Here is a 49,770-nt window from a genome sequence, read left to right on the forward strand (position 1 = left end):
GGAAAAGAAAGTCATCCTTGACTCAATCCAGCCACTCTGAGGTATAATGAAAATTCAGCGTCACTTCGCTCCGACAGGTGGCCGGTTTCAATCAGAATCAGTGGCCAGATTCATCGGAATATGCAGTGAGGGAGAATCAGTTGTTGTAGAAGGAAATTATACTCTTGAGGAAGGAAAATTAATTAAAATAATTGAATAGGAGGGGTATATGAACATTCCTGAATTTTCTGTAAAGAAAAAAGTTACCACAACAATGCTGATATTAATCGTTGTTGTGGTTGGAATTATTTCATTCACAAACCTTGGCTTAGATCTATTCCCAGATATTGAATTCCCTCAGGTTTCAATCATAACTCAATATCAAGGGGTCTCTTCAGAGGATATGGAATCTCTCATCACAAAGCCAATTGAAGGCTGGGTGAGTTCGGTAACAAACGTTAAAAAAGTAAGGTCAATATCTCAAGAAGGTCTATCATTGATTATGGTTGATTTTGAGTGGGGAACCAACCTTGATTTTGCTGCTCAGGATATAAGAGAAAGAATTGGGCTTTTTAAAAAATTCCTGCCTGAGAATGCATCTGACCCATTGGTACTTAAATTCAATATGGCAGATTTCCCTGTGCTTTTTTATGGAATTACAGGGGAAATGGATGAAAGAGATCTCCAAAAATTAATTGAGAAAAATGTGGCTGAAAGACTGGAAAGAATAGATGGAGTTGCTTCTGCCCAAGCATTTTCGTCAAAACTAAGAGAAATAAACATATTGATAAATAAATTTGCAATGGAAAGTCGTTTATTAACTCTTGATCAGATCATAAATTCATTGAGATTGGAAAACTTGAACCTTCCAGCTGGTTTTATAAAAGAAAATCACCATGAATATGTTTTAAGAACCCTTGGTGAATTTAACAATTTAGAAGATATAAAGAAAACCATAGTTGGAATTTCTCAGGAGGGAAAACCCACATACCTTGGAGATGTTGCAGCTGTGGAGGATGGTTACAGGGAATCAAGATACATAGCAAGAATAATGAGAAAAAGCGGTGTTGTGATGTTTATTCAAAAAAATTCAGGTGCAAACACTGTGAAAATTGTTAATGAAGTAAATAAAAAGCTTGAAGAAATTAAAAAAACTCTTCCTGAAAATGTGAAATTTCATGTAGTAATGGATTTTTCGGAGTTCATAAAGCTGATGGCATCTCGAACTACTTCAAATGCACTCGTTGGAGGGTTGTTAGCGATATCATTTATACTTCTATTCTTAAGAAACTGGAGGCCCACTTTGATTATAGGACTCGCTATTCCCCTTTCAATTATCGCCACTTTTATAGCTTTCTATTTAGCAGGATACACTTTGAATCTTTTTACTTTGATTGGCCTTGCCCTGGGCGTGGGAATGATGGTTGATAATTCAATCGTTGTAATAGAAAATACATTCAGACATTTAGAAGAGGGGAAGCCAAGGGAAAAAGCTGCAATTTTTGGTGCCTCTGAGGTAGGAATGGCAATTACTGCTTCTACCTTGACCACGATAGGAGTATTTTTTCCGATGGTATTTGGAACTGGATTGGTTGGGAAACTTTCAAGATCTCTGGCTCTTTCAATCTCATTTTCACTTTTTTCCTCTCTTTTTGTCGCGATTACCATAGTTCCAATGCTTGCTTCAGTTCTATTCAAAAAAGAGATAAAGCCAGAAGAATACGAACGGAAATTCGGTGAGAAGCAATTTATAAGGATGAAGAAGTTTTATTCAAAGCTTCTGGAGAAAGTTTTAAAAAATAAATTGAAAGTTTTAGGCGGAGTACTAATTTTATTCATAATTTCAATTTTGCTTGTGTTAGTCGTAGGGACTGAATTCATGCCAAAAGTGGATAGAAGTATGCTTTTCTTAAAAATAAAATTACCTGTTGGAACAAACATCGATGAGACAGATAGAGTTGTATCAGAGATGGAGATAAAATCTTTGAAGGAAAAAACAATTGAGACTTTAATAGCTGAAGTTGGGGTTAATGAGCAGGATATAGGTTACAGCGAGTTTACTCCATCTGGACCCCATGAGGGTTCATTATTTGTAAGATTGATAAGTCGGGAGCAAAGAGATTTAAGCGCAGAGGAAATCCTGGAAAAACTCCGAAATAAAATCCCCCATTTCAGGAATGTAGAAATGGAGGCAATTGACTTGGGAACAATGTTCATGGGTGGTTCTATGAGTCCGATAGAGATAAATATTTATGGAGAAGATATTCCTGTTCTGCAAAGGTATTCTGAACTTATAAGAACTAAATTGGAAGGAATAAAAGAATTAAGGGATATAAAGGTTTCGATGGAAGAAGGAAAACCTGAGTTTAGAATAAGAATTGATAGAGAAAAGGCTTCAAGGTTAGGTTTAAAAGTGGCATATGTGGCCTCAGTGCTTGAGACATCAACATTAGGAAAACTATCAACAAGGTATAAATCAGGAGGAGAGGAGATTGATGTAAGAGTAAAATTGAGAGAGGAAGATAGAAACAATATAAGAGAGATTTTAACTCTTCCAATCATGACTCCATTTGGGAAAAAGATTTATTTGAGTGAGGTGGCATACCTTGAAAAAAGCGAGGGTCCTGTCAGAATTGAAAGAGAAAATCAGGTAAGGAAGATAGCAATTCAATCGAACTACATTGGTGGAAGTCTTGGAAAGATAGTTAAGGAAATAAAAAAGAGAGTTGAGCCAATAGAGAAAACATTGCCATTTGGGTATTTTATCGAGTACGGCGGTCAGTATGATGATATGATCGAGGCTTTCAAAACCATGGTCTGGGTATTTTTACTTGCCACTCTAATTACATACATGATAATGGCTGCTCAGTTTGAGAGTTTTACCCAATCTTTTATTATTATGTTTACAATTCCTCTTTCTTTGATAGGAGTTGTGCTTGGACTTTTAATTGCTGGAAGAAATATAAATCTTCCTGTTCTTATGGGATATGTTATGCTTGCTGGAATTGCTGTAAACAATGGAATAGTAATGATTGATTATATCAATAGGCTTAGAAGGTCAGGTATGAAAAAATTTGATGCGATAGTGCATGGAGCAAGTGTAAGATTGAGACCTATTTTGATAACCTCATTTACTACAATTCTTGGAACAGTTCCGATGGTTTTCTCAAGGTCAGAAGGTTCAGAGATGAGAGTTCCTTTAGGATTAACGATTGGTTCTGGGTTGTTGACAACAACTCTACTTACTCTTTTTATTCTTCCGATTGTTTATGACTTATTTACAAGGGAGTTTAAAAGAAAAGAGGAATAATAAGTTTATGAGGTCTCTGAAAAAGTAATTATGAATCAACAAAATAATTTTCTAAAGCAAACGCATTAATATAAATGTAGGGCAACCTTTCCCCGAACCTTGCCCTGAACTCGTTTCATGGGTTGATTCGGGGGTTGCTTGATGCAAGGCTAAAGCCTTGCCCTACATGTAACATTATTTAGTGCATTTGTATTAGTTTGATACTTCATATTGTAGATATATAAGAGACCTCTTAAAAAGCTCCAGATGGAAGGCGCAGGGAAGCTTTGAGCGGAGGCGTACTTTCTGTACGTTGGAGCGATAAAGCTGAGGCTGCAACGAAGCAGATGGACTTTTTCAGAGGTCTCTTTATAAAAACTTGACTATTTTTCAATTCCAGTCCTGGCTTTAATCCCTTTCGAATAATAATGTTTAATTTCTTTCATTTCAGTTACAAGGTCAGCTATTTCTATAAAAGATTTAGGTGCATATCTTCCAGTTAGAATTATTTCAACATTTTCTGGCTTCTTTTTTAAAAAGTTGATAACATCTTTTTCCTTTAAAAGGTTGAAATAAACTGCCACATTTATCTCATCCAGAATTATTATCTGATATTCTCCCAAGAGCATTGCATTCTCACATTTTTCCAGTCCTTTTTTGGCCATTTCAACATCTTCTTTATTTGGTAATTTTTTTACATGAATGAAACTTTTTTTCCCGAACTGTTCAATAGTTATAAATTTTTTAAAAGATTTTATAGATTTTAACTCTCCATATTTCTGTCCCTTCATGAATTGGCCGATATAGCTTCTCAATCCATTTCCGGCAGCTCTAAGTGCCAATCCAATAGCAGCTGTAGTTTTTCCCTTGCCATTCCCAGTGTATACCTGTATGTATCCTTTAAATGGGGTCAGGCTTTTATTTTTTGCTATTTTTTTAGCCATTCTCCAATGATATTTATTTTTTTTCTTTGAGTAAAGAAAAAAATTTTGAAAAAAAATCTCTCTCTTCAAAAAAATTCTTTTTTTCCTTTTTTGAGATCCCTATGAATAAAAGATCTTCTCCCAAAAAATTTTTCCATTAAGAGCAAGATCAGAAGTTTTTATAGCCTCTTTTTTCTTTTACGACAAGAATAACAGTTTCTCCGTTTAGAGAAACTTCATTTATCCTTACTTTGTAAGAGAGGCGGTTTTAAGGGTGAAGCCTCTTCTTTGTTCAAATTCATATATTTCTTCAAGTCTGCTTTCAATTGCTGTAATGACCGAGCCAAACCCGAAACGCCTCCTCACAGTGTCCAGTGATTTCATAAGGTTCTCTCTTTTCAGGAAATTTTCTTCAAAAAGATGAAGATTTATCTCTCTAACGAGGTCAGAAGCTCTCACTCCAACAAGCCTCAGAGGGAAAGGGGAGGAGTAAAAATTTTTTAAATAAAGCTTCTTTGCAATTTCATAAATTTTATACATATCCTGTGTGGGAGAGATGAGAGATTGTCTTCTTGTATAGGTTGTAAAATCTGAAAGCCTGACTTTGATTTCTACCGTAAAGGAAGATAGGCTTTCTTCTCTCAAAGAGGAAGCTAACCTGTCAGAGAGATATGCAAAATGAGCTAAAATCATTTCTCTGTCCCATAAATCTTCTAAAAACGTTGTCTCTCTTGACATTGATTTCGGGATGAATTCTCTTTCCACAATCCTCTCATCAATTCCTCTTGACTGGAAAAATATCTCGTAACCTGAGATTCCAAAAAGACTTTTTAAAGTTTCTTTAGATATCTCCCAGAGGTCTTTTATCCTGTCAACTCCCATCATAGTGAAAATCATCTGAGTCTTTAGCCCTATTCCAGGGAGTTTATCTATTGTTAGTTCTCCTAGAAACTCCACCTCCTTTCCTGGCTCTATATAGATGAAACCCCCTGGTTTAGCTTTTGATGTCCCTAGCTTTGCAAGAAGTTTATTAGAAGCTAAGGAAGCTGAGATTCCTATCTTGAGTTCTTTCTCTACCTCTTCTTTTATTTTTTTAGCCTGGGATGGAATTGAGGGATAAAGAAGATTACAGTGAGTTAAATCAAGATAGGCTTCATCTAAAGATGCCTCTTCTATGTCAGGAGTGTACCTTGAAAGAAGCGAGAAGAATTTTTCAGAGAATTCTTTGTAAAGATGATAGCTTCCCCTTAAAAAGATACAATTAGGGCATAGCTCATAGGCTTTTTTCAGCGGCATACCGGAATGAACACCATATTTTCTTGCTTCATAAGAGGCAGTTGAAGCAACCCCCCTCTCGTATGGCATCCCTCCGACTACAACTGGTTTTCCTCTTAAGGAAGGGTTCTGGAGAATTTCAACAGAGGCAAAGAACGAGTCTATGTCGAGATGGAGAATCCATTTATTTTTCATCGTTTACCTCTCTTTCATCCTCTACCACCCATCATTAAGGGCAGTACCTGGCCTCTCTGTCTTAAATGATTTCCGTTTCCTTTGAAATTAATATTTCCTCAGAACTCCAACCACTTTTCCAAGCACTCTCAGTTCCTCCACCTTTATTGGTTGATAATCAGGGTTTTCAGGAACAAGGTATATTGAAGAGTTTTCCTTTTTTAACCTTTTAAGGGTAACACTTCCATCCTCAAGGCTGGCTATTACCATCTCTCCTGATTGGGCTATTGAGCTTTTCTCTATTATTACGATATCTCCTTCATCGATGTAAGCATCGATCATACTTTTACCTTTTACCTTTAAGGCAAAAAGCTCTTTTCTTTCAGGGGAGAAAAAGGATGGTATCTCAACTGTTTCTCCCAGGTTTTCAAAAGCTTTCTCAGGGTTTCCTGCTGGGACAAGGCCAACAAGGGGTATTGAGAGATGAGGCCTCTTTAGAATTAATTCCACTCCTTCCTCCCCTCTTCTTATGAATCCTTTCCTTTCAAGAGAAACAATATGCTTGTGCACTGTGGATGGAGAGGCTAACCCCAGCTCTTTTCCTATCTCCCTTATAGAAGGAGAGTAGCCTTTTTTTGTGAGGAATTCCTCGATAGCATCGAGGACTCTTTTCTGTTTTTTGGAGATCATCGTTTCCCTCCTGTTCGTTCTCTTTTTGTTCTCCATATACAATATAATTCCTCAATTCAAGTTTGTCAAGTGAGTAATTCTGAATGAAAAGAAAATTCTAAAAAGGTCAGGTTAATAGAAAAATGAGATGCCGGCATAGGCAATTTTTGGAAATTGCCATGCACTTGAACCTGCTTTGGAATAAAGAAAACCAATGTGTGTATCTAAATTTTTTGATATGTCATAAGAAAATCTTAAAAAAAGAAAATTTCCGTTACCCGGTGATGTATTAAAATAACCGAATTGAATTCTTGATAAAGCTGAGATTTGGTAATCTCCAATTATGACGAATACTTTTCCTTTGGGATACAATTCTGATCCGTCGGAAGAGAAGTATTCTCCAATTAAATAAATTTTTGAGCTCAGCTGGTAATCTGCTCCTATCGAAAGGTCACTCATTAATGATTTTTTTTCTTTTTTGACTGCCAGTTCTCCTCTAAAAACAAACCTTCCTTTGCTTCCTTCAAAAGCAGCGCCATAAATCATCTCTCCAGTTATTGAAAATATACAAAAGTTTATGTCAGTGTGTCCACTTGAGAAGAATACTGCACTTCCATAATAATTTCTTCCATTCCTTCTAACATAAACACTTTCTACCCAGGAAAACCCGGTAAAATAATATTGAATTCTTAGAGAATTAACGCCTTGTTTTTCTTCTTTTTCTAAGGAGAAAGGGTTGTATGGATTAAACATATCGAGAACTGAAAAAAGCTTAGCCTTTCCCCATGGAATTCTTTCTCTTCCCATTCCGAAAATGAATTTTTCTGTTTTATAACTTAGAGAGAGTTTGTCAAAGAAGTGATAAACTTTAAGTTGATTCCCTTTGTAAAGATAAAAAGGATTGAGCTCCTCTAAGAGGCTTCCTGTAAAAAGAGAGTAGAATTTTTCGCTTCCATTTAGAGCATTTGTTTCAGAATGGAGTTTGAATGAAAAAGAGTTCCAGCTTTTTTCAATTTTCAGTCTAAATCTTAAAAGCTGAATGGAAGAAAACTCATTCGAATAATTTAAATAAAACGAATTTACTTTAAAATAACCTGATATTGAAGAATAAAGACAGGGAGCAAAAATTAATAGAAAAATACATTTAGCTTTGTATGATTTTACCATCCGAAAGCTTTATCACCCTTTTTGTCATTTTGACTACTCTTTCATCATGGGTTGAAAGAAGGAAAGTGATGTTTTTCTCCTCATTAAGTTTTTTCATTAGCTCAATGAGAATCATGACATTTTCAGAATCCAAGTTTGCTGTCGGTTCATCTGCAAGAACTATTTTTGGTTCTCCTATTATTGCTCTTGCGACAGCTACTCTTTGCTGTTCTCCTCCACTCAGTTTTGTGAGGCGTCTGTGGGCAAGCTCTTCCAACCCAACATCTTTCAATGCTTTTAGAACTCTCTTTCTTCTTTCTTTTTTTTCAACTCCTTGAAGGATTAGCACAAATTCAACATTTTCGAATGCAGTAAGTACAGGAATAAGATTAAAAGATTGAAAGACAAACCCAAGGTTATTAAGCCTTATCTCAGAAAGTTTTTTTTCTGGAAGAGAAGAAATATCTACCCTATTTAGAATAACTTTTCCTTCAGTTGGTTTGTCTATTCCTCCAAGAAGGTTTAAGAGAGTAGTTTTTCCAGACCCAGATGGTCCAACTATTGAGGTAAATTCTCCTTCGTCAATCTTAAGGTTTACTCCATCGATCGCTTTTATAATTCCCCCATCGTGGTAATACTTGCAAAGGTTAAAAGTCTCTATAATCCTCATATCTCCTCTTATTTTTCAAATTTAAGTTGAATTGCGAGCTCTTCTTTTGAAACTTTTATTGCAGGAAAAATAGCCATCACTACTGATATGAAAAGTATTGCGGCGGTTATGTATGCCATCACTTCAAAAGATAGTTTAAAATGGAGTTCAGGCACCCAGGAATAGGATTCGTATATTTCAGTTATTTTTTTTGAGAGTTTTATTGGATTTAACTTGAAGTAGAGAATTATAGGATAAGAAAATACAAATCCTGCAGCAGAACCTATAGTGGACATCAATAAAGATTCAAGAATTATCATCCTTCCTATTTTAAAGGCCTTCATTCCAATTGCTCTTAAGACAGCTATTTCTTTTTTTCTCTCAAAAATTGACATGTAAATTGTATTAAGAAGCCCGAAAGCGATAATTATGATTAAAAGAGCATACATTAGATAACCTGAAACCCTGTCGAATTCTATAAGTTCTAAAAGCTCTGGCATAATCTCCTTCCAATCAAGAACCTCAAAGTTACCATCACTTAAAATTGATTTGATTTTATCTTTTGCTTTGTTAAGCTTTACTTTTCCCTCGGGAAAATAAATTACTATCGTCGTGACTCTTCCACCCATTGAGAACAACTCATCAGCAGAGAGAATGCTTGTAATGATTTTAGACCTATCTAAATCAATCATTCCTGTGTTAATTACTCCAACAACTCTTAAAAGCTTTGCACCGATCGAGCCATCTCTTCCCTGAGCGACCACTGCCACTTCATCTCCTATGTTTAATTTCAAATTTTCTGCTAATTTAGCTCCAACAAGAGCTGTGTTTTCTTCATCAATTTCGAGAAATCTTCCTTTAATTATTTTATGTTTAAAATCTGTTGTTTCAATCTCTCTTTTTACATCAATTCCGGTAATAGAAGCTCCATAGGTTTTATCTTTGAAATTTACCAAAGCAAATCCATCAATTCTCTCAGTCCATTTCTCTCCGATAAAATTAAGCTTTTTTATAAGATTTTCTGAGAAAACAAAATTTTTTGCTAAAGATTCGTTTCCAAAATATCATTCAGCGAAAATCCTGATTTTCCCATTCCAGATTTTTGTAGTTATTTCAAGCTGTCTTGAATATGTTCCTTCCTGCATACTCATCATCCCATTGAGTAAAAAAACAGAAAACAAGATAGCGCTTATGGTCAGGATTGTCCTTCTTTTGTTTCTCCAGATATTTCTCCAAGAGATTTTAAACATATCTAAGAGCCTCTGTAATGATTATTTTTGCTGATTTTCTCGCTGGTAATATTATTGATAGAAACACAACTATTATAACTAATGATATAAGCCCCATAGAATTTTCAAAACTTAGACTTGGATAGATAATAGAACCGGATCCCCACATCTCAAGGCTTCTTGCAAAAACTGAAAGGTTAAGACCTTTAAACGATAAGTATAAATAAAGGAAAGAATTGAGAAAAGAGCCTATTATAATTGAGATAAGCCCGATAAGAATTCCTTCTAACACAATTAACTTTTTTAATTGAAATGGCTTAAGTCCCATTGCTCTTAAGATTGCAAATTCTCTCATGCGTTCAAAAATTGACATAAAAAATACATTCATAATTCCGAAAGATGCTCCGAATAGTATGATAAAACCAAAGAGAAGCATTGATTTACTGAGGACTTCAAATTGGTATTTTAAGGATGGGTTCACATCTCCCCAGCTTAGAACCTCATATTCAGAATTTAATATATCTTTAATTTTATTCAGAGTATCTGGAATAAATTTCTCCTCCTTTAACCTTATTACTATTTCATTTGCCATATTTTTATAACTGCTTATTTTAGATGCCGCAGTAATATCTATCAAAACTATAAATTTATTTACTTCCATTGAAGGGGATTTGAATATACCTCCAACTCTAAAAGCATAAGAAGATATCTCAGCATTTATATCTGAACTGCTGAGCACAACTTTTTCGTTGAGTTTTACATCTAATATCTCTGCGAGTTTATTTCCAATTAGAATTTCGCTTTCAGCCTTGGGAAAATCCCCCTCTACAATATATTCCTCAAATTTAGTGAGGAGTTTTTCTTTTTCTAAGACTCCTCCTATCACCTGGACAGGAGAAGTTTCCTGGGGAGAGTAAAGGACTCCCTGAAGGTTTACTCTCTTTGATATCAATTCAATTTCTGGGAAGTTTAATTTATCTATGACAGAATCAGGATTTTTTATAATTTTTTTCACTTCAGGGTCTTTTAAATATCCCTGTCTGTGAATCTGAATATGCCCTATTCCTGAATCGATTATATTTTTTACTGCTTGTTTTACAGCACCTTCTGTTATGACCATGAAAAAAAACAGCCCAAAAAATCCTATGGTAACAGCTGTGATAAGAATCCATGTTCTTCTTTTTTGGCGCCATATATTTCTCCATGCAAGTTTAAGGATCATTTCTCAATTTCTTTCAAATACCTGAGGGTGAATATTTTATCAGGAATGGAGATGTCAAATTTTATGTTAAGAATCTCGACCTCTGTTTTTTCCTCAGGAGTTTTCTCAGGATATAGAGACCATAAAAAAGGGAAGCTTCTATTACCTACTTTTTTTATGCCTGAATAGACAATACTTCTTATTTTTTCACCTTTCTCATCATAATAAACAGCTCTTAATGGAAGAAAGGTTTTTTTGTCTATTTCAATTTCGATTTTTCCCCAGATAACTACCGCAGATGTCATTGGAATAAGCTCGATGTAATATTTTTCAGAGTCCAGTTTGGCAAGTGTTGCATTATAATCTGATGCAAGAGAACTTTCTCTAACCAAATCATCGTTTGAGAAGTGTGAGCCCATCCAGCTCTGACTCATCATAGATGGAGGTAGTTTTATGGTTCTTTCTATCGATGGCAGGTAATTCCATATGTATTTATCTATTTTCAGTGTGGCTATTCCTTTTTCCTTAGCGGGCTCTAAAATTACAACCAGAGTCTTTTTTTTTCCTTTTTCCCAGAATTTAAATCTCAATTCTCTTGTCCAATTTTTTTTAACAACGGTCATCTTCATCTCTCCTGCACTGCTTTCTCCTCTAAGAGCTTGCTCAGTCTTTTTGATGATTTCCTGGGCATCCTGTGCGATCAAATTGAAAGAAAGAAAAAATAAAAAAGATATTTTTTTCATAAGCTTCCTTATGAAAGTTTATTCTTAGACATTAATGTTAATCAAAAATAGAAAAATTCCTTTTTAAAAAGGTTTTATTTATATTTCATATTATTAAAGTAGAAATAGAATGTCAAATTAGGTTTTTAATTTGACATTGAATTTTTTTTATATAATATTAATAAAAATTTATGATATAGAGAAGGATTGATGAAGTGATGATAAAAGATTTTAAAAAGAATCAAAAAAAAGAACCTGAATGAAAAAAAATGGCAATGGTCTAATTTCAATAATAATTCCTTGTTTTAATGAAGAAAGAACAATCGAAAGAATAATAAGAAGAGTCCATCAAACAAAATACAAAAAAGAAATAATAGCTATCAATGATGGTTCTACTGACAGAAGCGGAGAGATTCTTGAAAATTTAAAAGAGAAAATTCCAGATTTAAAAGTTATATCTCATCCAAAAAATATGGGGAAAGGTGCTGCGATAAGAACTGCTTTAGAACATGTAAATGGAGATATAGTTATAATTCAGGATGCTGATTTGGAATATGATCCTGTTAATTATCCGAAGCTTTTAAGTCCTATTTTGGAAGGAAAGGCTGATGTTGTTTATGGATCAAGGTTTGTAGGAAGTGAGGCACATAGAGTATTATTTTTCTGGCATTATATGGGAAACAGGATTCTGACATTATTGTCAAACATGATGACAAACCTTAACCTGACAGATATGGAAACAGGTTATAAAGTTTTCCGCGCAGAGGTTTTAAAAAGAATAAAGATTGAGCAGAATCGATTCGGGTTTGAACCTGAAATTACAGCGAAAGTTTCAAAATTAAAGGCGAGAGTTTATGAAGTCGGAATTTCTTATTATGGAAGAAACTATTCAGAGGGGAAAAAAATCACATGGAAAGATGGTCTTTTAGCTTTATGGTATATTTTAAAATACAGGGTTAAGAAATTATAGATTCGTTAACAAATCCTCGGCAATAGTTCATATGTTAGAGGCTCCAAAAGCCTTATTCCTCCTGTTAGAGTTTCAAAAAGAAGTTCTCCCTTTTCTCCTCTTTCAGATATCTCGCCAATGATTTCAGCTTCTCTTCCCAGTGGATTACTTTCTAAATATTTTAGAACATCATCAGATTTTTCTTCTTCTACAATTATAACTGCTCTTCCTTCACAGGCAAGGTATAGAGGGTCAATCCCAAGTAATTCAGTAGCTCCTTTAACAAAATCAGAAAGCCTTATTTTTTCCTCATAGATATAAATGGAGTAGGGAATTAACTCAGTGAGTTCATAAAGACATGTTGCAAGGCCACCCCTTGTTATATCTCTCATCCATTTTGCACGGCTATTCCAGAGAGGAAGAAGGAAATTCAGAGGAGCGCAATCACTTTTTATGTTTCCTTCAAGATGGAATTCTTCTCTTGCGATGAGAACTGCTATCGAATGTTCGCCTAAATTTCCTGTTAAAATTACTTTATCTCCAATTTTGATATTTTCTGGTGATGGCTTCGAAATTACATTGCCAATTCCCGCTGTATTTATGAATATTCCATCTGCTTGCCCTTTTCTTACTACTTTTGTGTCTCCTGTGACAATTTCAATTTTTGCTTCTTTTGATGCTTCTTTGATTGATTTTAAGATTTTTTTTAGGATTTTCCATGGAAAGCCCTCTTCCAGTATCAGAGAAAGAGATAAATATTTAGGTTCTGCTCCTGAAACCACAAGGTCATTTACTGTTCCAAACACAGCTAATCTGCCAATATCTCCGCCGGGAAAAAATATTGGGTCCACTACAAATGAATCTGTTGTGAATGCAATTTGATTATTAATTGAAAAGATAGCAGAGTCATCCATCCTTTTGAGAATCTTAGAGGAAAAGTTTTTAAGGATGTCTTCTCTGAGGAATTTTCTCATCAATTTCCCTCCTGAGCCAAGCTCAAGGGGGACTGTTCGTTCCTTTTTACTTTTTAGTTTTGTTCTCACCATTTTTTATTTATTATTACATTAAAAAGTCGCTATATTTTTATAGATTTCATCTTTTATTTTTTTCTGCTTATCCCTTGCTTAACATTGTTTTTCTATATTTATAGCTTGAGAGGCATGCTCCTTCATAGGAGACCATGCAGGGACCTTTTGGTGAATCTGGATTGCATATCTTTGAAAAGAGGGGGCATTCTTCAGGGGAGATAATTCCTTTGATCACTTCTCCACATTTACAACCTGGAAGGTCAGCGGATGAAAGTTTTATATTTATATTGAATCTTTTTTCAGCATCAAAATCTGAATAGAGAGATTTCAATCTAAGCCCGCTTCTTTTTATTAACCCAAGCCCTCTCCAGATTGTGTCCTTTTCTTCAAACATTTCTCCCATTAATTTTTTTGCTTTTTCATTCCCATTTTTTCTTACAACTCTTTTATATTGAATATCCACACTGGGCCTGTTTTTAATTATTTGAGTAAGTATTGAATCAATGCCCATTAGGACATCACATGGTTCAAATCCAGTTATTGCTCCTGGAATGTGATATTCTTCTGGGATAAATCTGTATGGCTCAGTGCCAATTATAGCGCTTACATGTCCTGGATATAAAAAACCGGAAATTCTTATCTCATCTGACGAAACAAGAGCTTTTAATGGGGGAGGGATAAGCCAAAGGGCGGTTAAAGCTGAAAAATTTTTTAAGTTTTTTTCTTTTGCTTTCTTAACAGTCCAACCTATCGATGGAATTGTGGTTTCGAACCCGACTCCGAAAAATACAACCTCTTTTTTTGGGTATTTTTCAGAGAGCTCGATAGCCTCTTCTGGAGAATAGATGATTTTTTTTATCGAGCCTTTTTCTGGAGAGAAATCCTGCATTGAGCCTTTTCTTGTGGGAACTCTTGTCATATCTCCAAAAGTAGCGAGGATGAAATTTTCTCTTTCAAGGATTGATATGGCAGATTCGATAATCTCATTTGGAGTAACACAAACAGGGCAGCCAGGGCCGGAAATCATATCGATGGATAAATCCTTAAGTATTTTCCTTAAACCATATTTATAGATCACAACAGTATGAGTTCCGCAAACTTCCATGATTTTTAAAGGATATTTTATTTTTTCGGTTTTTTTGGAAATCTCTTTCAGGTAATATTTGATTAGTTTTTTATTTCTAAGATTTTCCAGCATTCTCAATTTCTTGGATTAATTTCAGTGTTTCTTCTGCTTCACCTTCATCAAGTTTTGATATGGCGAACCCAACATGAAGGATAACCCAGTCTCCTACTTTCACATCTTCAACCAGTGAGAAGTTCGCCTCCCTTCGAACTCCCATTATCTCTACTTTTCCCCTTTCAGGAGAAGATAATTCAATTACTTTAGCAGGAATTCCAAGACACATTTTTCTTTTTTTAAAATTCTATATCTTCTGATTCAAGTTTGATTGCCTCTTTGAGGGTAACTTTTTTGTATCCAGGAGGCGGAAGAAACTCTGAGTCAGGAATGTTTAGCTTCTCTGCTTTTGTTATTTCTTCTATCTGTTTTGAAGTATCATAGTAAGTAATTGTTCTGAATGGAAATCCTTTCGACAATAAGTTTAAGTATTCATCAGTTTCATCGTAAAGGGGTATTTCTTCCGTTGTAAAAGTTTTAGCAATTGAACTGAAAACTTTCACTATCAGTTCGAAAAATTTTTGCATGCTGAATTCTTTTTCAATACCAGTATCAGGTGCAATCCATACCTCTTCTTTTAGATTTCCATCTTCAAAAACCTGAAATTTCAAAGTTCTAAACCCAGCAATTGAAGCCATTTCATTCGTTGATTTTATATCAACTTTTGGTTTCATCTGAGGCTTTTCCTGTATCTTTTTTGAGGTAGCTGTTTTCTGTTCTCTTAAATATTTCTCAAATTGAGCTTTATATTCCTCCATCTCTTTTTTCAACTCATTTAGGTATTCCTGCCATTCTTTTTTAAACTCATCAATAGTTCCGCCATAATAAAGTTCTTTTTCAGGATTAAGAAAGAATATCAATTGTTTCTCCGAATCGATAATCTGAACATAATCTTCTGATAAAAATTTAATTTTTCCTTGGGAAATTAAAAATGTCTCTGTGGTCTTTTCTTCTTCTCCTTCAATGTAAGAGACCTGTTGTATTTTCCATCCTGCTGATGAAAAAGCAGTAATTATTAATAGAAAAGCTGCTATAAACAAAAATTTTTTGAATACTTTCATTTTTCCTCCTAAGTCTAACTATTTTTTATACATTATTATTGGAAAATTATCAATTTTAAATTAAGAAGGTATAATAATTTTATGGCGGCTAAAAAGACAAAATTTTTTAAAAAAAATCAAATTATCCTGTTAAAGCATGTTTTACTTTTTTTAGGAGTAATTGCTGTTACACAAAACTTTTACCCTATTGGCAAGGATTCTTATACTGGTTATCATTCTTCTTGTCATGAGTTAGAGGATTGCTCTCTTATTGACAATGAATTTCAAAGAAGAATTCAGCAAACTTCTATAAACAATATTTGTTCTGAAAATGATAATGCCACAAGTATACTGGTTGGAGCTTTTTATTATCCATGGTGGAGGGAAAAAAATTTCGTTCAGACAAAAGCTGAGCCTTACATCGGGCCATACGATACATCTAATTCAGTTGTAATTTCAAAACATTTAGCACAGGCAAAAAGGGGAGGGATAGATGTTTTAGCCCTCGAATGGACAGGTCCCCATCCTTCAGATGTATCTGGGGATAAAATTTATACTGAATATGATATAGATAAAAGACTTTTAATGATTATCGAGTCAATCAAAAAGGAATTTGTTGAAAAAAAATTCCAGGATGAGAGATTATTCAGAGAAATTTATCTTAGAAGAAGTCCATGGGGGAGTTATTTTATTTTTTATGATCAGGCAATAAGGATGCATCAGAAGTATGAGTATAGCATAGAAAAAGCTTATGACTTTGATAATAAAATAGTTTACAACACATTTGTCTCAGATTTAATCCATATAGGTAAAAAATATTTTGATGACATTGATTATTTTCGAATCGATGGAAAGCCTGTTGTATGGCTTTATCTTTCGCGTGTTTTTAAAGGAAATTATGAAAAGGCTCTAAAAGATGTGAGGGAGGCCTTTGATTATAGAATATACATTATCGGAGATGAAATATTTAATACAATAGCCCTTGACAAGGCAGAAAAAAGAATTAAAAATTTTGATGCAATTGGGTGTTATGGAATCGGGATCGATTCTATGTATTATAGAGATGAAGCCAATACAAAAGAAATTGCGGATATTGCAATACCTATTTATAAAAAATGGTTCAAATATGTGTCTAATTTAAGAAATGTAATGGGAAACCCTATTGATTTTATATGGCCAGTTCAACCTCAGTATGATGATGATCATATTAAAGATAGACCTCTGAACGGAGAGTTTTTTTGTGATTCTCCAGAGGATTTTGAATATTTTTTGAAGAGAACAAAAGAGGCAATAGATGAACTTCCAAATGGAAAAGGAATTGTATTTGTCACGAGTTTTAATGAATGGTATGAAACAACCTCTGTTGAAGCAAGCTCTATAAGAGGCTTTCCTTATAGATATAATTTTGGCTTTGATTTTCTGGACATATTGTTTAAAATATTTAAAAAATAAAAATAATGGTTAATTGCAAAATTTCAATATTTTCAATAGACTTAAATATAATCTAATTTTAACAAGGAGAGGGAATCATGGGTAAAAATATATTAGAAAAAATTCTCGAAGAGCATCTCATCGAAGGAGGTATAAAAACTGGGGAAGTTGCATTAATTAAGGTAGATCAGGTTCTCACTCAGGATGCAACAGGAACAATGACTTACCTTCAGTTTGAAGCAATGGGCTTAGACAAAATTCAGGTTTCCTTGGCTGTTTCCTATGTTGACCACAATATGTTACAGATTGACAATAAAAATGCTGATGACCATGTTTATCTTCAAACTGTGGCTGCAAAGTATGGTGCATATTTTTCAAAGCCAGGAAATGGAATATGCCACCAGGTTCATTTAGAGAGATTTGCTGCTCCTGGAGCAACACTACTTGGTTCTGATTCTCATACTCCCACAGCAGGAGGGATCGGTTCGTTGGCAATTGGAGTTGGAGGTTTAGAGGTAGCCTCTGCAATGGGAGGCGAGCCATTTGAATTAAAAGTTCCCAAAGTAGTCAGAGTATGGCTTGAAGGAGAATTGAACAGACCTTATGTTACTTCAATGGATATAATTTTGGAATTATTGAGAAGACTTTCAGTTAAAGGAGGGGTTGGGAAAATATTTGAATATGATGGTCCTGGAGTTAAAACTTTATCAATTCCTGAGAGAGCCACAATAACAAACATGGGAGCTGAACTTGGAGCAACTTCATCGATCTTTCCCTCTGATGAGAGAACAAAGATATTTCTAAAAGCTCAAAAAAGAGAAAGAATCTGGAGAGAACTAAAAGCTGATAAAGATGCCCATTATGATGAGGAGATAACTTTAAATTTAACTGAATTAGAGCCAATGATTGCACAACCCCATTCACCTGATAATGTTGTTAAAGTAAAAGATATAAAAGGCCTGAAGGTTAATCAGGTTAATATTGGTTCATGTACAAATTCTTCATATCAGGCATTGAAATCTGTTGCTTTATTTCTAAAGGGAAGAACTGTTCATCCTGATGTCTCGGTTACGATTTCCCCGGGAACAAAACAGGTTCTTGAAATGATGGCAAGAGAGGGAGATCTTGCAGATTTAATCAGTTCAGGCGTGAGAGTTCTTGAAAGTGCATGCGGACCTTGTATTGGAATGGGTCAAGCTCCGATTGCAGAGGGCGTTTCAGTTCGTTCTTTTAATCGGAATTTTAAAGGAAGGTCAGGAACTCAGGATGCAAAAGTTTATCTTGCTTCACCCCTAACATGCGCTGCTATTGCTTTGAAAGGAGAAATCGTTGACCCGAGAGATGCTGGAGTAAAAATCCCTGTGATTCAGGAACCAGAGAAATATATGATTAATGACAATTTAATTGTACCTCCTCCTGAAGACCGTTCATCTGTAAAAGTTATAAAGGGTCCTAATATCAAAGAGGTTCCATTGAGGAAACCCCTTGAAGATAAAATTACAATTGAGGTATTACTAAAAGTAGGAGATAACATTACAACAGATGACATCATGCCAGCTGGAGCTGAAATTCTTCCTTTAAGGTCAAACATCCCTGAGATCTCAAAATATGTTTTTTATAGAATTGACAAAGATTTTTATAAGAAAGCAAAAGAAGCAGGGGCATCTGTGATTCTGGGTGGAGAGAATTACGGTCAGGGCTCTTCAAGAGAGCATGCTGCATTAGCTCCTATGTATCTTGGTGTTAAGGCAGTAATTTCAAAATCATTCGCAAGAATTCACAGAGCTAATCTTATAAACTTTGGAATCTTGCCTTTAACTTTTAAAGATTCTTCTGATTATGAAAAGATAGAAACAGGAGACTGGCTCGATATCGAAAATGTAATAAGATCAATAGATGAAAATAAGCCTCTTATAGTTAAGAACAAGACAAAGGGAACAGAGTTTGAAGTTGTATGGACCTTAACAGAGAAGGAGAGAGAGGTTCTCAGAGCTGGTGGCTTACTTTCATATATAAAGAAAAAAAGAGCTTCTTAAAATTTATCGGAGAGTCCTTTTGGGGGGCTCAGGGATTTCTTCCAATCTTTTTACTTCTTTGGTTAGAGTTGTAATGGGAGCTCCTTTTCTTTTTTTCTTAAGTCCGAATCTCATCAGAAGAATTTCCCGTTTTATTAACTGAGAAGCAAATGCAGGGTCGACCCCCTTGGGACATACTTGAGAACAGGATGAAGCAAAATGGCATCTCCAACATCCATGGGAACTATCTAAAATCTTTATTCTCTCAAGAAATCCTTCATCTCTTGTGTCAGCTGAATATCTGTATGCCTGAGAGATTGCCTGAGGACCTAAAAATTCTGAATCTGTTGCAAGTGTCGGACATGCACTGGAACACACTCCGCATTTGATGCAATATGTAAACTGGGAGATTAATTCTTTCTCTTCTTCAGTTTGGAAATATTCTGAGGTTGGGTTTCCTAACTCTTCGATATGTTCTCTTATGATGAAAGGCTTAACTGATTTGTGTTTCTGAAATAAAGAATTGAAGTCAGGAACGATATCCCTTATCACATAATAATTTGGTAAAGGCTTTACTTCAACTATATCAGAGTTAAGATGTGATATCTGTGTGTGACACCCAAGGGCAGGGAGACCGTTGATAAACATCCCGCATGAGCCACATACTCCCATCCTGCATGAATACCTGAAGTTTAGAGTTGAGTCTAAGTTCTCTTTTATGTGTATCAATCCGTCGAGGACGGTCATGCCCTTTTTTACAGGGATTTCGTAGATTTTAAATGATGGTTCATCGCTTTCTTCACTGCTGAACCGGAAAACTTTAAATTTTACTATTTTAGCTTCTACAATTTCTTGATTTTTTTCGATTGCCATTCTGACCTCCTACATCCTGAATATGGTAATTGTTGCCCAGGTTCCATAGATAAATAGAAAAATTCCAAGTATTATGAAGAGAACTGTAATTATTCTCTCAATTTTTCTTCTTGAGATTGCTTCAATCAAAATGTTCCTAAGGCCATAAAGACCATGATAAAGAGCAAAGGCGAGAAAGAGGATATAAATTATAAGGAATGAGACTTCTTTTCCCCTTTGTTTAACTGCAGACCAGTCAACAGGTTTTTCAGTTCCAGGAATTATATGATAGACAAACGAAAAAATTTCCTCTAAATGTAAGAGTCCCATATGAATTGCGAGCAAGAATATTAAAAATAAGCCAGTTAAAATTTGGATAGCCCATAGAGTTGATTCTTTCATTTTTTTCTCCTAAATCAGTTTAAAAAATTCCAAAGAAGAGAAAATAATCAGAATAGCTGCTAATATCATAAGTATGAAGAATAAGATTCTCTGTCGATTAATTGAGGTAACATATGGATACTTTGGGGATGCTGGTTTTCCAAGAAATATAGCAAGTTCTGTAAGGATCAACCGAAACCCATTTATTGCATGGTATAAGAATGCAACAAGTACTAAGTATTCAAGGAATTTAAACAATGGCTGGTTAAGAAAATCCATTATGTTTTTCCAAGCTTGTTCTCCTTTTGCTCTTTCTCCTGTTACAAATATATGGAATAAGAGATAAAGTATAAGACCAAATCCTGTAATTCTATGAAGAATGTATGCATATCTTTCAATATGGTATTTTCCCGCATAAAACCAGCCAATTATTCCAAGTTTATTGTTGTATTGCTTATTTTTTAGTAAATTTTCCATTTAAATTATCTCCTTTCTCTGTTTATTCTTCACTGGTCCCTGCTCACTATTTACTATATTAGTATTTTCTCTCCACCGGTTGCCACATTGTTATGTTTACTGGAATGTATTCGAACCGGGGTCTTTCAGGAGTGAAATAAGTCATAGTGTGTTTCAGCCAATTTTCATCGTCTCTTTTGGTGAAGTCTCTTCTTGCATGTCCGCCTCTGCTTTCCTCTCTTCTCAAAGCACCATCTACAACAATTTCTGCCACATCGAGCATAAATTCTATCTCTAAAACGCTTATTAAATCTGTGTTGTAGATTTTATTTCTATCTCCTAAATATATATTTTTAAACCTGTCTTTTAACTCATGTATTTTTTCCAGAGCCTTTTTCAATGACTCTCCTGTCCGAAAAATACCGACATTGCTGTCCATTGTTTCTCTGAGTTCTTTTCTTATTCTGTATGGGTTTTCTTTGCCACTTTTGTTTAAAATCTCACCAAAAATTCTTTTTTCTTCTCTTTCCACTAAAGATTTTGATGGTTCTGGAATTTCTGATTTTTCTTTTGTATATTTATATGCTTCTTCACCGGTTATCTTTCCATAGACTAAACATTCAGCGGTGGAATTTGCTCCCAGTCTATTCGATCCATGCAAAGATACGCAGGCAGTTTCTCCCGCTGCCCATATACCTTCAGCGGTAGTTTTTCCATTTATGTCAGTATGAATTCCTCCCATAGAATAATGGGAAACAGGTCTTACAGGAATTGGTTCCTCAATCGGGTCAAGTCCAACGAATTTAATGCAGATTTCTCTTATCAATGGAAGTCTTTCATTTATTTTCTTAGCTCCAAGATGCCTTAAATCAAGATGGACATAATCCAATCCTTCAGGGCCTTTGAAGCCTCTTTCTTCTTCAATTTCAGTCATCGAAGAGCGGGAGACGATATCTCTCGGAGCAAGTTCCATTTTCTGAGGAGCATATTTTTCCATGTACCTTTCACCTTTGTTGTTTATTAAGTAACCTCCTTCACCTCTTGTGGCTTCAGTTATGAGAATTCCAGATGGAACAAGTCCTGTTGGATGAAACTGGATAAATTCCATATCCTTCAATGGAATCCCTGCTCGATATGCCATTGATAATCCATCTCCTGTAACAGAATGAGAGTATGTTGTAAATCCATATATCCTTCCAGCACCTCCAGTGGCGATTATGAGTGCTTTTCCTTTGAATAAAACAAATTTTCCAGAGCTCATATCAATACCTGTGATACCTTTAAATTTGTTGTCTTCCACAAGAATTGATGTTATGAAGAGTTCATTATAGATTGAAATTTTCGAATATTTAAGAAGGGTGTCGTAGAGAGTTTGCATTTCGAAAAATCCTGTCTTATCAGCTGCAAATGTTGCTCTCGGATAAGAATGACCACCAAATGGCCTCTGGGCAATTCTTCCATCTTCTCTTCGAGACCAGGGTAGACCCCAGTGTTCGAGCTGGATAATTTCTTCTGGCATAATTTTTACAAACCTTTCAGCCACATCCTGGTCTGCCAGAAAGTCAGAGCCTTTTACTGTATCCCAGGCATGGAGCTCAAAAGAATCTCCCTCTTCAGGTCTTAAAACTGCAGCAGTTCCTCCTTCTGCGGCAACAGAATGGGAACGCATTATTTGAATTTTAGATATTAATGCAATATCTGTTTTATCATTGGATAATTTAGCTATTTCGAGAGCAGCTCTAAGACCTGCAATTCCAGTTCCAAGTATGAGTATTTCATGAGATATTACATCCGCCATTTCTTCCTCCAGGATTTTATAATTAAATTTGAATATATTAATTATAAACACTTATGTCAAGGAAACAAGAGGAGGGACCTCATAGAGCTTTTTAATCATCTCAGCCAAGCCTTTGCTAAACCTGCAATCACAGATGTGCCAAAATCGGTAATTTTTTAAGGTCTAAATGAGTAGTTTAAGGAGAGTGAATGAGAAAATTTTTAGTAGTAATAATTTATACTCTTAGATTATTTGACTCAGATCTTAATTTTTGATAAAGGCTTCTAACTTCAGGATCTTCTTTTAGCCAGAGTGAAAATTCAATTTCTTCCAATGCGTTTTTATGAAGTTTAAGGTGGAAATAGACCCATCCAAGAAGATAATAATTATAGCTTTCATAAGGAGAAGCATAGATAGCTTTTTTTATTTCAGTTATAGCTTTATGATAATCTTTATTTTTTATAGAATTTAGTGCAAACTCAATGTAACTTCTTGATACATTTTTATCAGGGACTTCTGAAGAATTTTCGGCAAATAAAATATTAGGGATCTTTAGAAAATTTAAAGAGTTATCGATTTTTTTATCAGGTTCTTTTGAAAAATACATTTTTATTATTTCAAGTTCTTTTTTTGCTATAAAGTCAAGATTATTTTTAATTAATTTATTATAAAGGAAATTGTGGAAATTAAAATCTAAATGGTTGATTTGAAGAGAATTTTTTAAATTATCAAAGCATTCATCAGTATTTTCAGCAACAAGACTTTTATTAAAAAAGTAATCAGCAGATTTTTTTGTATCAAGCGCCATATTAAAGTATTCAAGGGCTTTTTCATTGTTGTTTAACTTTGCATAACATACACCGATATTGTTATAAATTATATCTTTATTCTTTGTATCTTTTAAAATCCTGTTTAAAATTTCAATTGCTCTTTCAAATCTTTCCAAGTTATAAAAATTCATAGCCAGAAGAAACGAGCTTTTATACGCAAAATCTTCGTTACCTTTTAAAAGCATGAGGTAGTTTAAACTTTTTTCATACTCTGATTTTTGAAAATATAGCTTTGAAATTTCCCAGAGAGCAAAAGGAAAATGTTGAAAATTTTCAAGGGATTTTTTAAAAAAACTTTCTTTTTTATCCTTTTCTTTTGCAATCATCCCTTTTATGAAATTTTCCCAGCTTGAAAGAGGTATGTCTGAATATTTTTTTAAGAATTCTTCCCCGTTCTTTTCTTCAATATGGATTTCATTATTGAGAATTTTCCAAGCTAAAAGATTTTGAAGAAAAATTAAACTTTTTAGCTCGCCTTCGACTGAGACAATTTCCTTTGGCTTTATATTCTTTAATTCGATCGATTCTCCTTTAATGTAAATTTTTTCATCCTCAATCTTAAATTCGCCGTATAAAATTTTTGATGCTTTTGCTCTGTTTCCAAGTTTTATCATCGTGGCTTTTGAGAAAGGAATGGAAAATGGAATTTGAAATTCTTCAAAGATTTGATTTCTCTCTTCCTGGGAGATTATTTCAAGGTTGTAATTATCAAAAAAAAACTCGAGGGAATAAGAGATACTTTCAGAAATCCAGGAGAAATTTTTATTGTTAGATTTATTTTCGAAAGGAAGTATTAATGTTTGGGAAGGTATAAAGGTAGGAAAAAACAAAAAAATACAAAAAATAAAAAAAATTTTTTTCATGAACTCTTTTTTTATCTGAGAAAAGATGAATTGTCAAGGCTATGGAGTTAAATTGTTAGAGAATATTACCCTCGGTATAATTTTTTAAGAATTTTTAAAATCTCAATATGAATTTCTCTAATAATTATCTGAGAGTTGATTAAGATATAATCAATTCAAAGAGCTGATAAAATAAGTTTTCCATGAAAAATCTTTGATATTCAATATCCAATCACTTTAAGAAAAAATGCTCTAAAATAATATGAAGAAGTTTGGGGGATGGGGATTTGCTTTTTGTCGCTGCAATGTATCACAGGAAAAAGGAGCGATTATGTAAGATATTCTGCTGATTTCTCAACCCCAATGATGGCGACCTGCTCAAAGCCATGGGGCGGAAGAGGATTTGCCAAATATAAATAATTTTGCATTTAGTAGCACTATATGCTAATATGACTGCATATGGTAAAAAGGCATTTCTGGCTTAAAAGGATAGAGGAATCATGGCAGAGGCGTTCTGTTGTCTGGCTATCGGGGGTTAGAAGGGCTGGGAAGACATACCTATGCCAGAGTCTACCAGGAATTGAGTATTTTGATTGTGAGCTGCCACGGGTGCGGCGGATGATGGAAGACCCTGAATCTTTCCTCGATGATTTAAGAGATTGCACAATTGTACTTGATGAGATCCATCGATTTCCGAATCCCTCCGAAATACTCAAAATTGCTGCTGACCACTACCCTGACATCAAGATACTTGCCACGGGATCATCCACACTTGGAGCATCATCGAAATTTAGAGATACCTTGGCCGGTCGTAAGACAGAGATATGGCTTACACCCATGACTTCCCATGATCTTGTTGATTTTGAGGATACTGATCTGAAACACCGTTTTCTTCACGGAGGACTGCCGCCTTTTTTCATGGCAAACACACTTCCTGAAAGGGATTTTCAGGAATGGATGGATGCCTACTGGGCTAAGGATATTCAAGAGCTGTTCAGACTTGAGCGGAGGTATTCATTTTTAAGATTTGCGGAACTTTTAATGGCTCAGAGCGGGGGGATATTTGAGGCAAACAGATTTGCCAGACCTTGCGAGGTAAGCCGGACAACCATTACTAATTATCTCTCTATCCTTGAGGCAACTTATTTAGTGCACATAGTACGTCCATTCAGTTCGCATCGTCCAACAGAGATAATCTCAGCACCAAAGGTATATGCCTTTGATACAGGCTTTGTATGTTATTATTGTGGCTGGCATGAACTGAGAAGAGATGACCTCGGAGTGTTATGGGAGCATTTTGTGCTTAATGAGATATATGCCCATCTGCAATCCAGGAGGGTCTTATACTGGAGGGATAAACGCGGTCACGAGGTGGATTTTGTATTGGTCAAAAATAAATTAAAGCCTGTGGCTATAGAATGCAAATGGTCTCAGGCAGAATTTGATCCATCTAACCTGAAGGCATTCAGAAGGCAGTATCCTGATGGAGACAATTTTGTGGTTTCATCAGATGTGAAGAAATCATTTTCTCGTACTTTTGATAGTATTCAAGTAAGATTTTTAAATCTGAAAGATCTGGTGAAGTCTATACTCATGGAGAGGATGGGGACTTAATCCATTCCACGTAATCTATACTCTCCTGATATATTAAGACTGAGCAAATCATATGCCAAATTGATTTATTATATTTATCAATAAATTATAATTTTATTAATAGATAAAAATTGAGAAATTTTTGCACAATTTTTAAATAATCTATAAAGCCAATAATTATGAGGCTCTATGGATTAATAAATGGGAAAAATTTGCACAAGATTTAATGAGCCTTTTTTGTGTCCAAAGATTTCAGATTCAAAAAGGGTGGAAGGGATAGAAGAAGAATTAATACAAACGAATAAAATAAGTTGACATGTAGGCCATGGCTTTAGCCTCGAATTAAGCAACCCTAAAGGGTTGCCCTACAAATTATTTATTGCTTTTGTATTAATTGAAATAAACTTCTTATTCTGATAAATATTGCCTGATGGAGAAGAGTATTAGAGAATTTCTGGAGGAAAGGGAAAGAAAGATTTTATCACCAAAAGCAGCTTTTAGTTCAGAAACAAAAGGAAGAAAAAAGCCTGAAGAATTGTGTTTGATAAGACCGGAGTACCAGAGAGACAGAGATAGAATAATCCATTCAAAAGCTTTTAGACGACTCAAACATAAAACACAGGTTTTCCTTTCTCCAACTGGAGATCATTATCGAACAAGATTAACCCATACCCTTGAAGTTTCTCAAATAGCTCGAACCATTTCAAAAGCTCTTTGTTTGAATGAGGATTTAACTGAGGCGATTTCCCTGGGACATGATTTAGGTCATACACCTTTTGGCCATGCTGGAGAAGAGGCATTGAGAGAACTTCTTCCAGGCGGGTTCAATCATTATGAACAAAGTCTTAGAGTTGTTGATTTTTTAGAGCAGAATGGAAGAGGTCTTAATCTCACCTATGAGGTAAGAGATGGAATTCTTAAACATTCAAAAGGGTTTGGGGAGATCTTTGTTGAAAAAGATGGACCTGAAACTCTTGAAGGGAATGCTGTCAGAGTTTCTGATTTAATAGCCTATGTGAACCATGATATTGATGATTCTATAAGAGGAGGGATAATAAAAGCTTCTGATCTTCCTCAGGAAGCAATAAAAGTTCTGGGAAATACCCATGCGAAAAGAATTAACACAATGGTTATGGATGTGATAAGAAATAGTGTTGAAAATGGAATGGAGAGAATATGTATGTCTGATGAGATTTTCAATGCCACTCAAAAACTCAGGGATTTTTTATATGAAGCAGTTTATTTTAATGATAAATCAAAAGCTGAATTAAAAAAAACAAAGAAAATAATCTATGATCTTTTTTATTATCTTATGGAACATCCAGAAAGAGGGGTTGAAGCTTTTCCTGTGGGAGATCTTCTGGAAACCAGGGTTGGAGATTTTATCGCAGGTATGACTGACAGATACGCTCTGAGGATTTATGAAGAGATATTTTTACCAAAGCCCTGGATGATTGTTTAGGATGAAAAAGAGTAAAATACCTCCAAGAGTTAAAATACTCGGTTTTGTTTCCCTTCTCAATGATTCTGCCTCAGAGATGATCTACCCTTTTCTTCCTGTTTTCATTACTAAATATTTAGGAGCAGGACCTGCATTTTTAGGCCTGATAGAAGGAGCTGCAGAAAGTATCAATAGCTTTTTAAAGCTGGGTTCTGGTTGGTTTTCTGATAGAGTGAAAAGAAAAAAACCTTTTGTTTCAATTGGTTATGTAATTGCTTCATTTTTAAGACCTCTTATTGGTATCGCAAGGTCATGGATTACAGTTTTTTTTCTCAGATTTTTTGACAGGGTAGGAAAAGGAATAAGAGCATCACCAAGAGATGCAATGATTGCAGAATCCTCCTCAATCGAAATTAGGGGAAAGTCTTTTGGTTTTCATAGGGGAATGGACAATTTAGGAGCATTCATTGGACCATTGATTGCTTTCTCCCTTGTAAAATTTGCAAACATTGATTTGAGAACCCTTTTCATTCTCACATTGATTCCAGGAATTTTTGTGTTTATCCTTGTTGTTTTCTTTTTAAAAGAAATTGGAAGCTTTAGCTCTGAAAAGGTCGAACATAGAGAAAATTCTAAATTTTCTTTTACTTTTAAGTATTACCTTTTTACTCTTATGATTTTTACCCTTGGGAATTCATCAGATACTTTTCTTTTTCTTAAAGCTACAGAGACAGGAGTTTCAATGGCATTCCTCCCAGTTTTATGGATGGCTCATAATCTTGTTAAATCATCTCTTTCGTATCCATCCGGGTCATTATCCGATAAAATTGGAAGGAAAAAAATTATAATATTTGGCTGGATTCTCTATTCGATAATATATTTTGGATTTGCTTTCTCCACGAGTCCTTTTCATGTATTATTTTTATTTGTAGTATATGGCTCGGTATTTGGAATTACTGAAGGAGTGGAGAAAGCTTTTGTAGCAGATATGGTGAAGCCAACTCAGAGAGGAACTGCTTACGGGCTTTATAATTTTATCCTTGGAGTTTCTCTTTTTCCAGCCTCTCTAATCACTGGAGTTTTATGGCAAAAGATAAATTCAAAAGCTGCATTTCTTTTTGGGGCAATGATGGCTCTTGTTGCATCAATCTTAATGATGATGCTAAAAGAATCTAAACAAAAGGAGATATAAAATGGATAGAATAGGAATAATTGGAATAGGTTATGTGGGTCTTGTTACTGCTGTTGGGTTTGCAGAGCTTGGATATAAAGTTACTGGAGTTGATAAGGATGGAGAGAGAATATCTCTTTTGAGAAACGGCATTTCTCCGATTTTTGAGCCAGGAGTTGATGAGCTTTTAAAAAAGAATGTGTCAAAGGGAAATCTATTTTTTTCAGATAAACTGGAAGATGTGGTGGATAAAACAGATATAATATTTATCTGTGTTGGGACTCCTTCCCTTGAGGATGGAAGAGCGGATTTAACTCAGGTTGAGGAGGTTTCAAGAAATATAGCCATGAATCTGAATTCATACAGATTAATAGTTGAAAAAAGCACTGTTCCTGTTAAAACAGCCCAATGGATAAAGCGGACTATAAAGTTATACAATCGAAAAAGGGTAGATTTTGATGTGGCTTCAAATCCTGAATTCCTAAAAGAGGGAAATGCTTTGAATGACTTTTTCCATCCGGATAGAATCGTAATTGGAGTGGAATCTGAGAGAGCAAGAGAAAAATTAAGAAGACTCTATGAAAGATTTGGTGTGCCGTTAATCGAGACAGATATAAATACTGCTGAAATCATAAAACATGCTTCGAATGCTTTCCTAGCTATGAAGATTTCATTCATCAACATGATAGCTGATCTCTGTGAGAAAACTGGAGCTGATATTGAAAAGGTTTCGATGGGGGTAGGACTGGACAGAAGAATCGGAACAGAGTTTTTAAAGGCAGGAATTGGATATGGCGGTAGTTGTTTCCCAAAAGATGTTAAAGCATTTTATAGGATTGGTGAAGAACACGGGTTGAATTTTGGACTTCTGCGAGAGGTGGACAGAATAAATGAGGAGAGGGTTGAAAAATTCATGAACAGGTTGAAAGAAGCCCTCTGGCTTTTCAGAGAGAAAAAAATAGGAATTCTTGGAGCTTCTTTTAAGCCAGAGACTGATGATATAAGAGAAGCACCGAGTTTAAAAATCATTGAAAGACTGTTGAAGGAAGGGGCGATCGTAAAAGTTCATGACCCAAAGGCTATTTCAAATTTAAAAAAGCATTTTGGGGATAGGGATGGCCTTAAGTATTGCGAAGAGCCATACGAAGTTGCAAGAGATGCAGAGGCATTGCTGCTTTTGACTGAATGGGAAGAGTATAAGGGGATAGATTTAAAAAGGCTAAAAGAATTGATGAAGACTCCGATTTTTTTAGATGGGAGAAATCTATTTTTTCCTGAAAAAATGAAAGAAGCAGGATTTGAATATCATTCGATAGGTAGAAAAAACTAAAAATGAAAGTTTTAATCACTGGAGCAGCCGGCTTCATCGGTTCTTTTTTGTGCGAAAGATTTCTCAAGGAAGGATGGTATGTAATTGGTCTTGATAATTTTCTCACGGGTTCAGAAGAGAATATATCTCATCTTTTTTCAAACTCAAATTTTAAATTCTACAAATATGATGTCACATATTTCATTTATGTGGATGAGGATGTGGATTTGATTTTACATTTTGCATGTCCTGCGTCTCCTCTGGATTATTCAAATCATCCCATCCACACGATGAAGGTTGATTCTCTTGGAACGCTTCACACTCTTGGGCTTGCAAAGAAAAAGAGAGCAAGATACCTTTTTGCATCCACATCAGAAGTATACGGTGACCCGGAAGTGCATCCTCAAAATGAAGAATATTGGGGAAAAGTGAATCCAATTGGACCGAGAGCAGTTTATGATGAAGCAAAGAGATTTTCAGAGGCCTTAACAATGGCTTATCATAGAGTTCATAAAATTGATGTGAGAATAGCAAGAATATTCAATACATATGGACCTCGAATGCGAATCGGAGATGGAAGAGTTATACCCACATTTATCGTAAACTCTCTTCAGGGAAAATCCATTCCTATATTCGGTGATGGAACTCAAACTCGAAGTTTTTGTTTCATCGATGATTTAGTTGATGGAATTTACAATCTCTCTGTAATTGATAATTTAGAAGGAGAAGTTTTTAATCTTGGAAATCCAGATGAATACAGAATTTTAGACATAGCAGAAAAGATAAAAAGGATCACAGAGTCAAAATCTGAATTTGAATATCATCCGCTTCCCCAGGACGACCCGAAAAAAAGAAAGCCTGATATAGAAAAAGCAAAGAAAATATTGGGCTGGGAACCGAAAATCTTACTTGATGAAGGACTGAAAATTACCATTGATTGGTTTAAAAAAAAATTATTAGGGTCAGGTCTTGACATGTGACATTATTCAATTAAGTATCTAATATTGAATATCTAATAAAGATTAAGTAAAACAAGATGAAATGGATTCTATTTTTAGCCTATTCATTTTTAGTGTTGATTTTTGGGTTAATTCCAGCAAAGAGTATAAAGAACAACAATGATTATTTCCTTGCCTCAAGGTCTCTTTCATGGAGAAGTCTTACCTTTACTCTTGTAGCAAGCTGGTATGGAGCCTCGTCAATTTTTGTTTCCATCAGTGAAGCCTACTGGAAAGGCTTGAGCTCTCTATGGATTATCGGTGTTCCAGCTTTTTTAACTCTTTTAATATTTTCATTTTTTTCAAGAAGAATTTATAACTCAGAAGTTAATTCAATTCCGGAGATTTTTAGAAAGAAAAACTATAAATTTTCTCAAGTTATAACTTCTGCTATTATTTTCTGGTATCTGATAGTTCTTTCATCATCCCAGCTCATTGCTCTTGGCCAGGTAATAGGAGGTTTCTTAAGTATTAAATATGAGCTCTCTCTTTTGTTGGGCCTTTTAATCATTCTTTTTTATTCAACTGGAGGTGGACTGAAATCAGTTGTTACAACTGATAAAATTCAGTTTTTTATCATTGTTGGAGTGATTTTATCGGTTTTTATTTTTTTATCCGAGAAAAACTTTAATTTTTTTTCTTCTGAAGAAATTATGAAATTAATGAATCCTTTTGACTCTATCACTGAAAATCTTTTGATTACTTTATCTTTCACGCTTGCATGGTTGATATCCCCAATTGTTTGGCAAAGGATAAAGTCTGGAAGAAATAATTATGAGGTAAAAAAATCTTTAATTCTTTCAGCATTAATTTTATTTTTTCTTTATTTAATATCAATCGGAATAGGTATACTTTCTCATCCTTTTAATTTTGATAAAAAAGAAGGAGAGTTATTTATTTTGCTTATAAATAAAAAATTGGGAATTATCCTCGGAAGTTTAGGTTTTTTAGCTGTTGTTTCTGCGATAATGTCTACCCTTGATACCACTCTGAATACTTCTTCAATGACTTTTACATGGGATGTATATGGTTATTTTAGAAAAAATCTCAGAGGTGGCCTATTAAAAATCTCAAGAATTACTTTAATTGGTTCAGGGCTTTTAACTTTTCTAATCGCCTACAGAATGGATGGTATATTAAAAACCCTCGGATTTTCTTCCGAAATAATTGCCTGCGGCTTTTTTATTCCCCTTGTTTATGTATTTTTCTCAAAAAGAAATTCTCCAAATGCAGTATCGCTTTCGATGATTTTAGGTCTTATAATTCCAGTATGGCACTTCATTCAAGCGTTTAAACTAATTCCCGAGCTTTTCCCAGCTTGGCCTTTATCTGTTCCAGTTGGGATTTCGATGAGTTTTGTGGGACTAATACTTGGAATAATTTTGGATTATTTTCTTACGAAAAAAACCTTATCGTTGAAAGAATAATTTCTTATTTCTCCTTTCTCAAGCAATGCATGGAGGATTTTTCCAATTTTTTCCTTATCAATCCCCAGAGATGCTGAAATATCATCTGAGGTGAGAGGTCTTCTCTTTAAAAGATTTTTAATAAATTCTATCTTGTCGGAATAAATTTCTTCTTTTTTTTCTTTTATTCCAGAGGAAATTACCTCTGTTTTTTCTCCAAAGATTTCTTTTATTTTTAAAAGTTCTTCATAAGATAAAGGAAGAGAAAATTTTTCCGTTCCAGGTCTTATAACTGTGTTAAGATGGATTTTATCAGGAGAGATATTTTTAATTTCTCTTTTCAATTTGAATATTTCTTCTTTGGTATCATTCACTCCTTTTACAAACAGAATTTCAAGAAAAATCTTTCCCTTATATTCTTTTCTTAATTTTTTTAATCCGTTTATCATCTTTCTAACTTTTATACTTTTATGGGGTCGATTGATTTTTCTGAATGTCACATCTGATACAGCATCCAGGGACGGAAGAATAATATCTGCTTTCAATAAAGCTTCTCTTACTTTTTTTAAATGGAGCAGACTCCCATTTGTAAGAACAGCAACAGGAATTCTTGTTGTATCTTTTATTTTAGAAATAATATCTTCAATTTTAGAGTGAAGGGTGGGTTCTCCAGAACCCGTTATTGTAATGTGGTCAATCTCTTTGTTGTTTTTTAATGCTTCTTTAAGTTCTTTTATGATTTCTTCAACAGGAGCCCATTCTTTAATTTCAATAGTTTTCTCTGTTGTTTTTCCACACTCACAGTAGATACAATCGAAACTGCATGTTTTTAGAGGAACTATGTCAATTCCAAGGGAAAACCCGAGCCTTCTTGATGAAACAGGTCCAAATATGTATCTCACTTAAGTTTATCCACAACGGATTTTACTTTTGCCTCCATAGAGATTTCTTTATCCCTTCTATCGTCGACTGTTAGCTTTGTTACTACTCTTTTCGCACCAAATTTGAATTGAGCTTCATGCATTTCTTCAAGAGCTTTCAGAATGTCTTCAAATTCGCCCTCTAAGATTGTTCCCATTGATGTAATTTGATAATTCAAATTTTTATAATTCTTTAAAACTTTTACGCTTTCAGTTACATAATCACTAACGCTCGTTGAGTAAGACCCAATTGGAATAATGCTCACTTCAGCAATAACCATAATCCCTCCTCTTTATTTAAAGATTTAGATATTAGTATAAATATTTACTTACAGAATCTCAACAATAAATTGGATGATTTAGCTTATCTGGGCAGCAAGGGTGACTTCGAAAACACGCTGTATTTTCCCCAGTCCCGCACTAACTTATTATTACCTAATACAAACGCATTGAATAAATTGTAGGGCAACCCTTTAGAGCCTGCCCCGAACTTGATTCGGGGGTTGCTTAATGCAAAGCTAAAGCCATGCCCTACATGTAACAATATTTTATGCGTTTGCTATAAATTAAGGAATTCATAATATCTCTACTTCCATCACTTAATTTTTTTGGGAATAAATACAGTTAGTGCGGGAGCACTCATGCTTCGCTCCCCCTCACTTATCCCGCTTCGCATTCGTGATGGTTTTCAGGAACCTTCGGTTTCTTGGACACCCTTGCTGCCCATAAAAATTAAATTAAATTCTCTTATCACAAAACTTTACCTGCTTACCTCAATACAAGGCAACGTCAAAGTCCATAAAATCGCACTTTAGATACCCTCATGTCATTCCCACGAAAGTGGGAATACAGTCTAATCAACAAATTCTGGATTCCTGCTTCCGCAGGAATGACAAAAAAGGGAACTTTGACGAAGTCATGACCTCAATAAGTTTTGGGCTGTACGATGAAAATTTTGGTTGACAAGGGAAGAATTTATGATAAATAATAAGCCAATGTTTCGTATTGAATCCCACGGACAGTCAGATTTAGGTCTGATACGGGAAAATAATGAGGATTATTTCGGCATTTACAGAATTTCAGAAACCCATCAGATTTTTATAGTAGCGGATGGAATGGGAGGGCATAAAGCAGGAGAGATTGCCAGTAAACTTGCAGTTGAAAAATTTTATGAATCATACAGTACAGAAATACAGAGTAACAGTCTTGTTGATTCCATTAAAAAATCTATCGATGAAGCAAATAAAGCTGTTTTTTATGAGGGAAATAGAGGAGATGAAAAAGTCGGGATGGGAACAACCCTTTCTGTTTTGATTCTCAATGAAAATAAAGCATATTTGGGTCATGTAGGGGATTCCAGGGCCTATCTGATAAGAGACAACAAAATTCATCAGCTCACAACTGACCATTCCCTTGTTGGAAAGATGGTAAGAGAAGGGGTTATATCTAAAGAAGAAGCAAGGCTTCACCCTCGAAAGAATGTTCTTTACATGTCTCTGGGAGTAAAGGAGGAAATCGAGCCAGAAATTATTAAAGATTTACAGATTGAGGGTGGAGATATATTTCTACTCTGTTCAGATGGGTTAAGCAATTTGGTAACGGAAGAAGAGATCGTTGAGAATGTTACTCTTTACGATCCAGAGGAGGCTATTGACAATATGGTGCAAGTTTGTCTTGACCGGGGAGCTCCTGATAATGTTACAGTCGAAGTTATAAAGATTGAGAAAGAAATTCCAGTGGAGGATGAAAAAGAAAAAACAGCTCCTGTTAAACGAATTAAAAATAGAAGGATTATTTTTTTAATTTTAATCTTAGCAATATTGGTTTTATCCTCTTTGCTATTTTTTTTGCTCAACAAAGATTTTTTTAGAAATGTTATACCCTCAAAAGAATCTCCTAAGGAGAAAATCCAAAAAGTTAATGATGGATTGAAAGAAAAGATAAATTTTATTAGCGTTGGAGCTGAAAAGAATTTTTACTTTCAAAAAGATTTGAAATGGATATTTGAAAATGGGAATGAATTTTTACTTTTCAACGGAGAAAGTATCTTAAAATTTAATTTTAGCCAGAGCAGTCTCTTTAATCAACCTTTCCCAATCCGCCCAGATGAATTTCCCTTATTAAGGAGAGGAGAGTTAAATTTTATAATTGCCAGAGTAGATAACCCCGGCAATGAAATAAAAATTTATGAGAGCGGAAACCCTGAAAGAAGTTTATTTTTAGTAAAAAAGGGAAAATTCATTCTGAAGGGGTATTTAAAAGACAAAGACTTAATTGAGATTCCTGATTTAAATGAGCCATTTATCCCAATTTACTTTGATGAAGAATATTTTTTATTCAGAGATAAAATAAAATTATATTTAATATCAGAAATTAAAGAAAATGATATAAAATTTTCTAAGAGAATAATTGATTCATCAAAAGTTTTTACTCAAAATGATAATATATTTATCTGGAGTAATGATAAAAAAAGAATCGAAGTTTTTAACATGAATCAGGGTTTAAATCAGTCTACATGGGTTTATGAAAATTTTCCAGTTTTGCTAAAAGATTTTCTCGAGTTGTATTCCGGGAATCAGAATCTAATTTTGTTTTTTCGGGAAAAAGCTATTGTTTTCGAAAAAGACAATTTAAATAATTTCAGGGAATTGTCCTATTTTGCTGATCAGAAAAAGTTAACTTGGGATGTTATAATTAAATCCAGAGATGGAAGTAAAATAATCTGTATAAATGAAATAGAGGGAATTTTTTATTCTGATAATAAATTTGCTTATTCAGAAATTGTTGAACGGAAGGCGAGCAATATTAATGATGAAGTACCTTGCCGTCGAAGAATCCCCGCCATTTCTTGTCCTGAACTTGATTCAGGAATGGCGGGGTTCTTCAATAACTGAGGTTAATCGGAATGAGGTCATTAATATTAATTTTGTTGTACACTTTTTTGGTTATCTTTTTGGGGGTTCCAGCAATTATATTTTCATACATTACAGGAGCTAAGGATTTGCTTTTTAGGTTAGGTAAATTTGGGCTACGGCTTTCAAAACCGATTCTCGGGATGAAATTGATAGTGCTGGGAAAGGAGAATATAAATTTTAAAACTCCTTATGTATTTATGGCGAATCACCAGAGTTTTATTGATGGTCCTCTTGGATTTTACTTGATTGATATCCCTGTTAGAGTTTTTCCAAAAAAGGAAGTATTTAAAATACCTATAATCGGGCTAGGAATGAAACTGGCGGGATTCATTCCTGTTGACAGAAAAAACAGGGTAAAAGCAAGATCAGCGATAGAAAAAGCAGTGGAAATCATAAAAAAGGAGAAATGTTCATTTTTGATATTTCCGGAAGGAACAAGAAGTATCGATGGAAATCTCTTGCCTTTTAAAAAGGGAGGCTTTGTTCTTGCAATAAAGAGTAATGTTCCAATTGTGCCAATTTCTATTGTTGGGTCAAAGGATATTATTCCCAAAGGGAAATTTTCAGTAAGAAAGGGGACTGTAAGAGTAAAATTTCATTCTCCAATTTCAACAGATGGATATACAATTGAGGACAGGAATAAACTTGTTGAAGTCGTAAGAAATGAAATTAAAAAAGGATTGGAGGAAAAATAAATGGATGATTTGATAGAAAAAATAATTTCGGAAAGAAATAGAATAGCAGAGGAATTTTTCAATAAGAAAAAAATTTTATTGTACGATGTTGGAGAGAAAATATCTCAATCGCTTAAAAATGGGAAAAAAATATTAATTTTTGGGAACGGAGGCTCTGCTGCTGATTCCCAGCATTTTGCAGCAGAACTTGTCAATAAGTTTAAAAAGAAAAGGAGGGCTATCCCTTCGATTGCCCTTACGACAGATACATCGATTCTTACATCGGTTGGAAATGATTCATCTTTTGAAGAGATTTTTTCAAGACAGATTGAAGCACTTGGAGAAAAGGAAGATTGGGCAATAGGAATATCAACCTCAGGAATTTCCTCTAATATAATAAGAGGTCTGGAAAAAGCCAGAGAACTGGGTTTACACTCCCTTGCTTTAACAGGAGAGGGTGGAGGTAAGCTTAAATCCATATCAGAATATTTGATCGATGTTCCTTCAAGGGAAACTCCTCGAATTCAGGAATTTCATATATTAATTCTTCACATAATCGCTGAAATCATCGAAAATGAACTATCTCCTTGATTTTATTATTTATTTTATTTAATTTATAATAGTATTCATTACTGAGGGAGAGATAATATGGATTTTAAATTTGCTAAAAGAGTTAACTCTCTTGAGGTTTCTTCCACGCTTGCATTTTTAAATGTTGCAAATGAAATGAGGGCAAAGGGGATAAAGGTAATTGATTTGGGAGCAGGCGAGCCTGATTTTAATACTCCGGATAACATAAAGAGAGCAGGTATCGATGCCATTGAGAAGAATTTTACAAAATACACTTCAGTAAGCGGGATAGATGAGTTAAAAGAGATTATATGCGAGAGATATTTTATTGAACAGAGAGTAGGATTCTCTAAAGATGAAATTATCGTTACTTCAGGAAGTAAGTTCTCTCTTTTCCTGATAGCTTTAGTGCTTTTCGAAAAAGGAAATGAGGTAATAGTCCCGAAACCTTTCTGGGTTACATATCCAGAGCTTGTTAAGTTTACAGAATCGATTCCAAAGTATGCCAGAATAATCGATGATAATGGAAAGAGTGTTTTTAACGCAGATAGCTTTTTGCCATTGATAAACAAAAAAACAAAAGCAATCATATTAAATTATCCTTCCAACCCAACTGGAAGCATTATTGATGAAGAAAGCTTGAAAAAACTTTCTGAACAGGCTGTTAAAAAGGGCTTTTACCTTATTGTGGATGATTGTTACAGACATATTATCTTTGATAATAGAAAATTTCCATCTATAATCGAACTTTATCCTGATGCGAGGGATAAAATTATAATTGTTGAATCTCTTTCCAAATCCTACGCCATGACAGGGTGGAGAATTGGGTTCACATTAGCATCAAAAGAAGTAATAGAGGAAATGAATAAGCTCCAGAGTCATTCTACTTCAAATCCTACATCCATCTCCCAGAAAGCAGCTTTAGAAGCTTTAAAAGGAAATCAGGATGAAGTTGAAAAAATGAGAAATATTTATGAAAAAAGGAGAAATTTTATAATTTCTTTGTTAAAAGAGATAAGAGGAGTTGAAGTTGAAACTCCAGAAGGTTCCTTCTATGCATTTCCTTCTTTTAAATACTATATCGAGAATGGAAAATTTAAAAATACTCAGGAAATATCAAAATATCTTTTAGAAAAAGCCAATGTTATCTGCTTACCAGGAGAATCTTTTGGAGAACCGGGATACATTAGATTTTCATTTGCAACATCTGAAGAAGATATTAAAATTGGGATATCAAAAATAAAACAGGCTCTCGAGTCTATTTAAATAAGAACATAGATAAAAAAATTTTTATTTTAAAATATTTAAAAGAATTAGAATATTATATCCTTATCCAGTAGGAGAATTTTACAAATAAAGCTTTATTCGTTCGATTTAACCTATAATAACCATTATTCTCTTCAACTAAATAATTGCTGTCGAAGCCAAGGAAGAAAACCGTTCCTGGTCTGTAGATGTAGCTCAATAAGAAATTTCCAAATAATTCTTTATAGTAGTGATCATAATCCACTATCGTTCTAATCGATAGCTCTTTGGTTAATTGATAGGTAATTCTGTTTCTTATTACATCATAATCCCACATCAATTCTTTTCTATTTTTGTCTTTCCATAAGGTGTTTTTGTTATAGTTTATTGAAAAGTTTAATCTATCAGAAGGCCTTAGAGTTATGTTTGCATTAAAAGATTGGCCCCATCCGAGGAAAGGATTTTCCTCATCATAATTAATTGTATCTCCTTGAGAATAGTTTATCCAGAAAGTTAGCCACCAGAGAATATTTGAAAATGCCCTTGCTTCATACCTTTTCTTTTTAAAATCGATATCTGCAAATCTTTCCATGCTGTCAAAGTATTCTGTTGAAAAGAACGTATTTGCTGTAAACTGAATTCTTAACTCGAAAGAGTTCCTCTCTTCAATTGGAATCCCCTTAAAATCCTCCCATCTTGCAATCTGAATCTGAGGAGTAATTGCTGTGAGGAATTTTTTCTGGGGAAGGATATTGTATTCAAAAATTCCTCCCCATTCTTTAAAATCAGTTCTATTTACAAAACCTGATGCTGCCTCGAAATCAGGAGCGATGCTTTTATAATAAATGCTTGAATAAAAATTTCTTGAGTCATACTTAAAGTTGTAATACTGAGCGGAAGAAAATCTTTTTTCGTTCTCTGAGGGTCTCTTTTGAGAACCCAGAACTTGAAAAGTGAGATAGAAATTATCCTGCCATTTAAACTGGCCATCTATTCCGCCAGCTCTACTGAATTTATTTCCCACGGGATCATACAGATATTTATCAGTGAGAGTGAACCCTACAAAGGATTCTTTAAAAATATCAGCTTTCATCCTAAATATATTAAACAGGGCTTTCAATTGAGTAATTTCAGTGTTGTTACTATCGCTTATTTCCCATAAAGATTCAGTTGATTTTTCATCCATTGCTGAGATGTATCCTAAAGTAAATGGTCCAACTTTCCCTGTTAGTTTTGCACCCCAGAGTGGATCTGTAATTCTTCTTGTATAGATTAGATCTATTAAACCGAAAGGAGATTGAAATATTTCTTCTCCTTCGAGGAAAAAAGGTCTTTTTTCTGGATAATATAACGCATACCTCTGATTTAACTCAATCTGGGGAACGTCAGCTTCTACCTGGCTAAAATCAGGATTATATGCAAAATCAAGGGTTAGATTGGATGTCAATCCATACTTTAAATTAATACCTTCTTCAGGCTTCATTTTTTCCTTGTTTTTTTGGAGACCTGTTATTACAGGAATTATCTCTATGTTGTTAGAAGTGGCAATTTTTGAAGGCAGTTTTATCTGAGCAGCCTGCGGAAGGCTTCCACTTATAGATCTTTTCATCACAGGCCATGTGATAATCTCCCCTTTTCTCGATATATTTCTTGTAAGGATAACCCTCCAGATTTTGTTCTCTTTTTTTGGAAAACGGAGACTTTTAAAAGGAATTGCAATCTCAACTGTGTAACCATCATGGTTGATCTTACCATCGCTTGAAAATACAGTATCCCAGCTATCACCGCTCATTCCTCTTCCCCTTTGACCTCCTCCCATTCCTCCGCTTCCTCTTCCCCCTCCTTCTTCTGTTCTTATTCCATCAGATTGGACTCCAAGAGGATTTACATTGAAACCAAAAGCTCTTCTTTTTTCATTAAAGGTATCAATTGTTATCGAAACCCAGTCATCCTGTCGAATGTTATCTCTGTTTGTAACAGAGGCTCTGATTTTCATCGGATTGGAATCAAAACAGCGAAATGCGACGTAAAGATTTTTTGTATCACAACCAAGGTATGCAACTGTTTTCTCGGAAGGTGTTCCCATTTCTTTTGGGATAAACTGAGTGAAATTTTCGATTTTTAAAGCTTCTTCTTCCCATAAAGGATTATCAAGAATTCCGTCTATTCTTGGAGGCTTGGAAAAAACAGGGATTTCATATATATTGTCGTCAGAAATAACATTTAAAGGACAAAAGACAATTGTAAACACCAAAAACAGTATCCATATAATATGTTTTTTCAGAAAAAATGGAAATAAATCTTTTTTCATTTTTTATAAAAAAATTATAACATATTATACGCATAATTTTGATAAAAAGAATATTTTATGTCAGATACAACAGTTCTTCAATCTATCGAAGATGAGTCATTCTTTATTTTAATTTTTCTTCAATCAATTACTTTTAATCTAACTTTTCTTTCAAAATAATTTCCCATCATTCCTTCCCCGGGCTTTGCCTTGACAGACTCTCCTTTTGTAAGCATTACCTGTAAAATCAATTCTGAATCCTGGGCAGAATCAGTGGGTCTGATTGACATTGGAAGAACAGAAACTTTTGCTCCTTCAAGTCCTTCAAATTCATCACCCACAATTCTACACCCCATCGGTAGATTTACATCCCAACCAGGAGAAAACTTTGAGAGAGAGGTTGTTTCAATAGTATTAGGGTCTACATAAAGCCATGCATTCCTGTAAGGAGCTTCTATGTTATCCTCCTTTAAGCAACCTATTAATGTGAGCACTGTTTTTATTTTATTTCTCTTTACAGAAATCAAAAAACTCCCATCGGGTTGTTTCAAGGACTTATTTGTATCTTTATCCAGGATGTCGATAATAGTTTTTCCATCATCCTTCCATGGACCATTATTTACATGACAGGAAAGACAGTTCTTTGATTTCCCCAGGATTCCCACAGCTGGTGGATATGAAAATCCCCAATAAGATAATCCTGCTAATAATATTAATAGCATCGGGATTGTGATTGTCTTTAATTTCATTTTTCTTCACCTCCCATGATTTTATTTTATTGATACCATAATTTATCCTTTGTCGACTTTTGTATTTCTGGTTGTTTTATCATAAATAGTTTATTTTTTCCAAAGTTTTTAATTGAAAATATCAAGAACCTCCCTTACCTTCCTTGCAAGAGCTGATGGAGTAAAAGGCTTTGATAGAAAATATGCCTTGCCCTCAGAAATTTCAGAAAGAGAAATTCTATTATCAGCATATCCAGAGATATATAATACTTTAATTTTAGAATGTATTCGTCTAATCTCCTCTGCCAATTCAGGACCTTTTTTTTCTGGCAAGATAACATCGCTGATTAGTAAATCTATCTTATCTTTATGGACTTTTGCCTTAAGAATAGCCTCCTCTGCATCTGAGGATGAAATCACACTGTATCCTATTATGTGTATTCTTTCTCCCAGGGTGAAGGAAGATCTGTTAAGCGATGTAAATGAAATGTTATCCTCAATGTGAGCATTCTCTCCCTGCCTGCAAGATTTATTTTCCTTGCTTCTCCTTCAATATGATGTGTAAAAATATACCCTGTAGTTATATAGATGGCAATAAATGTGAGAGTCAGAATACCTATAAAAATAAATTTTGTGGTTATGGATTTAAGTTTCAACTTCCTTTACCTTTTTAAATATTTCTAAAATTCCTTCCTTTTATTTACATATAATATAATATAAAAGAAATACATTAGTAAAAGCTAAAAATAAATATACAGAAGGGAAGACTTTATCCTTCCGAAAAGCAACCCTAAAGGGTTGCCCTACAAAAAAATGACAACTTATTTATATTGTTCGCTTTTTAAATGAACTTCTTTTTTAAAAGTTTTCATCATCCTCCGAATAGCCAGTGGAAAAATACGCTCAATCCTATTAAAAATATCAGTATGGGAATCCAGCCTCTTTTTGCCTCTTTTTCATTGGAATATGTTATCCTCGAAAGTTTGTGCCCAAACTCCAGGGCAAATATCAATCCTAAAATTAAAATACCTGTTTGAAGATAAGACATGGTTCCGGTGAGGACAGGAGTCCATGCAAAATTTGCCGTTTTGAATAAGTTCCATCCAAACGCATAGGGGTCAGATACAACATGGAGAAGATAGCTCCCGTTTGGCAAAATAACACCAAGGCTGAATGCTATCCATCTTGCAATACCAATCGGAACGAGGCAGTAGGAGAAATTTACAAAAACTTTTTTCAAAGATATCTCTTTATTTCCACTCATTTTCTTTGAAAGATAGGAGAATATAAAAAACAATCCAGGGATAAACGCAAGGCAGAGCAATGAATAAATCGGTAAATAAGCCAGATATCCTGTAAAATTATGGGCTCTTACTATATCCTTAACCCATCCCCATGGTCCCTGCATTGCTATGTAGAACATAATCACAGCTCCAACCATGATGAAACTTTTGAATGCCTCATCCAAACCCCGTCTGTTATACACATCATCTGTTCGTTTTCGCTCCACGAAGAAATCCTTTGCAGGAGTTCTGAGGTTAAAAGCCATATTATCGTAAGGACAACTCTTAAAACATTCCATACATAAGCCGCAGTATGTGTTGCGATTCATATCATAGGGAAGTTCCATCCATGGGCATCCATAGCCGTTTTCATTGCCCACATAGCATGTTTTTGGTGTATGATTTTTACAGATATCAGGGTCTTTAACCCTGACCTCAACTGAACCAAAATTTGAATAAAGCCCCTGAAACCCGCTCACAGGGCAGAAAAAAAGACAGAATGTTCTTTTTTCGTATATGAGTGAAATAACTATTGCTCCTATGATAATTATTCCTAAAAGAATAAAGTTTGCGATGGGCATTACAGTAAAAAAACCTGAAAAAAATGTTGCCACTAAAAAGATTATATTTGTTGGCCATAGATTACGAAGGCGATTGGGCCATCTCTTGTTCAATCCAAAAAGCTTTTTTCTTCTCACTCCTATGATTTTCAATCTCTGGAGCCATTCGCCAAAAACAGGAAGAGGACATACCATGCACCAGATTCTTCCAAAGAAAGGAACCATGATTATCATAAGAAGAACCCACCAGAGAATCCATACGATCATAATTCCAAAATTATAATTACCAGCACCTATTCCACCGGTCCACCCGGCCACGAGAATTACTGTGAAAATGAAAATGTTTATAAGGATTGGTACAAAGGGAAACCAGCGATTTTTGAGAAAATTACGAACTCCTTTATAGTTTGTCAGTTCGAATTTCCAGTTCAGAGGTATTGATTTAAAGAGTTTATTCTCAGGGTTTCCTATCTTTTTTCTTGTGATGATTAATGAGCCAATTCCAAGGAGAAATATCGTTAGCAATCCTACGTGGAACTTTCGATTCGGTAGAACTTTTAAATATCCAATCATGTAAGGATGAAATGAACCACAGGTAACTGAACATCGAAAAGAAAATCTGCCTGTTTTGTTTGCCCTAAAAATTGTACTTCTTGTCTCGCCTGGGTTAACAAAAAAATCAACTCCATATCCATCGAGAAAGAACCCATGAGTAACATCCTCACTCGTGAGTTTAAGAACAACTAAATCTCCTTTATTTACTGTGATAATGTTCGGAGAATAGGAGAATTTTTTTGCTTTTATCTCTATAACTTTTTCTTTGCCGGTTGTGGCGTACACATATGAGCCAAAGAAAATTGGCATGAATAATATTAATAAAGCAAAAGTTAATATAGGAAAAAACCTCTTCATTTTCCCTCCAGAGTTAAGGTTCTTAAAATTGAAATGGATTTTCTTGAAAAACTTTCCATCTTTATTCCATCCCAAACAGCAAAAGCTATGTTTTTATCTGTACCAGGTTTAAATTCAAATTCACCTTCCTGGTTGCTTTTTAGATCTCTTTTAAAGACCACTGCCCACTTTCCATCTTTGTGCATTCCTCTTCCTTCTACGTTCTGGTTTTCCATAGGAGTTTGTGTTCCAGGACCATGAGCTATTAATTCACGAACTGTTTTTATAGATTCATTACCTTTTTGATATTTTTCTGTATCTCTATCTGCAAGCCACTGCCAGACATTTGCCTTACTCCCATAGCCCATCATCTGTGCTGTGGCAGGGCCATCATTTGGAACAAATAATATGGCACAGGCGTCAGGATTAACCGGACCTCCCCTATCTTCTGTTTCATCATAAAATTCTAAAAGGAATGCAATTTCTCTATCGTTGTATAAAGCCTTGACCAGGAGTTCTTTCTCTGAATTTCCATAGGGAATCCGGGCTGATTGAGGATAGAGGTGTATTTTTGTAAAATCTGCACTCTTCCATACTTCAGAGATCGGGTTAACGGAAATACTTTCTTCAGTATATCCTACATTCAGATTTTTTTTACCTTCTATTGATGCTGAGGGAGGAGGTATATTTAAACGATGTGCTATAAGGAAATATCCTCCTACAGCAATTAGAATAACTGTAAAAATCATTATTGCGTTGAAAAATGGTTTTTTCATGATCTATTCCTCGCGTTTTTTACTGTTTTCCTCTTAAATGAAAAAATCCACTGACCAGAAGAGGCATAGAAAGTTAAAATTGTGGAAGTTACAAATAAAATGGAACCCAGATGGGGAAGATGATAGATTTTTATCTTGCTTATTTTTGTCATTCCGATCAAAGGAGGAGTAAAGGGCTTTGCAACATTCCTTAAAGGTGCTTTTGGGTCTAAATTATGTCCTGCTTGATAGAGTCTGTATTGGGCCCAGAGAGCGAGTGAAATACCGGTTACAATGAGGGAAATGCTTACAATTTTCTTCCACTTCCCACTCCTAAAGGCTGATATGAAAGTAAACATTCCAAGAATTACAACAATTATTGCAATTATTTTAAGGTCAAGCTCTGGAAGATTAGGTTCAACATTTATTCCGATGTATCTTCCCACCACTTTCCATTCTTGCACATCACCCTTTATCCCATATGTGTAAAGAAACATTTTAGGGCTTCTATCTGGATATTGAGGAGAAGTAAATATAATAAATAGATATGGGAAAAAAAGTGAGAAGAATAGAAATCCGCTTGCGATAAACGCAGCAATTTTTTTAAATTTTATCGAGCCTAACTTCATACTTAATTTGTCCCAAATTACGCAAACCTATGTCAAAGCCCTTGTAGGGCAGGGGTTTAGCCCTGCCTGTGCCAAAGGCAGATAGACATCTTTGGTGAAGCAAAGCAAGGCTAAAGCCTTGCCCTACATATAAAAATATTTTGTGCGTTTGTATTAGAATCGCAGAAGTTTCTGATTTATTGAAGAACCCCGCCATAAATGGCGGGGATTCTTCGACGGCAAGGTATTTTTTCATTAATATTGCTCGCCTTGACCCGCCCCTGAAGGGACGGGATTGTGGCGAGCCTCCCGTTCAATATTATCATGATTAATTACTTCCTTTAGTCTCCTGCGAAGGTCACCTTCTGAGAGAAGTCCACCTGCGAATTGAACAATTCCTTTTTTGTCGATAATTATATTCACTGGAACATATTTTATGCCGTAAAATTTGCTTATTTTTCCGCCTTCATCAAGAATAACAGAAAAAGGTATGTTGTATTTTTTCGCAAAATCAGCCACCAGTTTTTCTTTTTCCATCAAATTTATCCTGAAAAACACCACATCTTCACCCTTATATTCTGAATAAATCTTATTGATTCCCTTTGTTTCCCAGTTGCATCTTCCACACCATGTTGTAAAAAAATTTAGATATATATAATTTTTCCCGAGATACTTCGTTAAATCTATAAATTCCCCTTTAACATCTTTACCTGTAAAAGGTTTAGCTTTTTCTCCTGCTGATATCAACCTGGCACTTTCCTCCCTCTCTGAAGACGCAGCGTAGAGACCATGAAAGATTGGAAGGGTGACAAATAGCACACTCAGAAAAGTATGTAATTTTAAGTATTTAAATTTTTTTATTTCTTTTCCCATTTTTTAACCTAACTCCCTGATGTTTTCAATTTTATTTTAAAATTTTTAAATAAATAAAAACTGTCTTATAAATTTATATTTTTTAAGCCTGGGGTTTCCACTCTTTAGATGGATTCCATTCTGATTCAGGTATAACTATCATTCTTCCCCGCATTTCAAGATGCAGTTCGCTACAGAACCATAAACAGTAGTACCAGAAAACCCCGGGTTTTTTTGTGGAAAATACTAACTCCTTAGCTTCACCAGGTTCAATTGACTCAAGCACATCATGTCCGGTGAAGGAAATTCCATGGCTTATGTCCATTGCCTGTTCTATGTTTGTTACTTTTAGCTTAACTTTCCATCCGCTTGGCACTGTAAACCAGTCAGGAGTGAAAAATGACCTCACAGCTGTCATTTTTACACGAACTTCTTTAGCAGCGTAATCATATTGTACAGAAGGTTTGTCGACCTCTTTAGGCAATTGATAAACCTTTTTTACCTTAGGCTTAAGAAGGCTTACAGGTATTGCCTGAGAATAATGAGTTTCAGGAGGAAGGGGCATCTGGTCGATTAATCTTGCAGGATTCGAATCTACATTGAATAATTCGTGATTTTCTGTAAATAGGGGTCCGTGAGGAACAAAGGTATCTTTTGTTAACTTATTCATGATGATGAGGTATTTTCCATAGGGAGTTGCCATATCTCCACCAGGAACCAGAAGATGTCCAACTGAATAATGGCAGGGAATTGTTTCAACAACCTGCCAGGGTTCCATCTTATGCTTATCAGAGTAAGGTGGACCAAGGGTTATTTTTTTAACATCTGAATCCACGAAAAACCCTACATAGGCAAAGCCTTTATTGTCAAACTCCACATGAGTGGGACCAAGACCTGCATCTATATCTACAGATACGGATTCCTTGTCTATTATTTTTACTCCAAACTCCTCACCAGTGAAGCGTTTATCTGAAATTGCTTTTTTTACTTTTTCAAAATCAAATGTCCTTACGATAGTTGTTGCTTTTCCTCCTACTACTGCATATTTTCCTGTTGGTGATACATCAACACCATGGGGATTTAAAGGACATGGGACAGCGTATACCTCAACATCCTTCCATGAGATCACCGGAACATCAGGTGCCTCTTTTGTTGTTATGTATTTTTTATTTTTTACAGCCTCTTTAATGCTATTTATATTCCAGAAGAATATATAATCTTCGGGTCGCTGGAACATCCCTACAACATTTACTGATCTTTCGGTATTATATGCAGTGTTTACAAACCATCCGTCCATAACTCCCCATCCAACTCTTACCATGTCAAACTGCCATGGGCCCCAGATCTGCCAGGCATTCTTCATTGTTCCATCTTTTGAAACTTCAATCCCTGCAAGACATGAAACATAAGGACCTTTGATAAAATCTGTTGGTACGGCAAGATAATCTATTATTTCTTTATTCGGATATTGTTCTAACTCAATGTTGGCTACGAGTAAACCTGAGTCAGGGCTTATATGGGCACCATGCATGCCGCCTCTGACATTGGGAACCCAGATTATCTGGGCTGTTCTATATGTTGATAGATCCACTCTTGCTACTCTTGCATAAACCTTATCATTTATAAAAAGCCATCTTCCATCATAAATTCCATCTGTCTTGCTGATGACAGGATGGTGGGTATCACCTTGCACAGCAACTTCTCCAGTCCATGGATTGGTAAGCATTTTTTTTACTTCAGGGTTTGAGAGTGTCCAGCCTGTTGAGGCGGTCGGTTCAAAAATTGGAATCTCTTGAAGAAGTTTCATTGTTGGAATAGTATAAACATATATGCCTCCCTGCTGACCACCACTGGCAAATACATAGAACTCATCTTTTTCCTGCCAGTACTGATGAGGCATTGGATATATTCTTTCGTAAGGATTGGCTGTTACCTCTTGTTTTTTAAAGCTCCGACCAATAATAAATGCTATTACAGCAATTATGATTATTAATAGAAAGATTCTAAACTTTTTCATTTTTCCTCCTGTTTAAAAATTTAATTGAAATTTGCTCTTCATAATGGTTCTACTATCAATTTTCCCCTCATCCAGGGATGATTAACACCGCAGAAAACAGGACATTCAAAATCAAATTCTCCTGACACTGTTGCTTTAAAAGATATCTCTTTTACCACATTTGCCCTCAGGCCAGTTATCCAGATGTCATAAGGTCCGAGGACATGAAATCCATGGCCGCTAAACTCTCTGAGTCCTGTGATTTTTGGTAGATCCCCATCGTCTGTGCCTTTAAGGATTAGTTTTACAACCTGATTTTGCTTGACTTTAATTAAGTTAGGCTTGAATTCAGAAGTATAAGTATTAATAGTAAAAGTTACATCAGGACTTCCAAGAGGACTGAGAGGTTGGAGCGAAGGTTCTGCTATTCTTTTGTATGGTCCTGGCCAGCGTTTTGTTCCAGGAACAAACTCTTCTGCCTGCGAAATTTCTTTTTCTGGAGCACAGGAAATTATCAGCATAAGAATTGATATGGCTGAGAAAAACTTAATTATTTCTTTTTTCATTCTATCCCCTCCTTTCTTTTAATAGATAGTTAATATCTTTGGTAATGATTTCTTCCGGGTCAACAAGTCCTACATACCTGTATCTGATAAGTCCTTGTCTATCGATTAAAACAACCATATAACTGTGATAAACAAGGTCTGAATCCTGTTTTGTTTTTACAAAAACCCGATAATTGTCCCATGTTTCTTTCAATTGAGATTCAGTTCCAGTTAAAAAGTGCCATCTTCCTTCATAGCCTTTAGTATAATAAGCTATTCTCTCTGGCGTATCCCTTTGCGGGTCAGTGGTAATTAAAATCAGAGTCAAATCTTTATCGATTACATCCTTGAACTCTTTTTGGATCCGGCGAAAGTGCAATGTGAGGATTCCACACACATCAGGACAGTTTGTGTATATAAAACCTATCAGAACCAATTTTCCTCTGAAGTCTTTAAGGGAAGTGGGGGAATTATTCATATCTATTAGATTAAAATTAAATGCTTCCTTTGGCTCAAGAAGCTCTATTCTATCAACCACTCTTTTACCCGCAACTTCAGGATTTTCAATAGCTGGATGTTCAAAGAAATGAGTTTGGCTTTCCTGGCTTTTTGTTGAGTTAAAGATAATTTTTACAGCTAAAGTGATAACCACAATGGAAACCAATGTTAAAATAATTAAATATTTTTTCATCCTATCAGTCCTCCATTTATTTTTAAAACATTTTTAATTTCTTATTTTATAACTAAGGTGCCTCTCATCTGCATATGATAATCTCCGCACCATAGAGAGCAATAGAATGGATATTCTCCTTTTTTATCTGCAAAAAACCTAACTCTTTTTACTTCACCAGCTTTAATGTATATTCCGATCCAAAGTGGCCATCGATTCCGATTCAAACCGGCCACTGATTCTGATTGAAAGTGGCCACCCATTCCGATTTATTCCGGCCACTTTTTCGATGAAATCAGAATTTGAAAAAGTT

The 49,770-nt window shown here is 34.8% G+C and carries 48 protein-coding genes; 15 read left to right on the plus strand and 33 right to left on the minus strand.

The annotated features are described in order from the left end of the window. Positions 1 to 46 precede the first annotated feature (46 nt). Positions 47 to 199 (plus strand): hypothetical protein, encoded by a 153-nt coding sequence (locus tag AB1410_04970; protein ID MEW6456051.1) that lies wholly within the window; start codon positions 47 to 49, stop codon positions 197 to 199. 9 nt (positions 200 to 208) lie between these two features. Beyond that, on the plus strand, positions 209 to 3,289 hold the full coding sequence (locus AB1410_04975; GenBank protein MEW6456052.1) for an efflux RND transporter permease subunit: 3,081 nt from the start codon (positions 209 to 211) through the stop codon (positions 3,287 to 3,289). Between the two features lie 362 nt (positions 3,290 to 3,651). Here the strand turns inward: AB1410_04975 and AB1410_04980 are convergent, their stop codons facing one another. The 9 genes from AB1410_04980 to AB1410_05020 all read right to left on the minus strand — a co-directional run bounded on the left by AB1410_04980 (position 3,652) and on the right by AB1410_05020 (position 11,277). Further along, positions 3,652 to 4,281 (minus strand): cob(I)yrinic acid a,c-diamide adenosyltransferase, encoded by a 630-nt coding sequence (locus AB1410_04980; GenBank protein ID MEW6456053.1) that lies wholly within the window; start codon positions 4,279 to 4,281, stop codon positions 3,652 to 3,654. 156 nt (positions 4,282 to 4,437) lie between these two features. Then, complete coding sequence (dinB, locus tag AB1410_04985) at positions 4,438 to 5,661, minus strand: DNA polymerase IV (protein MEW6456054.1); 1,224 nt, start codon at positions 5,659 to 5,661, stop codon at positions 4,438 to 4,440. An 87-nt stretch (positions 5,662 to 5,748) separates the two neighbouring features. Continuing rightward, positions 5,749 to 6,330 carry a transcriptional repressor LexA gene (lexA, locus tag AB1410_04990; protein MEW6456055.1) on the minus strand — a complete coding sequence of 194 codons (582 nt, stop codon included), beginning with the start codon at positions 6,328 to 6,330 and terminating at the stop codon, positions 5,749 to 5,751. A gap of 111 nt (positions 6,331 to 6,441) precedes the next feature. Further along, on the minus strand, positions 6,442 to 7,476 hold the full coding sequence (locus AB1410_04995; GenBank protein ID MEW6456056.1) for a hypothetical protein: 1,035 nt from the start codon (positions 7,474 to 7,476) through the stop codon (positions 6,442 to 6,444). Next, positions 7,454 to 8,125, minus strand: a complete 672-nt coding sequence (locus AB1410_05000; protein ID MEW6456057.1) for an ABC transporter ATP-binding protein — start codon at positions 8,123 to 8,125, stop codon at positions 7,454 to 7,456. Before AB1410_05000 ends, AB1410_04995 begins: the two co-directional genes overlap by 23 nt. An 8-nt stretch (positions 8,126 to 8,133) precedes the next feature. Then, complete coding sequence (locus AB1410_05005) at positions 8,134 to 9,060, minus strand: FtsX-like permease family protein (GenBank protein MEW6456058.1); 927 nt, start codon at positions 9,058 to 9,060, stop codon at positions 8,134 to 8,136. 108 nt (positions 9,061 to 9,168) lie between these two features. Beyond that, the gene (locus AB1410_05010; GenBank protein MEW6456059.1) at positions 9,169 to 9,354 is read right to left on the minus strand and encodes a hypothetical protein; all 186 of its coding nucleotides are present in this window, start codon (positions 9,352 to 9,354) and stop codon (positions 9,169 to 9,171) included. Next, positions 9,347 to 10,555 (minus strand): ABC transporter permease, encoded by a 1,209-nt coding sequence (locus AB1410_05015; protein ID MEW6456060.1) that lies wholly within the window; start codon positions 10,553 to 10,555, stop codon positions 9,347 to 9,349. The genes AB1410_05010 and AB1410_05015 overlap by 8 nt, the downstream gene beginning before the upstream one ends. Next, complete coding sequence (locus tag AB1410_05020) at positions 10,552 to 11,277, minus strand: outer membrane lipoprotein-sorting protein (protein MEW6456061.1); 726 nt, start codon at positions 11,275 to 11,277, stop codon at positions 10,552 to 10,554. The genes AB1410_05015 and AB1410_05020 overlap by 4 nt, the downstream gene beginning before the upstream one ends. A gap of 238 nt (positions 11,278 to 11,515) precedes the next feature. On the opposite strand from AB1410_05020, the gene AB1410_05025 reads away from it, so the two are divergent. Then, positions 11,516 to 12,226, plus strand: a complete 711-nt coding sequence (locus AB1410_05025) for a glycosyltransferase family 2 protein (GenBank protein MEW6456062.1) — start codon at positions 11,516 to 11,518, stop codon at positions 12,224 to 12,226. Positions 12,227 to 12,231: 5 nt separating this feature from the next. Here AB1410_05025 and hypE read toward each other — a convergent pair whose 3' ends face one another. From hypE to AB1410_05045, 4 genes are all read right to left on the minus strand, one after another. After that, complete coding sequence (gene hypE / locus AB1410_05030; protein ID MEW6456063.1) at positions 12,232 to 13,251, minus strand: hydrogenase expression/formation protein HypE; 1,020 nt, start codon at positions 13,249 to 13,251, stop codon at positions 12,232 to 12,234. A 67-nt stretch (positions 13,252 to 13,318) separates the two neighbouring features. After that, complete coding sequence (hypD, locus tag AB1410_05035; GenBank protein ID MEW6456064.1) at positions 13,319 to 14,431, minus strand: hydrogenase formation protein HypD; 1,113 nt, start codon at positions 14,429 to 14,431, stop codon at positions 13,319 to 13,321. Beyond that, on the minus strand, positions 14,415 to 14,642 hold the full coding sequence (locus AB1410_05040; protein ID MEW6456065.1) for a HypC/HybG/HupF family hydrogenase formation chaperone: 228 nt from the start codon (positions 14,640 to 14,642) through the stop codon (positions 14,415 to 14,417). The genes hypD and AB1410_05040 overlap by 17 nt, the downstream gene beginning before the upstream one ends. A gap of 10 nt (positions 14,643 to 14,652) precedes the next feature. Beyond that, on the minus strand, positions 14,653 to 15,474 hold the full coding sequence (locus tag AB1410_05045; protein ID MEW6456066.1) for a hypothetical protein: 822 nt from the start codon (positions 15,472 to 15,474) through the stop codon (positions 14,653 to 14,655). Positions 15,475 to 15,555: 81 nt separating this feature from the next. Here AB1410_05045 and AB1410_05050 point away from each other — a divergent pair, with 81 nt between their 5' ends. Together AB1410_05050 and AB1410_05055 are read left to right on the plus strand one after the other, a co-directional pair. Further along, positions 15,556 to 16,905 (plus strand): glycoside hydrolase family 99-like domain-containing protein, encoded by a 1,350-nt coding sequence (locus AB1410_05050; protein ID MEW6456067.1) that lies wholly within the window; start codon positions 15,556 to 15,558, stop codon positions 16,903 to 16,905. Between the two features lie 77 nt (positions 16,906 to 16,982). Then, complete coding sequence (locus tag AB1410_05055) at positions 16,983 to 18,920, plus strand: aconitate hydratase (GenBank protein MEW6456068.1); 1,938 nt, start codon at positions 16,983 to 16,985, stop codon at positions 18,918 to 18,920. Between the two features lie 3 nt (positions 18,921 to 18,923). On the opposite strand, the gene AB1410_05060 is transcribed toward AB1410_05055, so the two are convergent. From AB1410_05060 to AB1410_05080, 5 genes are all read right to left on the minus strand, one after another. Continuing rightward, positions 18,924 to 19,772 (minus strand): succinate dehydrogenase iron-sulfur subunit, encoded by an 849-nt coding sequence (locus AB1410_05060; protein MEW6456069.1) that lies wholly within the window; start codon positions 19,770 to 19,772, stop codon positions 18,924 to 18,926. 9 nt (positions 19,773 to 19,781) lie between these two features. After that, positions 19,782 to 20,153 carry a hypothetical protein gene (locus AB1410_05065; protein MEW6456070.1) on the minus strand — a complete coding sequence of 124 codons (372 nt, stop codon included), beginning with the start codon at positions 20,151 to 20,153 and terminating at the stop codon, positions 19,782 to 19,784. 9 nt (positions 20,154 to 20,162) lie between these two features. Continuing rightward, a complete protein-coding gene (sdhC, locus tag AB1410_05070) occupies positions 20,163 to 20,609 on the minus strand; it encodes a succinate dehydrogenase, cytochrome b556 subunit (GenBank protein ID MEW6456071.1) in 447 nt (148 codons plus the stop codon). Between the two features lie 58 nt (positions 20,610 to 20,667). Next, the gene (locus tag AB1410_05075) at positions 20,668 to 22,386 is read right to left on the minus strand and encodes a succinate dehydrogenase/fumarate reductase flavoprotein subunit (GenBank protein MEW6456072.1); all 1,719 of its coding nucleotides are present in this window, start codon (positions 22,384 to 22,386) and stop codon (positions 20,668 to 20,670) included. A gap of 214 nt (positions 22,387 to 22,600) precedes the next feature. Continuing rightward, entirely contained in the window at positions 22,601 to 24,058 is a 1,458-nt protein-coding gene (locus AB1410_05080) for a tetratricopeptide repeat protein (GenBank protein ID MEW6456073.1), read from the minus strand. 438 nt (positions 24,059 to 24,496) lie between these two features. Between AB1410_05080 and AB1410_05085 the strand changes: the two genes are divergently transcribed. Further along, entirely contained in the window at positions 24,497 to 25,651 is a 1,155-nt protein-coding gene (locus tag AB1410_05085; GenBank protein ID MEW6456074.1) for an ATP-binding protein, read from the plus strand. 173 nt (positions 25,652 to 25,824) lie between these two features. Here the strand turns inward: AB1410_05085 and AB1410_05090 are convergent, their stop codons facing one another. Beyond that, positions 25,825 to 25,980 (minus strand): sigma 54-interacting transcriptional regulator, encoded by a 156-nt coding sequence (locus AB1410_05090; GenBank protein MEW6456075.1) that lies wholly within the window; start codon positions 25,978 to 25,980, stop codon positions 25,825 to 25,827. 80 nt (positions 25,981 to 26,060) lie between these two features. On the opposite strand from AB1410_05090, the gene AB1410_05095 reads away from it, so the two are divergent. Genes AB1410_05095 through AB1410_05115 form a run of 5 tightly spaced genes read left to right on the plus strand, consistent with a single transcriptional unit; the run spans position 26,061 to position 31,976 of the window. Further along, the gene (locus AB1410_05095; GenBank protein MEW6456076.1) at positions 26,061 to 27,092 is read left to right on the plus strand and encodes a deoxyguanosinetriphosphate triphosphohydrolase; all 1,032 of its coding nucleotides are present in this window, start codon (positions 26,061 to 26,063) and stop codon (positions 27,090 to 27,092) included. Position 27,093: 1 nt separating this feature from the next. Then, on the plus strand, positions 27,094 to 28,263 hold the full coding sequence (locus AB1410_05100) for an MFS transporter (GenBank protein ID MEW6456077.1): 1,170 nt from the start codon (positions 27,094 to 27,096) through the stop codon (positions 28,261 to 28,263). 1 nt (position 28,264) lies between these two features. Next, positions 28,265 to 29,572: a UDP-glucose/GDP-mannose dehydrogenase family protein gene (locus tag AB1410_05105; GenBank protein MEW6456078.1), complete on the plus strand. Its 1,308-nt coding sequence runs from the start codon at positions 28,265 to 28,267 to the stop codon at positions 29,570 to 29,572. Between the two features lie 2 nt (positions 29,573 to 29,574). Continuing rightward, positions 29,575 to 30,531, plus strand: coding sequence for a UDP-glucuronic acid decarboxylase family protein (locus AB1410_05110; GenBank protein ID MEW6456079.1), 957 nt, complete (start codon positions 29,575 to 29,577; stop codon positions 30,529 to 30,531). Positions 30,532 to 30,587: 56 nt separating this feature from the next. Beyond that, positions 30,588 to 31,976, plus strand: a complete 1,389-nt coding sequence (locus AB1410_05115) for a sodium:solute symporter family protein (GenBank protein ID MEW6456080.1) — start codon at positions 30,588 to 30,590, stop codon at positions 31,974 to 31,976. Here AB1410_05115 and AB1410_05120 read toward each other — a convergent pair. Beyond that, positions 31,937 to 32,857, minus strand: coding sequence for a radical SAM protein (locus AB1410_05120; protein ID MEW6456081.1), 921 nt, complete (start codon positions 32,855 to 32,857; stop codon positions 31,937 to 31,939). The genes AB1410_05115 and AB1410_05120 overlap by 40 nt on opposite strands. Next, complete coding sequence (locus tag AB1410_05125; protein MEW6456082.1) at positions 32,854 to 33,156, minus strand: MTH1187 family thiamine-binding protein; 303 nt, start codon at positions 33,154 to 33,156, stop codon at positions 32,854 to 32,856. Before AB1410_05125 ends, AB1410_05120 begins: the two co-directional genes overlap by 4 nt. A gap of 696 nt (positions 33,157 to 33,852) precedes the next feature. On the opposite strand from AB1410_05125, the gene AB1410_05130 reads away from it, so the two are divergent. Genes AB1410_05130 through AB1410_05145 form a run of 4 tightly spaced genes read left to right on the plus strand, consistent with a single transcriptional unit; the run spans position 33,853 to position 38,300 of the window. After that, the gene (locus tag AB1410_05130; GenBank protein MEW6456083.1) at positions 33,853 to 35,769 is read left to right on the plus strand and encodes a Stp1/IreP family PP2C-type Ser/Thr phosphatase; all 1,917 of its coding nucleotides are present in this window, start codon (positions 33,853 to 33,855) and stop codon (positions 35,767 to 35,769) included. An 11-nt stretch (positions 35,770 to 35,780) separates the two neighbouring features. Further along, complete coding sequence (locus AB1410_05135; protein MEW6456084.1) at positions 35,781 to 36,485, plus strand: lysophospholipid acyltransferase family protein; 705 nt, start codon at positions 35,781 to 35,783, stop codon at positions 36,483 to 36,485. Beyond that, positions 36,486 to 37,055 carry a D-sedoheptulose 7-phosphate isomerase gene (locus AB1410_05140; GenBank protein MEW6456085.1) on the plus strand — a complete coding sequence of 190 codons (570 nt, stop codon included), beginning with the start codon at positions 36,486 to 36,488 and terminating at the stop codon, positions 37,053 to 37,055. It abuts the gene before it with no gap. A 57-nt stretch (positions 37,056 to 37,112) separates the two neighbouring features. After that, positions 37,113 to 38,300 carry a pyridoxal phosphate-dependent aminotransferase gene (locus AB1410_05145; protein MEW6456086.1) on the plus strand — a complete coding sequence of 396 codons (1,188 nt, stop codon included), beginning with the start codon at positions 37,113 to 37,115 and terminating at the stop codon, positions 38,298 to 38,300. Between the two features lie 55 nt (positions 38,301 to 38,355). Here AB1410_05145 and AB1410_05150 read toward each other — a convergent pair whose 3' ends face one another. The 12 genes from AB1410_05150 to AB1410_05205 form a co-directional block, all read right to left on the minus strand. Further along, a complete protein-coding gene (locus AB1410_05150) occupies positions 38,356 to 40,530 on the minus strand; it encodes a DUF5916 domain-containing protein (protein ID MEW6456087.1) in 2,175 nt (724 codons plus the stop codon). A gap of 179 nt (positions 40,531 to 40,709) precedes the next feature. Further along, entirely contained in the window at positions 40,710 to 41,318 is a 609-nt protein-coding gene (locus AB1410_05155; protein ID MEW6456088.1) for a hypothetical protein, read from the minus strand. Positions 41,319 to 41,426: 108 nt separating this feature from the next. After that, complete coding sequence (locus tag AB1410_05160; protein MEW6456089.1) at positions 41,427 to 41,717, minus strand: response regulator; 291 nt, start codon at positions 41,715 to 41,717, stop codon at positions 41,427 to 41,429. Between the two features lie 11 nt (positions 41,718 to 41,728). Continuing rightward, the gene (locus AB1410_05165) at positions 41,729 to 41,953 is read right to left on the minus strand and encodes a hypothetical protein (protein ID MEW6456090.1); all 225 of its coding nucleotides are present in this window, start codon (positions 41,951 to 41,953) and stop codon (positions 41,729 to 41,731) included. Positions 41,954 to 42,168: 215 nt separating this feature from the next. Beyond that, entirely contained in the window at positions 42,169 to 44,052 is a 1,884-nt protein-coding gene (locus AB1410_05170; protein MEW6456091.1) for a cupredoxin domain-containing protein, read from the minus strand. Further along, positions 44,049 to 44,807, minus strand: a complete 759-nt coding sequence (locus AB1410_05175; GenBank protein ID MEW6456092.1) for an ethylbenzene dehydrogenase-related protein — start codon at positions 44,805 to 44,807, stop codon at positions 44,049 to 44,051. Before AB1410_05175 ends, AB1410_05170 begins: the two co-directional genes overlap by 4 nt. Continuing rightward, entirely contained in the window at positions 44,804 to 45,415 is a 612-nt protein-coding gene (locus tag AB1410_05180) for a hypothetical protein (GenBank protein ID MEW6456093.1), read from the minus strand. The genes AB1410_05175 and AB1410_05180 overlap by 4 nt, the downstream gene beginning before the upstream one ends. Next, the gene (locus tag AB1410_05185; GenBank protein ID MEW6456094.1) at positions 45,390 to 45,650 is read right to left on the minus strand and encodes a hypothetical protein; all 261 of its coding nucleotides are present in this window, start codon (positions 45,648 to 45,650) and stop codon (positions 45,390 to 45,392) included. The genes AB1410_05180 and AB1410_05185 overlap by 26 nt, the downstream gene beginning before the upstream one ends. After that, positions 45,650 to 46,267, minus strand: coding sequence for a TlpA disulfide reductase family protein (locus AB1410_05190; protein ID MEW6456095.1), 618 nt, complete (start codon positions 46,265 to 46,267; stop codon positions 45,650 to 45,652). The genes AB1410_05185 and AB1410_05190 overlap by 1 nt, the downstream gene beginning before the upstream one ends. Before the next feature lie 82 nt (positions 46,268 to 46,349). Then, entirely contained in the window at positions 46,350 to 48,263 is a 1,914-nt protein-coding gene (locus tag AB1410_05195; protein ID MEW6456096.1) for a cupredoxin domain-containing protein, read from the minus strand. 38 nt (positions 48,264 to 48,301) lie between these two features. Further along, a complete protein-coding gene (locus AB1410_05200) occupies positions 48,302 to 48,808 on the minus strand; it encodes a hypothetical protein (GenBank protein MEW6456097.1) in 507 nt (168 codons plus the stop codon). Between the two features lies 1 nt (position 48,809). Continuing rightward, complete coding sequence (locus AB1410_05205; protein ID MEW6456098.1) at positions 48,810 to 49,478, minus strand: SCO family protein; 669 nt, start codon at positions 49,476 to 49,478, stop codon at positions 48,810 to 48,812. Positions 49,479 to 49,770 lie beyond the last annotated feature (292 nt).

Source organism: Acidobacteriota bacterium (genome assembly GCA_040756905.1).
Taxonomy (GTDB): Bacteria; Acidobacteriota; Aminicenantia; order JBFLYD01; family JBFLYD01; genus JBFLYD01.

What these genes read in the sequence shown, in the direction of transcription:
- AB1410_04970 (MEW6456051.1), top strand. Translation starts at nt 47, where the DNA reads ATGAAAATTCAGCGTCACTTCGCTCCGACAGGTGGCCGGTTTCAATCA.
- AB1410_04975 (MEW6456052.1), top strand. Translation starts at nt 209, where the DNA reads ATGAACATTCCTGAATTTTCTGTAAAGAAAAAAGTTACCACAACAATG.
- dinB (MEW6456054.1), bottom strand. Translation starts at nt 5,661, where the DNA reads ATGAAAAATAAATGGATTCTCCATCTCGACATAGACTCGTTCTTTGCC.
- lexA (MEW6456055.1), bottom strand. Translation starts at nt 6,330, where the DNA reads ATGATCTCCAAAAAACAGAAAAGAGTCCTCGATGCTATCGAGGAATTC.
- AB1410_04995 (MEW6456056.1), bottom strand. Translation starts at nt 7,476, where the DNA reads ATGGTAAAATCATACAAAGCTAAATGTATTTTTCTATTAATTTTTGCT.
- AB1410_05000 (MEW6456057.1), bottom strand. Translation starts at nt 8,125, where the DNA reads ATGAGGATTATAGAGACTTTTAACCTTTGCAAGTATTACCACGATGGG.
- AB1410_05010 (MEW6456059.1), bottom strand. Translation starts at nt 9,354, where the DNA reads ATGTTTAAAATCTCTTGGAGAAATATCTGGAGAAACAAAAGAAGGACA.
- AB1410_05015 (MEW6456060.1), bottom strand. Translation starts at nt 10,555, where the DNA reads ATGATCCTTAAACTTGCATGGAGAAATATATGGCGCCAAAAAAGAAGA.
- AB1410_05020 (MEW6456061.1), bottom strand. Translation starts at nt 11,277, where the DNA reads ATGAAAAAAATATCTTTTTTATTTTTTCTTTCTTTCAATTTGATCGCA.
- AB1410_05025 (MEW6456062.1), top strand. Translation starts at nt 11,516, where the DNA reads ATGAAAAAAAATGGCAATGGTCTAATTTCAATAATAATTCCTTGTTTT.
- hypE (MEW6456063.1), bottom strand. Translation starts at nt 13,251, where the DNA reads ATGGTGAGAACAAAACTAAAAAGTAAAAAGGAACGAACAGTCCCCCTT.
- hypD (MEW6456064.1), bottom strand. Translation starts at nt 14,431, where the DNA reads ATGCTGGAAAATCTTAGAAATAAAAAACTAATCAAATATTACCTGAAA.
- AB1410_05040 (MEW6456065.1), bottom strand. Translation starts at nt 14,642, where the DNA reads ATGTGTCTTGGAATTCCTGCTAAAGTAATTGAATTATCTTCTCCTGAA.
- AB1410_05045 (MEW6456066.1), bottom strand. Translation starts at nt 15,474, where the DNA reads ATGAAAGTATTCAAAAAATTTTTGTTTATAGCAGCTTTTCTATTAATA.
- AB1410_05050 (MEW6456067.1), top strand. Translation starts at nt 15,556, where the DNA reads ATGGCGGCTAAAAAGACAAAATTTTTTAAAAAAAATCAAATTATCCTG.
- AB1410_05055 (MEW6456068.1), top strand. Translation starts at nt 16,983, where the DNA reads ATGGGTAAAAATATATTAGAAAAAATTCTCGAAGAGCATCTCATCGAA.
- AB1410_05060 (MEW6456069.1), bottom strand. Translation starts at nt 19,772, where the DNA reads ATGGCAATCGAAAAAAATCAAGAAATTGTAGAAGCTAAAATAGTAAAA.
- AB1410_05065 (MEW6456070.1), bottom strand. Translation starts at nt 20,153, where the DNA reads ATGAAAGAATCAACTCTATGGGCTATCCAAATTTTAACTGGCTTATTT.
- sdhC (MEW6456071.1), bottom strand. Translation starts at nt 20,609, where the DNA reads ATGGAAAATTTACTAAAAAATAAGCAATACAACAATAAACTTGGAATA.
- AB1410_05075 (MEW6456072.1), bottom strand. Translation starts at nt 22,386, where the DNA reads ATGGCGGATGTAATATCTCATGAAATACTCATACTTGGAACTGGAATT.
- AB1410_05080 (MEW6456073.1), bottom strand. Translation starts at nt 24,058, where the DNA reads ATGAAAAAAATTTTTTTTATTTTTTGTATTTTTTTGTTTTTTCCTACC.
- AB1410_05085 (MEW6456074.1), top strand. Translation starts at nt 24,497, where the DNA reads ATGGTAAAAAGGCATTTCTGGCTTAAAAGGATAGAGGAATCATGGCAG.
- AB1410_05095 (MEW6456076.1), top strand. Translation starts at nt 26,061, where the DNA reads ATGGAGAAGAGTATTAGAGAATTTCTGGAGGAAAGGGAAAGAAAGATT.
- AB1410_05100 (MEW6456077.1), top strand. Translation starts at nt 27,094, where the DNA reads ATGAAAAAGAGTAAAATACCTCCAAGAGTTAAAATACTCGGTTTTGTT.
- AB1410_05105 (MEW6456078.1), top strand. Translation starts at nt 28,265, where the DNA reads ATGGATAGAATAGGAATAATTGGAATAGGTTATGTGGGTCTTGTTACT.
- AB1410_05110 (MEW6456079.1), top strand. Translation starts at nt 29,575, where the DNA reads ATGAAAGTTTTAATCACTGGAGCAGCCGGCTTCATCGGTTCTTTTTTG.
- AB1410_05115 (MEW6456080.1), top strand. Translation starts at nt 30,588, where the DNA reads ATGAAATGGATTCTATTTTTAGCCTATTCATTTTTAGTGTTGATTTTT.
- AB1410_05125 (MEW6456082.1), bottom strand. Translation starts at nt 33,156, where the DNA reads ATGGTTATTGCTGAAGTGAGCATTATTCCAATTGGGTCTTACTCAACG.
- AB1410_05130 (MEW6456083.1), top strand. Translation starts at nt 33,853, where the DNA reads ATGATAAATAATAAGCCAATGTTTCGTATTGAATCCCACGGACAGTCA.
- AB1410_05135 (MEW6456084.1), top strand. Translation starts at nt 35,781, where the DNA reads ATGAGGTCATTAATATTAATTTTGTTGTACACTTTTTTGGTTATCTTT.
- AB1410_05140 (MEW6456085.1), top strand. Translation starts at nt 36,486, where the DNA reads ATGGATGATTTGATAGAAAAAATAATTTCGGAAAGAAATAGAATAGCA.
- AB1410_05145 (MEW6456086.1), top strand. Translation starts at nt 37,113, where the DNA reads ATGGATTTTAAATTTGCTAAAAGAGTTAACTCTCTTGAGGTTTCTTCC.
- AB1410_05155 (MEW6456088.1), bottom strand. Translation starts at nt 41,318, where the DNA reads ATGAAATTAAAGACAATCACAATCCCGATGCTATTAATATTATTAGCA.
- AB1410_05170 (MEW6456091.1), bottom strand. Translation starts at nt 44,052, where the DNA reads ATGAAGAGGTTTTTTCCTATATTAACTTTTGCTTTATTAATATTATTC.
- AB1410_05175 (MEW6456092.1), bottom strand. Translation starts at nt 44,807, where the DNA reads ATGAAAAAACCATTTTTCAACGCAATAATGATTTTTACAGTTATTCTA.
- AB1410_05180 (MEW6456093.1), bottom strand. Translation starts at nt 45,415, where the DNA reads ATGAAGTTAGGCTCGATAAAATTTAAAAAAATTGCTGCGTTTATCGCA.
- AB1410_05185 (MEW6456094.1), bottom strand. Translation starts at nt 45,650, where the DNA reads ATGAAAAAATACCTTGCCGTCGAAGAATCCCCGCCATTTATGGCGGGG.
- AB1410_05190 (MEW6456095.1), bottom strand. Translation starts at nt 46,267, where the DNA reads ATGGGAAAAGAAATAAAAAAATTTAAATACTTAAAATTACATACTTTT.
- AB1410_05195 (MEW6456096.1), bottom strand. Translation starts at nt 48,263, where the DNA reads ATGAAAAAGTTTAGAATCTTTCTATTAATAATCATAATTGCTGTAATA.
- AB1410_05200 (MEW6456097.1), bottom strand. Translation starts at nt 48,808, where the DNA reads ATGAAAAAAGAAATAATTAAGTTTTTCTCAGCCATATCAATTCTTATG.
- AB1410_05205 (MEW6456098.1), bottom strand. Translation starts at nt 49,478, where the DNA reads ATGAAAAAATATTTAATTATTTTAACATTGGTTTCCATTGTGGTTATC.